We start from the raw sequence: 56,923 nt of genomic DNA on the forward strand, positions 1-56,923 counted from the left end.
TTCTTTCCACCACCCATCTGACAGGAAGGGGGGAGAAGCGGTTGGAGTGTCTGCGCTGAATGAGCACCCACCGGATCCTGCCTCCTGCGGTAAAAGCCGGTGGTCCGTCGTAGCCGCCGTCGGCGACAATAGTGCGCACCGAAGGGCGGTCCTCCACATCATCGCGCAGCACGCGCGCCCCGGTCTTGTCATGAACAAAAGCGGAAGTAACGCCGGCGGCAATGACGGTGCCCTGGGTGTCCACAGCCAGGTGGCGCTTTCTTCCCTTTACCTTTTTGCCCGCATCATAACCCACCTCGTCGCCTGTGCCGGCCACGGTTTTTACCGACTGGGCATCAATGAGCAGCATCGAAGGCTCGCCGCTTCTGCCTTGCCGGCGCCGCAGCTGAATGCCCACCAGGTATAGCGCCCGGTCCAGCAGTCCGTAGCGGGCCCACTTGTTCAGGTAGTACCATACCAGGCGGTAATCGCCGTACTGCGGCGGAAGCGAGCGCCACTTGCAGCCGTTGCTCAAAAGATAAATGATGCCGCTGAAGATCAGTTGAAGGGAATGCTTGCGCCGCCGCACCTTCGGCTCAAATATTGTAGCTACTTTATTCCAAAGGGCGTCAGGCACCTGATACAGAGTTTGCATTGTAACCAATGTTTGTTCACCTCTCTATCAGCAAGCAAGACGCCCTTTTTCCTTTTGGCTCAGCTCAAACCAGACATACTGAAAACCAACTAACTAATTTTAGACAGCCTCTAAGCACCGTGCTGGTCACTGCCACGCGCCCCGTGATGCGGCAGGAAGACGACAAAACGATCGTGGAGCCCGAAAACCTCGCCGCCGCTTCCACCAGCGCCTACGAGCTCATCGAAAAAACTCCCGGGATCTTTATGGACGGGGACGGCAACATTTACCTCAACAGCACAACACCCGCTTCCATTTACATCAATGGCCGTGAACAGAAAATGAGTACGGCCGATGTGGCCACGATGCTCAAGAACCTGCCGCCCAACTCCATTGCCCGGCTCGAGCTATTGCGCACGCCCTCGGCACGCTACGACGCTTCCGGCTCCGGCGGCATTGTGAATGTGGTGCTTCGCAAAGGCGTCAAGCCCGGGCTCACCGGCTCGGTGAACGGCATCCTGAGCCAGGGTCGTTACAACACCGCTTCCGTAGGCCTCAGCCTGAACAACAACAACGGACGAACGACGACGTTCCTGAATGTAAACGTGGGCCGCCGCGATGGTTTCGAGGAGCTGCGGTCGGTCCGCTACTTCCGTGTCGATTCATTGCTGGCGCAGCAAAGCGTAACCCGTTACCCGGTGAACAACCTGTATGTCGGCTACGGTGTTTCGTTCCCGGCCGGGCGGCGTTGGGAGCTGAGCTACGATGGCCGCCTCGGCTTCACCCGCTCGCGCAACAACAGCAGCAACCTGTCCGCCATCAGCAGCGCCCTTACTGGTGTAAAAACCGGCGAGAACGAAGCGCTTGTGCAAAACCGGGCCGACTACTGGAACCTGAACCAGGGCTTTGCGGCCAAATACAAGCTGGACAGCCTCGGCTCTGAATGGAACACCGACGTTTCCTACACACTTTCCCCGAGTAAGACCGACCAGCAACTGGCGACGCAGTTTCTCCTCCCGGCGGCAGGCCACAGCGACGTACAGGGACATATCGATAACCGCCTGGAGTTCCTGTCGGCACAAAGCCATGTACTTCGCAAATTGTCGCACCGCCTCACGCTGGAAGGAGGCCTGAAAACGACGCTCGTAAACTTTCGCAACACCACCACCTACACGCGCGCCAGTGCCTTCCGCTACCGCGAAAACATCAATGCTGCTTACCTGCAGGCATCGAAAACACTGGGCAAGGGCATCGTGCTCAAAGCCGGCACGCGCCTGGAAAATACCAACATGAGCGGTCGGCAGCTGGCGCCCGGAGACACTTCGTTCGAGCTGCACCGGACCGACCTCTTTCCCTATGTTTACCTGAGCCGCGATATCATGAAGATTATGGGCTACCAGCTGCGCGCCTACCTCGTGTACCGACGCACCATCAGCCGGCCGGCTTACGAATACCTCAATCCCTCACCGCGGCTGGTGGACCCGTATTTATACGAGACGGGCAACCCGTCGCTGCGGCCGCAGTTTACCCGGAATTACGAAGCCAACGTGTCGGTAGACGAGCGGCCCGTGGTGGCCGTGGGCTTCAACGAAACGCGCGACATCTTCAACCAGGTGGTGTACCAGCAGGCCGGCGCCGACAGCAGCCGCAAGGTGGCCTACCGCACCTACGACAACCTGGGCACCAACCGCGAGCTGTACCTGCGCGCGCTGGGCGCCATCCCGGGCAAGAAAATCTTTATCGTGGCCGGCTTCCAGTACAACCGTAATTTCTACCAGGGCTTGTATGAAGGAAAGCCGCTTTCCTTCCGCCGCGGCACCTGGATGATCTTCACGTACCAGACCTACAAGTTCACGCCCACCACGCAACTCACCGTGAACGGCTGGTGGCGGATGCGCGGACAGGCGCAGTTTTACGAGCTCAGCTCCTTCGGGCAGCTGTCGATGGGCATCACCCAGCAGCTGTTCAGGCGAAAACTCGCGGTGACCCTCACGGGCAATGACCTCCTGTATACGAATAACTATGAATTCGAGCTGGCGCAGGGTTCGGTGCGTGCCACGGGTATGCGGCAATCGGATACACGCCGCGTTACCCTCAACCTCCGCTACCAGTTCGGCTTCCGGAAAAAAGAGGAGCGGGAACTGAACCTCGAGGCGCCCACGAACTGAGCGCAGGCGGCGGATTGTGGATCCCGGATCAGGGATCCCGGGCAGGGTAAAACACGAACCCACCCTTCCCGTTTTCGCCTTGCTCAGCCTATCTTTTAATGGTATTCTAATTGAGTTGCGGGCCCCGTGTTTTTAGCTTTGTGACTGCTGATTCCCTTGTGAGGGGAGCAGTTTTTCTGGTCAGTTAGTTTTGGTTTATAGAGCCCCTTTCAAGGGGCTTTTCCATTAACGCCGGCCGCTTATCCATCGCGAAAAACGTAACTTGTGGAAGGAACCATGGAAGCAGGCAAGATTTTGCTGGTAGAAGACGAAAGAAAGATCGCCGACACGCTGCGTGTAGGCCTGGCGGAGCATGGCTTCGACACGACGGTGGCCTACGATGGCCCTTCGGGATTGCAGGCCTTTACCGACGGCGCCTTCGATCTCGCCGTACTCGATATCAATCTTCCCGGTCTCAGCGGCTACCAGCTTTGCCAGGAGATTCGCAATTCAGACACCCACATTCCCGTCATCATGCTCACGGCCCTCAGCTCCCTCAACGACAAGATCGAGGGCTACGACGCCGGCGCCGACGACTACGTGGTGAAGCCCTTTGAATTCCGGGAACTGCTGATGAAGATCCGCGTGCTGCTCAAGCGCACGCAGGGACAGGCGCCGCCGGTGAGCACCACCCTACGCGCCGACGACCTCGAGATGCAACTCGACCGGAAGGAGGTGCGCCGCAACGGGCAGGTCATTCACCTTACGGCTAAAGAGTTCCAGCTGCTCGAATACCTGCTGCGTCACAAGAACCGCGTGGTGTCGCGTGCCGACATCGCCCTCAATGTGTGGGAGATCGACTTCGACACCAACACCAATGTGATCGACGTATACATTAATTACCTCCGCAACAAGGTCGACAAGCCCTTTGCGTACAAGTTGATCCACACCCAGGTGGGGATGGGGTACATCCTGAAGGAAAATTCCTGATCATGCCCATTCGCCTGCGCATTACCCTGGTTTATTCCATGATCGTCTTCCTGATCCTGGGCCTGGTCTGCGGCGGCACCTACTACTTTTCGTATGAGGCCCGAACCCGGCTGATCCGTTCCCGACTCACGAGCCGCGCGCTCAACACGGCTCGGCTGTTGAGCCGGCAGGAACTCTTCAACCGCGCCCTCGTACTGCAGATCGATTCGCTGAGCCGCCTGACGTATTCCAACAAGATCATGCAGGCCTATTCGCCTACGTTTGAAAAAGTGTACAGCTACACCGACCGGCCCGGCGATTCGCTGCCCGTATCCCGCGCGATCCTGAAGCGGGCGCTCAGCGGCAGCCCCGTATTTTTCGAATCGGGACGGATCGAGGCCGTAGCGCTCTACTTCTCCGACCCCGACAGCCATTTCATCATGGTGTCGGCAGGCGAAGATGTGGAGGGCAACGCCAGCCTGCGCCGGCTTGGGCGCGTGTTGCTGCTGATGTTCCTGGGCGGCAACCTGCTCGTGTTGCTGAGCGGGTATTTCTTTTCCTACCGCCTGCTGCGGCCCGTGCGGCGCATTACGGCCGACGTGGCAGAGATCTCGGCGCAAAACCTCGCGCGGCGGCTTAAGACCCGCGAAACCCGCGATGAATGGAGCCGACTCGCCAACACGCTCAACGACCTGCTCAACCGCCTGCAGGACTCGTTCGACATGCAGAGCCGCTTTATCAGCAATGCGTCGCACGAGCTCTCTACACCACTTACTTCTATATCGAGCCAGCTCGAAGTGGCCCTCCAGCGGGAGCGCGGGGCCGAAGACTACCGGCAGGTGATGCGGTCCATCTACCAGGACGTGCAGCACATGAGCAAGCTGACCCAGACCCTTCTTGAATTTGCCAAGGCTTCGGGCAATCCCGGCGGCCTTGAGATCGACCTGTTGCGGATCGACGAAGTGCTGCTGCGCTTGCCGGCGGAGATCGTCAAGTCGGGGCCGCGGCACCAGGTGCAACTCCATTTCGACCAGCTGCCCGAGGAAGCGTCGCAATTGCTGGTATACGGCAACGAAGCCCTGCTGTTCACCGCCATCAAAAACATCACGATCAACGCCTGCAAGTATTCCGACGACCACTTGGCGCAAGTATACCTGCGGGCGGGTCACGGAAGGATCGAAGTGGAAGTGGCCGACCGCGGCCGCGGCATCAGTCCCGAGCATATGGAACAGATCTTTTATCCCTTTTACCGCGTGGAAGAAAACCTGCAGGGCGGTTTCGGCCTTGGCCTGTCGCTCGCCAGCCGCATTGTGGGGCTGCACAAGGGGCAGATCAAAGTGTATTCCGAGAAAGGAAAAGGCACGCGTTTCCTCATTTACCTGCCGCCGGCCCATGGCGATTAGCGGAAAGCTCTTCTTTGTTTGGCATAATCTTTTATTTTGTTGCACCGTTCAGGCCCGGAATACCTACAGCAGCACAACATGACGAATCAAAACAGCAAGCCGACCTTTCTTTACGCCGAAGACGACCTGGATGACTACGAGGCCTTGAAGGAAGCGTTGGCACAGATAACGGATAAATACGAGCTCGCCCACGCGAAGAACGGCAGCGAGGTCATCGAATACCTCGAGGGCGGCCACGGCCCCAGGCCCTGCCTCATCGTGCTCGACCTGAACATGCCCATCATGGACGGTAAGGAAACCCTGCTCTGGCTCAAGGGCCAGCCTTCGTTCGACGGGATCCCGACCATGGTGTTCACCACGTCTTCGCGCGAGGAGGATATCAAACTCTGCCAAAGCCATAATTGCACGTTTTTCCGAAAGCCCACCCTGTATCGCGACCTGCTGCATGTCGTACAAATAATGCTACAAATGTGCGGCGAGCCGAAAGGGTGAAAACGGGCCCGCTGTTTGTTTCCTATACAACGATTTTGTGTCGTAAGAAAACTGTGTATTATGGAAAACCGAGAACGGCGCCAACTGGAGAAGCTCTACGTGCACGCCACGCAGGAATACCTGCAGCAACTACGTGTAGGCGCTCCGCCGCAGCAACTCGCCGAGCAGAAGTCCCGGATCCTGCATTTGTCGCGTATGCTCGATCAGCGCGGGCCGGCCACCGATCCGTCGGCTAGCCCCCTGCGCCGGCATCGTTAAGGATCCGGAGAAAAAGGGAAGGCAATAAAAAAGAGGCGCGTGAGCGCCTCTTTTTCTGACCCGTATCCATGCGGTTACGGATTCTGGTGGTGACCGTCGGTACCTTCGAGTTTCACCAGTTTGTTGTACAGGCCCATGATGAGGAAGGCTGCCGGCCACTGGCCGATGAACAGGCTCGTCTTCTGCTTGCGGAACAATTGCAGCGCGAGCGAAACGCCCATGCAGGCTACTGCCGTCCACAGGTATACATCCGAGGGAATCTTGGCCGTCTGTTTTTCGATAGCGGCCGCTACTTTACCTTCTTGAAAGGCAGGGTTGTAATTTGTTGCCATCGTATTCTGCTTTTAGTGCGCGAATCATAAGTCAAACTCCTTGCCAACCAAAAGCGCTAAATTTGAGCATGCCCCCGTTTGTAGCGGATTCATCGATCGTGCGGCGCATCTGGAGCCGGAGCGAAACCGTATTGTTTATCTTTGCCGGTGCGGCCGCCGAGTTCGCCCTCAACAAAGCGGTGGACTGGCTCTATTTCACCGGCCGCCTGCCTGCCGACCCACTCGGTCGGCTTTTTTCCACCGTTCAATACGCACGCCGCATCGTATTCGCTTCCGAGGAAAAAGCGCACGCTGCCATCGACCAGATCACGAAGATCCACCAGGCCGTGGAGCAGGCACGCGGCAGCGTTATCCCCGACTGGGCCTACCGCGACGTGCTGTACCTGCTCATCCACTATTCGATCGCTTCGTACGAGCTCCTCGAGCGTCGCATGACCGATGCTGAAAAAGAGGAGCTGTATACCGTATTTCTACAGATCGGGCAACGCATGGGCCTTTCGGCACTGCCGCCCACCTTCGCCGCCTGGTTGCCCTCGCGCGAAGAGCACCTCCTCCGCGACCTCGCGCACAGCGCCTGGACCGACGACCTTTACCAGCAGTACCGCAAGCACCTCGGCGCTTTCCGCTACTTCCTGGTGCGCCAGCTGCAGTCGGTACTTGTGCCCGCTTCGGTGCGGGAAATGCTGTCGCTGAAACCCTCGCTGCTCATCCGGGGATCGGTGCCGCTCTATAAAGCCTGCTATGCCGTGGGGCTCGACAAGCCGATCAAGGCCATCCTGCTTCCGGATAAATACAAGGCGGAAGTCGCCGCGCTTGACGTGGCGCCCGGAAGCTGAGGTAGATCAACTATGTCGAGGGAATAGGTATGCAGACCGGGGGCCACCGGCTCAGCGGCCGCCGAACCAACGTTGGCCGATGTTGTTCCGGACGTAGATGGAAGGCTTGCCCAGTTCGTCTTTGCCGTAATACCCTACGAACCAATCCTCGCCCGACATTCCGTTGATGATATGGATCGGGCCTTTGTATTTATCCGGTGCCGGGTTGATGTCCCACTTGCCTTCCAGATGCTCTGTACTGATCGGGTCCCATTTCCAGGTATGGTCCGGATTGATAGTGATGGTGCCGTGGCTATAGGCATGGACCTCGGTAGTGGTATACGTTTCATCCTCCGTGGTCGTCGTGCTCACAGTGCCCGTGCGCCAGGTGCCGTACGCATCCTCTGGATTATTGCTTCCGGGTTCCGCGTAGGATTTCCCCCGGGGCTTCAGCCGGTCCTTTTCCTGGCAGGCATTGGGGTAGGTGGGATTCTCGTATTTTACTTCGTAGCAATTCTTTGAACGGTCGTAGCCGACGATCGTAGCGGGATAATAAGAAGCTGCCCACAACACATCTACCGCATCGCCTTCCTTGAACTCGATCACGGTCGGTTGCTTGCCAAGGGAGCCCGATGAAGGATTGGCGTCGCCGCCGTCTCCTGAAGGCGCTTGGGTGGTTTTATCGGCACTGCCGCAGGAGGTTGCCAAACAAAGCGTCGCGATCAGGTAGATGCTGCGCATAAGCAGGGTTTTATTCCTTTAAGGTAATAAAGATGCACGACGTTTCCTCCGGTGCCGCAAAAATCAAGGGGCCTTCCGGTCCGTTCATCGCGCGATCCCGATCAGCAGGAATACAACGCAGAGGATAAGCAGCCATACGACGAGCATGCGGATAAAGCCCCACCAGGCCTTGAAGCTCACGTTCACCAGTGCCAGCGACGGCAGCACCAGTCCGGTGGGCGTGAGAAAACCCATAATGCCCATCCCGAAGAGATACGCATTGACCATCTCGCGGCCCGGCACGCCGGCCATGATGGCAAGGGCTCCCATGATGGGCATCGTAAGCACCGCCATTCCGGAGGAAGAGGAAATGAAAAGCGTGAACAGGATGTACAGCCCAAGCATCAGCAGGATAAACAGCACCGGCGACAATCCGGCGAGTCCCTGCGAGCTGCCATGGAGTATGGTGTCGCTGATAGCGCCGTCGTTGAGCACGATGGTCACGCCGCGGGCGATGCCTACGATGAAGGCAACGCCCAGCAGCTCCTCGGCGCCTTTGAGAAAGGAGGCGATGAATCTTTTTTCCGGCAGCCCGATAATGAGCCCGAGCAATATCGCGGCGCCGAGAAAGAGGGCGGTCATTTCAGGCAGCCACCAGTTGAGCGCCACAACGCCATAGATCATGACGCCGAAGGTGCCCAGGAAAAGCAGCAGCAGGGAGCGGTCGCGCCAGGAGAGGCGCGCCGAAGTTGCCGTCGGCAACTCGGTGGGAAACGGGCTTGCCACGACACCGTCCACGCGGTACACCCAGGAGCGGGTTGGGTCCCGTTTCACCCGCTGGGCATAGCGCACCGTGTAGGCGATCGTCAGCAGCGCGGAGGCGCCGAACATGAAGATGCGTTCGTCGAGACCGTCCTTCCAACTGATACCGGCGGCGTTGGAGGCGATGATGGTGGAAAAGGGGTTGGAGAAAGATGCGAGCGTGCCCAGCTGCGTACCGCCGAAGATGACCATGACCGGCACCAGCAGGTCGTAGCCGGCGGCCAGGAAGAGCGGAACGAGGATGGGGTAGAACGCAAACCCTTCCTCGGCCATCCCATACGAGGCGCCGCCGAAAGCAAAGAGAAAGGTCAGGATGATGATCAGCCAGGACTCGCGGCCCTTCATGCGGTAGGAGAGCGAGGACAGTCCGCGCACCAATGCCCCCGACTCGTTGAACACATACATAAATGCGCCGATGAGCAGGATAAACAGGATAATGTCGATGCTCTCGTAAATGCCCTTGATAGGAGCCTGCAGCACGGCTACGGGTCCTTGTGGCCGCGCGGACAAACGGTGGTAAGTGCCCGGTACGGACACGGGCTTCCGGATGTCGCCGTGTTCGAAAGAAGCAAGCGGGATGCGGATCTGCAGGGAGTCGAGCGTGCGCTGCGTGCCCGGCAGCGGCACCTCCACCGACGTGTCGCGCAGCTCGCCCGTAGAACTACGGTACTGCTGCGCCGAGCTGAAGTTGAAATGCCCTTCCGCGTAGGCCAGCGTTCCGTACTTGCCGGCAGGCAGCAGCCAGGTGGCCATGGCAGCCAGCACGATAACGATCATTAGGATCGTGATGGGAGTGGGGAAAGAGCGCTTTCTTTTCGACATGCCACAAAATACAACAGCCTCCGCAAAGCGGAAGCTCTCGTATTCCTTCGCCCCCAGGCGAGGTCGCAATGACGGGCTTTGCCCGTCGTCCATACAACAAAAAGCCCCGACGCAATGGACGGGGCTTCTTAAACTGGAATCAGAGATCTGAAATCAGCGATTATGCATTCTGCGGTTGCTCCACATCGTTGCGGAACACGACCACGCCGTCGAATACATCCACCAGCACGGGATGGCTTTTGTCGATGGCACCAGCGAGGATCTTCTTGCTCAGCGCATTGACGATCTCCTTCTGGATGAGGCGCTTCAGCGGCCGGGCGCCGAACTGCGGGTCGAAGCCGTTTTCAGCGAGGTAGTCTACCAGGTAATCGGAGAAGTGGAGCTGGATGCCGCTTTCGGCCACCAGGCGACGCAACCCGTCGAGCTGGATGCGGATGATACCGCGAATCTCGCCTTTCATCAGCGGGGCAAAGAGAATGATCTCGTCCACCCGGTTGAGAAACTCCGGCCGCACGGTTTCGCGCAAGCGCACCATTACTTCCGATTTCGTCTTTTCCAGCACCGTTTCCTTGTTGCGATCCGTCACGTCGGCGAAATTTTCCTGGATGATATCGGACCCCATGTTGGAGGTCATGATGATGATGGTGTTCTTAAAGTTCACCACGCGACCCTTGTTGTCGGTGAGGCGTCCGTCGTCGAGCACCTGGAGCAACACGTTCCATACGTCCGGGTGGGCTTTTTCGATCTCGTCGAGCAGCACCACCTGGTAGGGCTTGCGGCGCACGGCCTCGGTCAGTTGGCCCCCTTCTTCGTAACCGACATAGCCCGGAGGCGCACCCACAAGACGCGACACGGTGTGTTTCTCCTGGTATTCGCTCATGTCGATGCGCGTCATCATATGCTCGTCGTCGAAGAGGTAGTCGGCCAGCGCCTTTGCCAGCTCGGTCTTACCCACACCGGTAGTTCCGAGGAAGATGAACGAACCGATGGGGCGTTTCGGATCCTGCAGGCCGGCGCGGCTGCGGCGCACGGCGTCGGCCACGGCGGTGATCGCTTCATCCTGCCCCACTACGCGCTGGTGCAGTTCTTCTTCGAGGTTGAGCAGCTTCTCGCGCTCGCTTTGCAGCATCTTCGTTACCGGGATGCCGGTGGCCTTGGCCACGCTCTCGGCAATGTCTTCGGCATCCACCTCTTCTTTCATCAGGCGGCGGCTGTTGTGGCTCAGCTCGTCGAGCTCCTGCTGCAGGGTGCCGATCTGGGCTTCCTGCTCCTTGATGCGGCCATAGCGGATCTCGGCCACCTTGCCGTATTCACCTTCGCGCTCGGCCTGCTCGGCCTGCTGCTTGAGACTTTCGATTTGCGCCTTCGCATTCTGGATCTTATCGACCAATTCTTTTTCCTCGTTCCACTTTGCCTTCAGCGTATCGCGCTCCACGGCCAGGTTGGCCAGCGTGGTGTTCAGCTCTTTCAGCTTCTCGGCATCGTCTTCGCGCTTGATGGCCTCCCGCTCGATCTCGAGCTGGCGGATCTGCCGTTCCAGCTTGTCGAGTTCTTCCGGCATCGAGTTCATCTCGAGACGAAGCTTAGCGGCGCTTTCGTCGATGAGGTCAATGGCCTTGTCGGGCAGGAAGCGATCGGAGATGTAGCGGGTAGACAGCTCCACGGCGGCGATGATGGCCTCGTCCTTGATCCGCACATGGTGGTGCGTTTCATAGCGGTCTTTGAGGCCGCGCAGGATGGAAATGGCGTCTTCGATGGAAGGCTCGTCGATGAATACTTTCTGGAAGCGGCGCTCGAGGGCCTTGTCTTTTTCAAAATATTTCTGGTACTCGTTGAGCGTGGTGGCACCGATGGCGCGCAGCTCACCACGGGCCAGTGCGGGCTTCAGGATGTTGGCGGCGTCCATGGCGCCTTCGCCGCCGCCGGCGCCCACGAGCGTGTGGATCTCGTCGATGAACAGGATGATCTCGCCATCGCTCGTGGCCACTTCTTTCACCACGCCTTTGAGGCGTTCTTCGAACTCGCCCTTGTATTTGGCACCGGCAATGAGCCCGCCCATGTCGAGCGCATAGATGATCTTCGACTTGAGGGTTTCGGGCACGTCGCCGTTGACGATGCGCATGGCCAGGCCTTCTGCGATGGCGGTCTTACCAACACCTGGCTCGCCCACCAGCATCGGGTTGTTCTTGGAGCGGCGCGACAGGATGTGCAGCGTGCGGCGGATTTCTTCGTCGCGGCCGATCACCGGGTCGAGCTTACCCTGGCGGGCGAGCTCGTTGAGGTTCTTGGCGTATTTCTGCAGCGTATTGAACTGCGTTTCCTGGGTTTGCGAATTGACGGTGCCGCCCTTGCGCAGGTCCTTGATGGCCGTGACGAGGCCTTTCTCGGTAAGCCCGAAATCCTTCAGCAGCTTGGCTGTATCATCACTGCCTTGTACCAGCGCCAGCAGCAGGTGCTCGGGCGTTACGAATTCGTCGCCGAATTGCTGGATCACGGAGCCCGCACGGAGCAGGGCGTTGTTTGCGTCGCGGCCGATGTTCTGGGCCGGCTCGCCGCCTTGTACGCGTGGCAGCTTTTCGAGCAGTGCGCCAAGACGGGATTCGAGCTGGTTCACGTGCACCGCGTTCTTCTTGAGCAGGAACTCCACAGGTGAGTCCTTCTGGTCGAGCAACGCCTGCAGGATGTGCTCGGTTTCGATGTTGGCATGCTGGCGGTTGAAGGCGGCCTGCTGGGCACCCTGTATCGCTTCCGCTGCCTTGATGGTATAGTTGGATAAGTTCATAGACGTGCTTTTAGCGTTTTGTTTTCCCTGTTTTATGTATGTTCACAAATCCAATTCCAAGCCCCCATAACCGGAAATTATGACGTTTTCTTCCCGTTCGATCTGCCTGAAAGTCAGTGCTGTAGCTGTTTTCCTGCTAATCTTTCAGTCTTCCCGCGCCCAGCTCTCTCAAATGGACACCGCTTCGCTCAGTGGATTGATGGAGCAAAAGGCGCGCCTGCTCAAAAACAACAACCTGGTGCTCGCCGTGGCCAGCAAGGATACCATCGTATATAAGAACGATACCAAGTTCTTTAACGTCGGCCGTGGGCAGGGCGAAGCCGGCTACATCAGCGAATGGTTCACCACGGCGCTGGCCCTCATGCTGGTCGACGAAGGCAAGTTCGCCCTCGACGACAAGGTGGTGGACTACCTGCCCGAGTTCGGCAAATACGGAAAGAACTACATTACCATCCGCCACTGCCTCACCCACCAAACGGGTATCCAGGTGCCTTCCAAGCCGGAGCTCTTCGATTCCTACAAAGGCGAATCCTTTGAAAAGGTAGCCAATTCCATGGCTTCGAAAGAGATCCAGACCAACCCCGGCACCGAGTTTCGCTACAGCGACCGCGGCTATTATATCGTGGCGGCCATTATCGAAAAGGTGACGAAGCGCAAGTTCGAGCAGCTGATGTCGCAACGCCTCTTCCGCCCGCTCGGAATGCGGGGCTCGGGCTTTCTGAGTCTTGACGGCTCGCTCGTGAGCCCCGCCTTCGGCGCGAAGACCACCGCCGCCGACCTGACGAGCTTCGGGCGACTGCTGCTCAATAGGGGCAACTGGCGGGGCCAGCAGCTGCTGCAGGCTGAATCGGTGGAGCAATTCCGCGCCCTCGTTACCCCGGCTGCTGATGTCAAGGGCGCGCCGCGCGAAGCCCTCGGCCACGATTACGCCCTCGGCGGCTGGGTGCTCGAAGCGGAAGGCAATAAGGCAACGGCCCTCGCCATGCCTTCGTTCGGCGGTACCGCTGCCGTGATCGACTTCTGCCGCGGCTATGTATTCGCCTACCTCCTCAAGGAAACTGATAAGGACAAGAAAGCCGAAGCCCTGCTGGATATCAAGGCCAGCATCGACGGCGGCGCCGAAGTAAAATGCCAGTAGGATTGGTGTATTGGTCAAGTAGTCTATTGGTTTATTGGTAAGCGAATTCGTCGGTTACAAGTTGTGTACAATAAAAGAAGAAGGTCGCCCTGAGAGGCGACCTTCTTTATCACGAATAGACGAATAGACCAATAGACCAATTTCCTCGCATGGTACAAACTGTTTTCGCCTTTTTAACGAGCCGGGAGCGCGGGCTGCGGTCAAAAAGCCGGACCTTTGCCCCCCGCATGCCCACTACCGCCGAAAATACCCGATGGATCAAAGAAGCCGCGCTGCGCCACGGTTTCGAGCACTGCGGCGTCGCGCGTGCCGTGCCACTCGACGACGATGCCCGCCGCCTCGAGCGCTGGCTCGGGCAGGGCTACCAGGGCGACATGCGCTATATGGAAAATCACTTCGACCTGCGCGTCGACCCGGGCAAGCTGGTGCCCGGCGCCCGCTCGGTAATCACCTTCCTTAAAAATTATTACCCCGAAGAAACACCCACGTCCGACCTGCGCGTGGCGCGTTATGCGTGGGGACAGGATTACCACGACGTGATCCGCGCGCGCCTCAACACCCTGCTCGCTGAGGCCCGCAGCGCCATCGGCGCTATCGACGGACGCGGCTTCGTGGATTCAGCGCCCGTGCTGGAACGCAGCTGGGCCCAGCGCAGCGGCCTTGGCTGGGTGGGCAAGAACGGCAACCTGATCAACAAAGGCGCGGGCTCCTTCTTCTTCATCGCCACGCTGATTACCGACCTCGAGCTCGAATACGACGATCCCTTCGCCCGCGACTTCTGCGGCTCCTGCACGCGCTGCATCGACGCCTGCCCCACGGATGCGATCCTGCCCGACAAGACCATCGACGGCAGCCGCTGCATTTCCTATTTCACGATCGAATTAAAAGAAGCGCTGATCCCTTCCGAGATGGAAGGGAAGTTCGGCAACTGGTTCTTTGGCTGCGATACCTGCCAGGAGGTGTGCCCCTGGAACCGCTTCAGCAAACCCCACCGGGAGGCGGCTTTCACACCGTTCCGTGAGGTGCTCCACCTTTCGAGCGGGGAGTGGGAGGCGTTGAGCGAGGAAGCCTTCCGGAAGATCTTCCGGGGCTCGCCGCTCAGCCGCGCCAAACACAAGGGGATCCAGCGCAACCTCCGCTTCCTGAAGGGGACTTCCGGCGATTAATCAATACACCTGTATGCGGCTCAGCGCGGTCAGCGGCTGCCAGGCGCCATAACGTTCGTAACGGTATTGATACAAGCCATCTGCCGCCACCAGCAGCAGCAGCCCGTTCTGCGCGATCACATCGTAGGTGCCCTTCACCGGCACGGTTTCCAGCAGTTGCAGGTTGGAGGGATTCTGCGCGTCGTACACTTTCAGCCCCGCATCGCCATCGCACACAAACAGCCGGTTGCCGTCCTTGGCCAGCCCGTGCGGGTTGGCGAGCGGGTAGGTGCGCAGCGGCACCGGGTTGCGCAGGTCGGTCACGCGGAGCACGTTGAGTTCGTTTTGGCTGCCGAGGCAGAATCCACCGCTGCGCAGCGTTACGTACGCATCGGTGCCGTCGGTGATCACCGGGTCGCAGAGGCGGGCATGGTCGAAGCGGCTCAGGTAGGATGGGTGCGCCGGGTTGCTGATGTCGTAAATGTGCATGCCCGTGGTGGTGCCGATAAAAAGGCTGTTTCCGAACGGGTACACGGTCTCGGCATTGGCGTTGAGCAGTTGCGGTGGGGGGCTTTGCGGGTCGGCGGGGTTGGCGAGGCTGAAGGCGCGCAGGTCGTTGCCGTTGACGGTATAAAGGTGGCCGGCCGTCAGTGCGAACCGGGCCATCGACCCGGCAACACCCGAAGCGGACCCGCCCGATGCGTTGGCCAGCATAGGTCCGCCGCCCATGCCCCACCCGGAGCTGCAGGCCACCACCGTGTCGCGCACGTGGTAGCCGGCGATCAGCATCGAGGTATCGAGCGCATTGAGCTGGCTGTTCCAGGGACTACCGATGTTGGGAAAAACGCCCGGGAGGAATGTAACCGCGACGATTTGGTTCAGGTCCGACAGGTCGAATACCACCAGGTCCGACCAGGAGTCTGCATAGAGGTAGTGGCCCTGTACGGCAATGTCGTTGTTGCCGGCAACCGTCAGGAACGCTTTCTGAACCGGTACGGCGGGATTGGAATTGTCGATGATGTGGATGCCGGTGTTGACGTCGCTGAGAAAGACATACGAACCGTAGATATACAATTTGCCCGGCTGGTCGATGTTGCGCGCAGGCCCGCTGTGCATGGCGCTGCGCACTTCGCTTCGCGGCTTGTAGTACGGCGTGCGGATCTTTTGCACCGTGCGGCAATCGCCCGCCTGGCGGGCGCAGGAGCCAAGCAGGAGTGCAGGAAGCAGCAGGGCGAGGAGCAGGCGTTTCATGTGTGTCGGTTTTGCATCCTGACAACGGCCTGCGCGGTCGCGTTGCACGAAATCAAAAAGAAAAGCGAAGCGCGGCGCCTGCCTGCACGAGGCGGTTATTGCCGGTAAAGTGGCGGATGCCGATGCCCAGCTGCGGTCCGAGCTCGATGCTATGACGGCCCGCCCGGGCGATGCGGTAACGCGCGCCTGCCTGCAGCGAAAATTGCGTGCTGCGCAGCCCTTCGGGCGCGGCCGAAAGGAGGCGGGTTACGGTAAAGCCGCCGCTGAGGGCAAGGGGCAGCCGCGGCGCCGGTTGCCACTCGAGGGCAAGGGGCAGCTGCACCGAAAGGAGGTTGTACGCTATGGTCTTTTTCACCGCACCCGACGATGCGGCGCCCGGACCGCCAAAGGGATTACCGCTGCTGCTCAGCGTCATCGCTTTTTCGGTATCGTAGGCCAGGTGCCAGAGCCCCAGGTCGAGGCCGGTGACGAAGCGCAGGCGCCCCTGCAGCGGCAGCGTCAGCCGGGCGCCGATGTTCCAGGTGCTGCCGCCGCGCCAGTAGGCGGTGCTGTCGGCGCCGGTGGCGTAGTTGACCCCGATCGATTGCATACCGCCCGTACGCGCGCCGAAGGCAGCTGCGCCGCCGGCTTCCAGCGCCCATTGCAGGCGCTTTTGATGGGCCTTCGGTGTTTCCGTCGTTGAGGCAACGGCTTGTGCGCTGTCTTTCGGGCCAGCTGCCGCCCCTGCCTTATTCTTTTGCGCGCTGTCGGCCCCTTGCTGCGACGGAAGGGTTGCCCGCATCGGCTCGTCGGGGATCGGTGCCATCGATACGCGGTTGTCCGTGAGGGCGGTAACCGGTTCGGTTCCCTGGCCGGCAACGGGAGCGCCGGGTTCCATCGTGGCGGCATGCTTATCCCCGCTGCGCCCCGTGCTTCGCTGGGCAGAAGGGCGCGGCATTTTTTCCCGGGAGATGCGTGCGCTGCTTTTCTTTTCAACTGTAGTCCCCTCCGCTGGCGTCACCGGTAGCGATCCATCTTTGGCATTTACGAAAAGCACGGACGAGCCGTTGTCGCTGTGTGCGGGCTCGCTGCGTTTGTCCGGAGCCAAAACCGTTTTGTGAGCGTCCGGTGAGAGTGCAGGAGGTATAGAAGCAGCGGTTGCACCGGACAGGCCCGGCTCGTTGTTCGTTGTATCTCTGTTGCTCTTTTGGTTTCCGGGCTGCACGTTGGCCGAGGGTAGGGCAACGCTGCCTTGTTGCGGGCGCAGCAGGCACCAGGCCGCGCCGCCGCCCAGCAGAAGGAGCGGGGCGAGGAGCCAGAAAAAGAAGACCCGGCGCTTCTTTCGCTCGCGGCGGATGCGGGCTTCCACTTCTGCCCACACCGGCGCCGAAGGCGTCATACGCATGCCATCGAGCTTGCCCTGTACGTCGCGTTCGAATTTATTTGCGTGCATAAGAAACCGTTTGGGTGTTATCCTCCTGCCGCCGGATCCAGGTGATGAGCAGCGCGCGGGCGCGGGCATATTGCGAGCGGGAGGTGCCCTCCGCGATGCCCAGCAATTGCCCGATCTCGGCGTGGCTGTAGCCTTCCACGGCGTAGAGGTTGAAAATGGCCTGGTAGCCCGTCGGCAGCTGCCGCACGAGGGCCGCCAGTTCTTTGGCGTCGAGGCGCACCTCGGGGTCTTCCTGCGCCACCGGGTGCAGGTGGTCCGAATCGAAGGAAAACCCGCTGTTGTAGGGCGCGCGCTTTTTCAGGAAGTTGAGGGCGCTGTGCACCATGATGCGGCGGATCCAGCCGCCCAGCTCACCCTCGAACCGGTACTGGTGCAGGTTGAGGAACGCCTTGACGAAGCCTTCCTGCAGCACGTCCTCGGCGTCTTCGACGGATTTGGTGTAGCGGTAGCAAACGGCCAGCATGTCGGGCGCAAACAGGTCGTACAGCGCCTTTTGAGCACTGGGCTTTCCTTTGAGGGCATTGCGTACCAGTTCGCGGTGATCCATCGACAGCTTTGGGTTCGGGCTACTGACAAGCCGTTTTCCATTTTCGTTGCACAGGGCTGGAAAAAAGGCTGCAGTCAAAAGGCAAAGGTCAAAAAGGGACGCAAATACCGCTGTCGGAACCTGTTTCAATCGCCCCGAAGGGCGTACCGGTTGTGCCACCGGTAGATCCCCCGCAGGCAACGCCTTTACCGTTTGAGTGTTGCTCCTAGTGCACTTCGCGCTTCAGCCGTTCCAGCCCGGCCTGCATCGTGCTGCCGTAAGAGCTTTCAAAAAACAGCGAGCTGAACTTCTCCCAGGGGTACCAGCGCAGGTGGAAGTCGATGTACCACTGCAGCGTCAGGGAATCGGAGTTGGGGTATTGGTAGAGACGGAACCCGTTGTGGAGGTCGCGCACGCCGGGGTGGGTGAGCGTCACGCGGGCAAGGGAGTCGCTCCGCTCTTCCCAGCGAAAGCGGACGGCCTTCGCCATCTCCGTGCTGCTGTCGCTGAACCAGGGGTGCCAGCGCCGCCACTGGCTGCTGTCGCGCACGAGCGTCCAGACGTCGGCCGGTGCCGCGGCAAGGTTCGTCGCCTTCGAGATCCGCACGTTCGACGGGATCAGCAGGGACAGCAGGGTCCAGAGGAGAAACAGCAAAAAGGCAGAGATCAGTCCGAGTTTGAGGATGCGCACAGGAAAGGTTCTTAAGGTTCTGAAAGTTTTGAGGGTTCTGGTGGTTGTGGGCGGACAAAGGTAGCGGAAACAGCGGGGAAGCGGGGGGCCGCCTGCGCGGTGGATCCTGCGCTACGCCAGGCGCTACGCCAGGGGCGGCCTGCTCCTTTCCGTCAAAAGGCATCCCTTGGGGGCTACTTGCGACACATTTTATGTGGAAAAGCGCCTTAAAAGCTGCAGGAAAGGGTTCTCGCTCGCGAAAACGGATTTCTGCAGGGTGCAGGAAGGGGTTTTCGCCCGAGAGTAGGGCTTCCTGCAGGGTATGGAAGGCCTTCTCTACCGCGATACCTGCTTACTAAAGGTTGTAAAAGTGCCTTTTCGCGGGCGAGAAGGGCTACCTGCTGCCTGATTAGCTCACGGTTCAGGCCCCTACTCCCAGCGGAACACCCGCACCGTCGCCGCATACACCACCACGCCCCAGGCGCAGAGGATGAGGATCTCGGGCCAGCAGGTAACCAGCGAGGCGCCTTCGAAGGCCACCTTGCGCATCGAGTCGTTCAGGGCCGTCAGCGGCAGGGCCTTCAGCACCGGCTGCAGGAAGGCCGGCAGCGCGTCGCGCGAGAAGAAGGTGCCCGACAGGAAGTATTGCGGGAACATGAACAGGTTGGCGTAGATCGGGATCACGTGCTGGTTGCGGGCCACCGAGGCGATGAAGAAGCCGAAGCCCATAAACACCAGCAGCGCCAGGAAGCTCAGAAACAGCATCGAAAGCAGGGTGAAGATGCCGTTGGCGAGCGTGAAGTGGTAAAAGAAATAGCCGAAGGCGATCAGCACCAGCACCACCAGCAGCTGGAAGATCACCCGCGAGAGGCTTTCGCCGAGGATGATGTAGCCGCGGCGGATGGGGGTGGAGTACAGCCGCTTCAGCACCAGCGTTTCGCGCATCGAAAAGAACACGAAGGCGATGCTGAAGATCGAGGCGCCGATAAGCGAGAAGCCGATCATGCCGGGCAGCAGGAAGTCGATCATCTTGTATTCACGGCCTGGCTGGAAGTGGGGTACGATCTGTACGTACTCCGTGCGATCGGTGAACACCTCGGTTTCGAGCTCGTGGATGGCGTCGCGCAGCACAGGCCGCAGCACCACGAGGTCTTTGGCCGAAGCCTGGGTAAAACGCATCTGCAGCTGGTACGGTGCCGGGGCGCCCGCAGGTTGCTTTTGTATGGCAAGGATGGCGGTCAGCCGTCCCTTTTTGAGCATTTCCTCGATGTCTTTGCCGGGCTGGTTGTTGGGCACGATCCGCAGGCCTTCCGCATGACGCAGCTTCTGGTACACCTGCGTCGTGCTGTCGGTGCCTTTTTCAAAGGCCACGTCCACCGAAGACCCGCCGCCCCCGCCGATCGACCCGAAGATGACGATCAGCACGATGGGAAAGAACAGGCCGACAAACACCGCCTGCGGGCTCTTGAGCGTAGACCGCAGGCTGGCAACGGTGATGGCCAGCATGGCGCGGACCTGACTGTACGGTTGGGACATAAGTATGCAAATGTATGGTTCGACAAGCTCACCGGGACAGGCTGACTGCCCGGTCCTCTAAGGAAACTAAGTTGAATCAAGGTTCTTAACCGCGAAGAAAAAAAGGAAAGAAGTTGGTACGCGAACTGAAGGGTTATACAAAGAAACACGCCCCGAGACTTCGGGGGACCTTATTGGTGACTGGCCGCCTGTCAGCCTGAGCGCAGCCGAAGGCAAGGGGGCCTACCGGATCTCCATCTGGAACGGCATTCTCGCTTGAGGTGCGCGGCAAAGTCTGTTCAGTTCGATAAGCTGCTCGTATACCGCGAATTGTTCGGCGCCGAGTTGCTGGCGCAATTGCGCCATCGGCTCTTCTTTCTTGCGGTTGAGAAGCTCGTCGAGCCAGTTGCTGCGTTCGGGGTATTCGCGCAGTCGGTAGCTGCTCGTCTTTGCCATGCGGGCGGCGCAGCGTACGGCGTCGTCGAGGGTGCCGATGCGGTCTACAAGGCCGATCCGCAGCCCTTTGCCGCCGCTCCACACGCGGCCCTGCGCGATGGAGCCGATGTAGGCCGTGTCTTTCCTGCGGCCATCGGCCACGCGTTGCTTGAAGAGTGTATAAATACGGTCCACCTCCCGCTGCTGGAAGCCTTGCTCGGCAGTCGTGAGGGCGCGGAAGGGATTGTTGCGGTCGGCATAGGTGGCCGTCTTTACGCCGTCGAAGGTGATGCCCAGCTTTTCGTTGAAAAACCCCTGCAGGTTGGGCAGCAGCGTAAACACGCCGATGGAGCCGGTGATGGTATTGGGCAGGGCGAAGATCGAGTCGGCGGCGGAGGCGATGTAGTAGCCGCCCGAGGCCGCCACGTCGCCGAAGCTGACCACCAGGGGCTTTTCCTGCTTCGCCAGCTGCAGCTCGCGCCAGATGTTTTCCGACGCCAGCGCGGAGCCGCCACCCGAGTTGATGCGGAACACGATGGCCTTGATCGACTTGTCGAGGCGCGCCTTGCGGATCCACTTGATATAGTCTTCGTCGCCGATGCTCTCGCGGTCGCCGGGGCCGTCCACGATCGTGCCTTCGGCATAGATGAGGGCGATGCGGTCGCTGCCGCTTTGCTTGTAAGAAACGGCTTCGGCATAGGTATCGAGCTCCACGAAGGAGAGGCGGTCGTCTTTCCGGAGACCGGCGCGCTGCTTCAGCTCGTCGCGCACCTGGTCGTCGTACCGGAGTCCGTCCACCAGCTTGTAGCGCAGTGCGTCGCCGGCGTTCTGGATACTGCCTTCGTTGGAAAGGCGGCGCAGTTCGGCGGTGTCGATGCCACGGGCAATAGCCACGCGCTGGAGCAGCTCGCGGTCGATGTCGCCGAGGAATTCGGCCGTTTGCAGTTTGTTCTCCGGCGTCATGCGGTCGGAGCGGAAAGGCTCGGTGGCGCTTTTGAACTTGCCGGCATAAAAGATCTGGGGCTGGATGCGCAGGCGGTCGAGGGCGTTCTTGAAAAACAGTAGTTCTACGGCCAGGCCCTTCCACTCCAGCAGGCCTTGCGGGCTCACATACACGCGGTCGGCCACGCTGGCCACGTAATAGGCTTTCTGCTCCATGCGGTTGCCGTGGGCCAGCACGAACTTGCCTTTTCCTTTGAAGGCAGCGAGTGCCGCGCGCAACTCCTCGGAGGCCGCGTAGCCGTTGCCGTTGCCGTCGGCCTGCAAATAAATGCCGGCGATGTCTTTGTCGGCAGCTGCTTTGGCGATGAGGCGCACCACGTCGTACAGCCCGGGCGCATCGGCCTCGCCGCCGCTGATGCGGCGCAGCGGGTTGTGGCGCGACTGCTCGGAGAAGTGCTGCCCCAGGTCGATGCGCAGCACCGACTTCCGGGCGATCTGCGGCTTGTCCGAGGAGCCGAGCGCAGCAATCGTAACGAAGACGAAGAACAAGCACACGAGCATAAAGGCGAGCAGGGCCAGGAAGGAGGCGAGAAACATCTTGAGGAAGGCACGCATAAGGGGCAATTGGTATTCCGTTCAAAAATAGAGGATATTTGACGCCCTTGGAAGCAACGACACATACGGCGTACCTGCTGCTGGGCGGCAACCTCGGCGACCGCGTAGCCCTGCTGGCGGCCGCGCGGGCGGCCCTCGAAGCGGCAGCCGGACCCATCGCGGCGGCGTCCCCGCTTTTTGAAACCGCTGCCTGGGGTCTCGAAGAGCAGCCGGCTTTTCTCAACCAGGCTCTTTGCCTGGAAACGGCTTTGGGGCCGCAGGAGCTGCTCCGAACGGCGCTGTCGGTGGAGGCGGCCCTCGGCCGCGCCCGCAAGGAGCGGTATGGCCCCCGCCTGATCGACATCGACATCCTGCTGTACGACGATGCTGTGATCGACGAGCCCGGGCTGCAGGTGCCCCACCCGCAGCTGCCCGCGCGCCGCTTTGCGCTCACCTGCCTGGCGGCCATAGCTCCCCGCCTGCGCCACCCGGTGCTGGGGGCAACGGTGGCCGAATTGCTGGAGCGCTGCCCCGACCCACTGCGCGTGCATAACTTCCCCGGAACGTGAGCCCCGAATTCCTTTATTTTGCCCGACTGCAAGCGACCCGTGAAGTACAATTTTATTACCATTGAAGGCAATATCGGCGCCGGGAAGACCACCCTCGCCAACCTGCTGGCGAAGCATTTCGACGCACGCCTCGTGCTGGAGCAATTTGCCGACAACCCCTTTCTGCCGAAGTTTTACGAAAACCCGAGCCAGTACGCGTTCCCGCTGGAACTCTTTTTTATGGCCGAGCGCTTCAAGCAGCTGAAGGACCTGGTAGGGCAGAAAGATATGTTCCAGAGCGTGACCGTCACCGACTACCTGTTCACCAAGTGCCTGCTCTTTGCGCGGGTGAACCTGCCCGAAGACGAGTACCGCCTCTACCAGCGCCTGTTCGACATCATCCTGCAGCAGCTGGTGCAGCCCGAGCTGCTCATCTACCTGCATGCGCCGGTGAGCAAGCTGCAGTCCAACATCGCCAAGCGCGGCCGCCCCTACGAGCAGAATATCCCCGACGACTACCTCTTCTCGATCCAGGAGACCTACACGCACTACATCAAGCAGCACAACATGAAAACGCTGATCATCGATGTGTCGAACGCCGACTTCCTGTACAATGAAAAGCACTTTCAGACCATCCTCGACGCGCTCGACCGCGAGTATACCGAAGGGCAGCATTACCTGACGCTGCCGTAGAGAAAGTTTGTAGTTTGGGGTTTGTAGTTTGGAGTTGGCTGGCGCACCTGGGTGGCGTTGTCGCGCATCGCGGTCATTGCGAGCGTAGCGAAGCAAACTCCACAACCTAAAAACTGCTCCCTACGTAAAATAGCTTCGAGGCAAGACTTCTTTGCGTTGTACGCACTCCGCGAAACGGCGGAGTTTGCTTCGCTACGCTCGCAATAACGGGCCTTGCCCGTCGTCGACGCCTGCCAACCTCCCTGAACCACTAAACCTCTTGAACCTTCAGGAACCTTCCCGTCTGTACTTTCGCGTTCATGCCCGCAACCCTCGAACAGCGTCCCCACAGTTTGGCGCCCCTGTTATACCATTCCGAGTTCCGCCTCTTCATCATTGCCCGGTTTTTTTACACGATGTCGTTGCGGATGGTGGGCACCGTGGTGGCCTACCAGCTGTTCCAGCTCACACGCAGTTCGTTTTCGATCGGCATCTCGGGACTGTCGGAGTTCGTGCCGGTATTTTGCCTGGCGCTCTACGCCGGCTACCTCATCGACCGCTCCGACAAACGGACGCTGCTGCTGAAGGGAATTCTCAGTTACAGTCTTTGCGTGGCGGGCCTCGTGGTGCTCACAATGCCCCAAATGACGCAGGTGCTGTCGCGGAGCGTTTTGCCCGTCTTCTTTTACGGCATCATCTTCTTTACGGGCGTTATCCGTGCCTTTGCGGGGCCCACCACCAGCGCCATCATCGCGCAGCTGGTGCCGCGCAACATCCTGCACCTGGCTTCCGCCATCAGTTCCTCTACGTTTCTCATCTCCTCGATCGTGGGGCATGCGTCGGCGGGGCTCCTCATCGCGGCCGTGGGTGTGCACGCCACCTTCGTGGTGGTGCTGATGTACGTGCTGCTGGCCGCGTTCCTGGTTTCGCGCATTTCCAGGAAGCCGGTGCTGCACAACAGCGTGGGCATCCGAGCCATGGATTCGGTGAAGGAAGGGCTTCGCTTCGTGTTTCGCAACAAGATCATGCTCGGCGCCATCTCGCTCGACCTCTTCGCGGTGCTGTTCGGCGGCGCCGTGGCGCTCATTCCCGAAATCGCCGACCGGATCCTGAAAGTGGGGCCACAGGGCTTCGGCCTGCTCAATGCGGCCATCGACATCGGTTCGGCCGTGACGCTGCTGTTCAATACCTTCTTCCCGCTGCGGCGCCGTCAGGGTACGATCCTCCTGTTCGCGGTGTTCGGCTTCGGCTTGTGCATCATCGTGTTCGGGTTGAGCAACTTTTTCTGGATGTCGTTCGTGGCGCTGCTGGTGGCCGGGATGCTCGACGGCATTTCCGTAGTCATCCGGGGCACGGTGCTGCAGCTCACTACCCCCGACCAGATGCGCGGGCGTGTCAGCGCGGTGAACTCGATGTTTATCAACTCCAGCAACGAGCTGGGGCAGTTCGAGAGCGGCTTTTCCGCCCGACTGCTGGGCACCGTGCCCGCTGTTCTCTTCGGTGGCTTTATGACCATCATCGTGGTGCTCATCACCTGGTGGCGCGCGCCGGGACTACGGAAGTTTGAATACTAAAGAAAGTGGGAAGTCGGGAGTGGGAAGTCGGAAGTGCAGGACGTACGTAGTGAACGTGAACAGGTATGGGGACGGTTGTTTTTGTTTGCTCCCTACCTTTAAAGATCCCACCCCCAACTACAAACCCTAAACGACAAACCACAAACTTACTTCCCATGAACCGTAAAGACTTCCTCCGCTACACTTCCCTCGTTGCCGGGGGCACGCTCTTGTTCCGTAATAATGTATGGGCGTCCCTTCTTCCCCGGGCGGGCAACCTGAAGCTGCTGCGCAACAGCGTGGGTATTTATACGGAACGTGGCGGTACCATCGGCTTTCATGCGGGGAAGAACGGTTTCACGGTGATCGATACGCAATTCATGGACACAGCGCCCAACCTGATCGGGGAGCTGAAAAAGATGGCCGAAGAACCCTTTCTGCAACTACTTTATACGCACCATCACGGCGACCATACCGGTGGCGGCGCGGCCTTCAAGGGACTCGTGCAGGACGTGGTCGCTCATAAGAACGCGGCGGCCCACCACCAGTCGGTGAGCGCGGCGGCAAAGAAGCCCGCCGAGCAGCTCTATGCCACGATCACATTCGACGAGGAGCTGAAGCTCAAGAGCGAGGAAGCAAAGCTGAAGGGATTTTATTTCGGTGCCGGCCATACCAACGGCGATGCGGTGTATCATTTCCAGGACGCCAACATTGCCCACGTCGGCGACCTGGTATTCAACCGCCGCCACCCGTTTGTAGACCGTGCCCACGGCGCCTCGATGGTGCACTGGGCCGAGGCGCTGACCCGCATCGTCAAAAAATTCGATACCGATACCCTGTACGTATTCGGACACAGCGCCGAGGGGTACGAAGTAACCGGCAACAGCCGCGATGTGCTGGCGTTTCGCGAATACCTCGTGCGGGTGCTGGAGTTCGCCCGGCAAGAGCAAAAGGCCGGCAAAAACCGCGAGGAATTTGTCAAAAACACCACGGTTCCCGGCGTCAGCGAATGGAAAGGCGACGGCCTCGAACGATCGCTAGGAGCAGCCTGGGATGAGCTGACGGAAGCGAAGGGGGCTTAAGGGTTCTTAAAGTTTTCGCGGGTTCTTAAGGTTTTGCGTTGTTGGTAGTCGCTACCAACCAATAGACGATTTGGCTAGTTGCCGACTGTTATAAGGTTGCGCTGAGCCGGTCGAGCACCTGGTGCGCGATGGGGCAGAAGGTAGCATTCTTCAGGGACAGCCTGGGGCGCTTCAGCAGCACATCTTCATTGGTGTAGGGAAAGCGCGCGCAGTCGGACGGGCGCACGTCGTAAATGCTGCAATAGTTGTCGGTGCCCAGGAAGGGGCAGGGGCTCGACTTCACCACAAAATCACCGTCTTCGTCCACATTCAGGTAGGTTTCGATGAACACGCTTTCGCGGAGGCGGAGGTGTTTGCTGATGCGTTTGACGTCGGGCGTTTTGAAGCGGGGTGAGTAGTTCTTGCAGCAGGCGGCGCAGGCGAGGCAATCGTTGTCGGCCGTCGCTTCCTCGTGCAGGGCGGGCAGTTGCCGCAGCACCTTCCGCGCGTCGGCGCGCTGCAGGAAGCGCTGAAACTTCTTCTGCTGCTCTTTGGAATGAAAGTCGATGGGGCGCGCCATGCTGCAAAGTAAGCACATCCGGCGCGGACCGCTGCCTTCGGTCCTGTTAAATAGCGGCATAAAAGTGGCTGTAGCAGGGGTATAATGCTTGACTATGAGTACGTATTTTTTCCGGACGAACCTCCACGGTATCGGCAACATCTTAGCCATTAAGCAACAGCTCGACCAGTGGGAGCAGCGCGGCGAAATCGACCACTGGCACATCGATGTCAACAATGCCGAAGCGCCGCTTGAGATCGTGACGCAGCAACTGACCCCCGAGCTGGTGAAACACCGCATCCGCGAGCTGGGAGTCGACGTAGAGTTTACCACGCCCCCGGACAGTGCCGACCGCGGCAGCGACCGCAGCCGCCCGCCGGGCCGACCCTGATGGAGATGTCAGATCCCGGATGTAGGATGTAGACGTATACGAACTCCAAACAGTAAACTTCAAAACAGTACACTTCACATGGCTGAACATATTCTCGAAGGTTATTCCAACCTGGAAAAGGGTGCCTACCTGGGCGCCATCGCTTCTATTGGCACGGCCGACCGCACGGCTACAGACGCTGAGCTCGAGCACCTCGACACGCTCTCCGAAGCCGCCGGTCTCGACGACGAGCAAAGCGCCATGATCCGCCGTGCGGCTACCGAGCTGCAGGGAGACGAGCTAAACCGCTGCCTCGATGTGTTGAAGAACAGCGACCTGCGGTTTTCGCTGGTCACCGACTGCATAGCGTTCGCGGAAGTGGACGGCGACTACGGCGCTGATGAGAAGGCGCATATTCAAAAGATGGCCGATTACCTCGGAGTGGACCAGAAGCAGTTTTCGCTGCTTGACGAATTTGCCCACGAGGCCAAGGCGAAGGCAGCCGACCCGGAGACAGCGGCCAGCCCGCAATTCCTGGAGTCGTCGGGGCTGGGGCGCAAAATGGAGAGCGCAGGCATCAACCCGTCGAAACTGCTCAAGGGCATGCTCGGTGTAGTTGGACCAATTGTGCTGGCCGGGATGCTGAGTGGCGGAAGGCGCCGCGGCGGGCTCTTCGGGGGCATGATGGGCGGCCTCGGTGGCAGCCTCATCGGCGGCGGCATGGGCGGCCTCGGTGGCGGCCTCGGATCACTCACCGGTATGTTTGGCGGTGCCTTCCGCGGGGGCGGGTTCGGACGCCGGGGAGGCTTGCTGGGCGGATTATTCGGATTTTAAATCATGCAGCAGTATACCCGTTGGGCCATACAACAAAGCCGTAAGTGGCAGGCCGAAATGCAAAAGCGGCCTTCGGCACTGAGCCGCGTGTCGCAGCGCGTGCAGGCGAAGGTCAACGCGTTCATTCCTGAGAAGGCGCATCGCGTTATTACCGCGGCGATCCGCCATATGGTGGAAGGCGTTCTGTTCGGCGCCCGGCACCTGTCGCGCACGAAGGCGCTGGCCGGGCCGCTGCACCGCGTGGAGGCCGCTGTGGAAGAACGCATCCGTTATTACAAGCACGCAGCCGCGGCCGAGGGTGGCCTCACCGGTGCCGGCGGCTTCTGGACCAGCATGGCCGACTTCCCGCTCCTGCTCGGCTTCAAGCTGAAGCTGCTGTTTGATGTGGCGACACTCTATGGCTACAATCTTTCCGATTACCGGGAGCGTGTGTACCTGCTGCACATTTTCCAACTGGCCTTCAGCAGCCAGGAGCGGCGTCGGACTGTGTTTGCGCAAATGCAAAACTGGTCGGAGCACGCCCACGAACTTCCCGAAGACGTGCAGGATTTCGACTGGCGCCGCTTTCAGCAGGAATACCGGGATTATATCGACATCGCAAAGATGGCGCAGCTCATTCCGGGCATCGGCGCCGTAGTGGGCTTCGTGGCCAATTACCAGTTGGTAGACCGCCTTGGCCAGACGGCGATGAATGCTTACCGTATGCGCTGGATGGAAGAGGGGAGGCTGCGGTAACAGCCTTTGAATAATATTCATGGAAGAAGGTGGGCAGCACCCGTTATTCAATAGTTATGGATTCAATAGTCAATCAAAATATGCCTTCTTCCTGCTGATCAACAAGCGCCGACACGGTGGCGCGGTCGAACACGAGCTCGCGGTTGTTGATGACTTCGCGGAGCAGGTCGTGGATAGTTACGACGCCGACAAACTGCTCGTCGTCGTATGCCAGCAGGTAGCGGGTTTTATGGGCGTTCATCAAGCGCATGCACTGCTCGATGGTTTCTTCGACGTTGACGATGGGCAGGTCTACCGACATCACTTCGCGCACCGGTGTGCTGTTGCTCGCGTGTCCTTTGAGGATGACGTTGCGGGCGTAGTCGCGCTCGCTGAACAGGCCGCGGTACTGGCCGTCTTCCGTCACCACGAGGTAGCTCAGGTTGAGTGAGTTGAGCAGATTGAGCGCTTCGAGTACAAGCGCATTGGGCCCGATCTGATTGAACAAGGGCGGTTTGGTGGTAAGCAGCTGGGCGACGGTGCGCATGTTGGTTTTGTTTGTACGAATATACGCAAACCCGCGCGGGACGGGCATGATATTGGTCAGCGTCGTCGGTGCGGCATAATTTTTTTACGCTTCCTTCAAACTAATACATCTTCGTCATGGAAAAAATGAATGATCTCCGCGACCTGCTCAAAATGGAATTGCAGGATCTCTATTCCGTAGAAGAGCAAATCATCGCGGCCCTTCCGAAAATGATCGAGAAGGCCGGCAACCGCGAGCTGAAATCCGCGCTGAAAGAGCACCTGCGCATCACCGAGCAGCAGAAGGCCCGCCTGGAGACCCTGCAGCAACAAATGGGTGCTGCCGAGCAGGAGAGCGCCGGCCTTCTGGGCCGCCTCTTCAAGTCGCGCATTGTGTGCGAAGGCATGCAGGGGATCATCAAGGAAACCAACAAGGTGCTGAGTGAAAACATGAATCCCGACGTCATGGACGCGGCCATTATCGCCTGTGCCCAGAAGGTGGAACACTACGAGATCTGCGGTTACGGCACCGCCCGTGCCTATGCCCAGGAGCTGGGCTTGAATGATGTGGCCCAGACACTCCAGCAGACCCTCGACGAAGAATACGAGGCCGACCAGCGCCTGACGGTGCTGGCCGAAAGCCGCCTCAACCGGCAGGCCCAGGAGGCTGGCTCCAACGGTGCTTCGCGCAGCGCTTCCTCCAACAGCGGTGGTCGCAGCGGCAGCGTTAGGAAAACAGCGAAGCCCGAGCCTGTGCTCGAGATGGCATCTGCCGGTCGCGCTAGCAAAGCCGCTTCGGGCGGGAACAGCCCACGCGGTACCGGCAGCAGCCGCACGGCAAGCGCCGGCAATATGTCGGGCAGCAACACGCGCAGCAGCAAGAGCGGCGGCACGGCATCGCCGGCTTCCACGCCCGCAAGCAAGAGCACTTCGAGCCGCAATGCAGCCAGTAGTGGCAGCACCGGGCGCAACGGCACCTCTACCGGCCGAAGCATCAGTGGTAGCAGCTCGGGCGGCTCGGGCACGCTGGGCAGCGCCCGAAGCACGGCCAGCTCGGCCGGCAGCGCGACGCGCGGCGCGGGCAGCAACAGCGGCTCTACCCGCGGCACCGGTGGCGGCACTACCCGCTCGGCGGGCACCGGCACCTCCGGCACTACGCGCAGTACCCCCGCCCCGCGCGGTAGCGGCGGCGCCAGTGGCTCGGGCAGCAGCAACCGCAACACGGGCAGCAACCGCGGCAACGGCAATTCGTCACGCACACGCTAAGATATTCCCGCATAAAGAAAAAGCCCCCTGCTTCCGGCAAGGGGGCTTTTTTTATGGCATTCGATCACTTCTTGCGGCGGAAGTGGATCTGCATCGTCTTGCATTTTTTGCCGTCTTCGCCCTTGCCGTACATCTGCATGAGGTGGTGGTCCCGGTCGATGAAGGTGAAGGTTTCCCGCACGTCCACTTCTTGCGCCAGCGCAGGGTCCATCATGCGGCCGGCGAAGTTGATGGTCTTGGTGGTAGAATCCCAGCTGCCTTCCATCGTCATCACACCCGTGCCCATGTTGTCGATCCAGGTGGAAATGAATTTTTTCTTGTGGTTGTCGAAGGCGGTCGTGGAGATGCCTTCGAAGGCGGTGCCCATCATTTCGCCCCTACTCACCGACTGCTGGTAACGGTCGCCGAGGAGCATTTTGTTTTCGGTGGTCATCGTGGATTTTTGCTCGGGCGCGCCGGGCGCCATCCACATCGTCACTTCGGCTTCCCAGGTGCCGTTGGCGTCTTTGAGCAGTTGCTGCTCGGCGCCGGGCGTCATATAGGTTTGCCAGTTGCGGGCCTGCGTGGCCGAGTCGGGTTTGGTGCTGGCCGGCGGGGGCGGCGGGGCGTCACTGCTGGCGGCGGCTACTACGGGAGCCGATCCGCCCGGTTTGTTTTCGCTGTTGCAGGCAACAAGTGAAAGCGCCAGTGCTGCAGAAATCCATTTTTTCATAAGGTGAATTTGCTTAAATATACTACAAACCGGCAAGGATGGGCTTGCTCGGAACTTAATGCTATTTTAATGTTCTTTTAGCAAGAAGCTGTACCGGAAAAACTATCTTTGAAGCTCGATACAAATACCAAGGCAATCAACTCCACTTCGGTGGGGTTTTTTGTTTGCCCCAACAGCTGTTTTATTAGTCTATCGGACGATTTGTTTATTGGTAAGCCTGATCGCTGCCAGCTTCGTACTACGCCAACGTTTTAATAAATAAAAAGCCCCTGACCATAAGGTCGGGGGCTTTTTGTGCTGTATCGTCGCTATAAGGAGGCCTATTCCGCGTACATTTCCGTCGGCGGGCACACGCACACGAGGTTGCGGTCCCCGTAGGTGTTGTTGACACGGGCAACCGAAGGCCAGAACTTGTTCACCTTAACGGCGGGCAGCGGGAAGGCGGCCTGCTCGCGCGAGTAAGGCTTCGTCCAGCTGTCGGCGCAAACCGACGCCTGGGTATGAGGCGCGCCCTTCAGCACGTTGTCTTTTTTATCAACCGCGCCGCTTTCGACGGCAGCGATTTCATTACGGATCTCGAGCATCGCGTCGCAGAAGCGGTCGAGCTCGGCCTTGTCCTCACTCTCCGTAGGTTCCACCATGATCGTGCCCGGCACCGGGAACGACATTGTGGGCGCGTGGAAGCCGTAGTCCATGAGGCGCTTGGCAATGTCTTCCGCTTCCACTTCGGCGTTCTTCTTGAACGGCCGCAGGTCTACGATAAACTCGTGGGCGCACTGGCCATTGTGGTTCGTATACAGAATGTCGTACTGTCCTTTCAGGCGTGCCAGCATGTAGTTGGCGTTGAGGATGGCATACTCGGTGGCCTTGCGCACGCCATCTTTGCCGAGCATCCGGATATAGCCGTAGGAGATGAGCAGGATGGAGGCCGAGCCGTATTGTCCGGCCGACACTGCCCCCTGGCCGGGCTGCTGGGCGCCACCGCTAGTGAATACGTGGCCGGGCAGGTGCACGGCGAGGTGTTGCTTTACGCAGATGGGGCCCATGCCGGGGCCGCCGCCGCCGTGCGGGATGGCGAAGGTTTTGTGGAGGTTGAGGTGGCATACATCGGCGCCGATGAGGCCCGGGGCGGTTAGGCCAACCTGGGCGTTCATGTTGGCTCCATCCATATACACCTGTCCACCGTGTTCGTGCACGATGCGGGTGATCTCGGTCACCGTTTCCTCGTACACACCGTAAGTGGACGGGTAGGTGATCATGATACCGGCGAGGTTGGCGGCGTGCTGGGCAGCCTTGGCCTTCAGGTCTTCCACATCGATATAGCCGTTCTCCAGCGCCTTGACCACTACCACGTCCATACCGCACATGACGGCCGAAGCGGGGTTGGTGCCGTGTGCCGAGATCGGGATCAGCATCACGTTGCGATGGCCCTCGCCGTTGGCTTCGTGGTAGCCTTTGATGGCCAGCAGGCCGGCGTATTCACCCTGGGCGCCGCTGTTGGGTTGCAGGCTGCAGGCGTCGAAGGCGGTGATGCGGCAGAGGTATTTCGAAAGTTCCTTTACGATGAAGGCGTAGCCCTGAGCTTGGTCGACCGGTGCGAAGGGATGGATCTTGCTCCAGTGGCTCCAGCTCAGCGGCATCATTTCAGAAGCGGCGTTGAGTTTCATTGTGCAGGAGCCCAGCGGGATCATTCCGTGCACCAACGAGTAGTCTTTGCTTTCGAGCTGACGCAGGTAGCGCATCATCTTCGTTTCGCTGTGGTGTGTGTTGAACACCGGGTGCATCAGGTAGTCGGAGGTGCGGGTGAGCAACGTAGGAATGGTATCAAGCTGGCCTTCGTGCTGCACTTCAAAAGACACGGGGTCGGTGTCGTTTTCAAAGGAGTTGATCAGGTCGAGCAGGTCGGAAGCAGTGGTCGTTTCGTCGAGCGAAATGCCTACGAGGTTCTGCCCTTCGAAGTAGCGGAAGTTGAGTCCCTGGCGTTCGGCCTTGGTGCGTACCGCGGCCACGTTGTCGGCCTTTACCACGATGGTGTCGAAGAAGTATTCATTCAGCAACTCGTAGCCGCGCTCTTCGAGCGCGTTGGCCACGGTCTGCGCGAGCAGCGCTGTGCGCTTGGCAATGTTGCGCAACCCGTCGGGACCGTGGTACACGGCGTACATCGCGGCCATGTTGGCCAGCAGCGCCTGCGCGGTGCAGATGTTGGACGTAGCTTTTTCGCGCTTGATGTGCTGCTCGCGGGTTTGCAGGGCCATGCGGAGCGCACGGTCGCCGTTGGCGTCGATGCTTACGCCGATAATGCGGCCGGGGATGCTGCGCTTGAATTCGTCTTTGGTGGCGAAGAAGGCCGCGTGCGGGCCACCGTAGCCGAGCGGCACGCCAAAGCGCTGCGCCGAGCCGAGGGCGCAGTCGGCACCGAGCTCACCGGGAGGTGTCAGCAGCGTCAGGGCCAGCAGGTCGGTGGCCATGGCTACATACGCGCCGGTTTCGTGCACTTTCTCAATGAAGGCGCGGTAGTCTTCCACCGAGCCCTTGTCGTTGGGGTATTGAACGAGGGCGCCGAAGTAGGTGCCGTCGATGGTAGTGGTTTTGTAGTCGCCGAACACCACTTCGATGCCGTAAGGCAGCGCGCGTGTCAGCACCACGTCCTTTGTTTGGGGGAAGGTCTCGGCATCTACGAAGAAGCGCGGGCGCGCAATGGCGTGCGTGTCTTTATTGAGCATATTGAAGAACATGCTCATCGCTTCGGCGGCGGCGGTGCCTTCGTCGAGCAGCGAGGCGTTGGCGATGGGCAGCGCCGTGAGATCGCTTACCATCGTCTGGAAGTTGAGCAGGCTTTCGAGGCGGCCCTGCGCGATTTCAGCCTGGTAGGGCGTGTACTGGGTATACCAGGCCGGGTTTTCAAACAGGTTGCGGCCAATGACGCTGGGGGTGATCGTGTCGTAGTAACCCTGGCCGATATAGCTTTTGAGCACCTTGTTTTGCAGCGACACTTCCTTGAGGTGTTGCAGGTACTCGTGCTCGCTCATCGCCGGGGGCAGGTCCAGCTCTTCTTGCATGCGGATGTTGGCGGGTACGGTCTTGTCGATCAGCTCGTCGAGGGAGGCTGCGCCAATGGCTTTCAGCATCTCGGCGGTCTCGCGGGGATCGGGGCCCATATGCCGTTGATGAAATTCGGAGGCTTGTGCTTCAAACAGGCTCATGGAATAGATTTAGAAGTCGCAAAGGTACAGGGAAAATGCCCCATTCCGACGGCCTTAAGGCCCCAAGGGGTTTGTGGTTTATGGTTTGTTGTTTGTAGTTTGCAGCCGCCGGCAGAGGCCCGGGCTTCCTGCAGAATTTCCTGGTCCTAGCAACCACAAACGACAAACTACAAACTGTCCTATGGCGCTAAAACGTTCCCCGCAGCTCCAGCCCTTTTCCCGCGAGCACCACGAAGGCCTCCTGCTGGCCTGGAAGATCCGGCGCGGACTGGCCAGCGGCATCGCCCTGCCGCGCATTGCGGACTATGTGCTGTGGTACTGGAACCGTGCGTTGGAGGACCATTTCCGCCGCGAGGAAGCGGCCTTTCACCCCGCGCTGCCGGGTGCGCCCGGGCTGCAGCGGATGCAGGAAGAGCACGAGGAGATCGAAGGACTGCTCCAGGTACTGGCGCAGATCCCTGACGAAGCGCTGCTGGAAGAGATCGCCGCCAAAGTGCACGATCACATCCGCTTCGAGGAGCGCGAGCTCTTTCCCTGGATCGAGGAAGCGCTGGGAACCGAACGGCTCGACGCGCTGCAGGTATTGATCGAGGGGAAAAAAGAAAACGCCGGCCCGGGCTGGGCCGACGAATTCTGGCGATAATTCTTCTTCTAGAAGTCGATGACCAACACATCGCGAAAGGTCTTTTCCACCTCGTCGTCGTCATCCCGGTTTCCGGCGCGCCCTGCTTTTTTCTTGCGCAGCTCCAACACTTTTTCAAAACGCTCTTCATTGGGCCGCCCCCAGTTCTTATAGGCATGCACCAGGACCTTGCTGGTGGCCGCCGTTTGCACCCGCGAGTCGCCGAAATAATCCACGTCGATCCGGTAGCTGCCCGCCGGGGCTTTTTCCAGGTAATACATCTCGGGTCCGAAGCCATCGGTGGCGTCATTGCTCAGGAAGCCGCCCGACGCGGTCTTACGGTGGCTGTAGTAACACTCTTCACCCGATGGCTCGCGCAGGTGCAGGTCTACGTCGGTGTTGTCCGTATTCCAGGTGATCACCACCATCAGGTCGGCTTCAGCAGCCTGCACACCGCGGCTCGCCAGGAAGCTTTTCAGCTCGCTGCGACGGGCCTCCAGGAAATTACCCGGCAGTCCCGAGGAAGCTGCGGTCTGCGGATCGATCAGCAGCCGGTAGTAGTCCAGCGCCAGGATGAGGTCGAAGCCGTCGAAGCGGTGGTCCCAGTTCGTGTGAAAGGCAATGTCGTAGTAGGCAACGGCCAGCGCGGGGCGGTTCAGTTGGCGCAGGTTCGCCGCCAGCAAGCCCCAGGTGGCGGGCTCGGCCGGCCGGGCGCGGAGCAGTTGGGCCAGTAGTTGGTAGGCCTGCCCGCTGAGGCGCCAGCGCTCCAGCTCAAAGGCGAGGTCGCGCAGTAGGGCGAGGTCGTCGCGGTTGCTTTCCGCCATCGTGCTCAGCAGTGTAAAGGCGTCGGCGGCGCCGGCTGCCTGCTGTTCGGCGCGCACCTGTTTCAGCAGGCGGGCGTATTCGGGTTGCCCTTCGATCGCCTGCAGGGAGCGGGTCATCCACTGACGCCGCAGCAGGTTCCGGCCATGAAGGGCGCCGATGGGCACTTCGAAGGCTGAGTCGGGGAGCGCTGCGAGAGCCTTTGCCAGCAACCCGTCGTCTGCGATGGGCCGCAGGTTGTCAGCGCGCAACTGCCGGAGCCAGTCATTGAATACAGCGCGCGCACTGCCCAGGCTGCCACTGCGGGCGGCTTCCGCCAGCACGCGGGCCACGATGCGTCCTACCTCGCTGCTGTCCATAAAGGCGCGGAAGGAAACCGAATCGATCCCAAAGCGCCGGTAGAGGGCTTCGCTTTCCAGCATCACGAAGGAATGGTCCTCGTCGGGCACATCGTACCAGGCGGCAAAGCGGTCGGCGGCGGTACGTGTGGCGAAGCCGAATGCCGACAACTGCTGCACGGCTACCTGTCCGAACACACGGCGGGCCAGCGGCGAGGTGATGCGCGCTTCCGGCACAACCTGCAGCGTGCGCACCTCGCTGCCGCGGCGTAACCGTATTTCTACGGTGCCGCCAACGGGCAGCCCGCGGCCGGTGACCAGGAGCTTTTGGCCGGGGAAGAGCGCGTTGGGGCGCCCGGCGAGGAGCAAGTCACGGCCGCCCTCGGCGCTTACCGATTCGATATACCAGGGTGCATAGCGGATGGCGCGTGCCGCTTCAGCCAGTTCCTCTTCATTCAATACGGAGAAAACGGCGCCGCCCGACTCGCGGCTCAGGTGATGCAGCACCCGGGTGTCGGTGCCCGAAAGTCCGGTGACGAAGGCGTACAGCCGGTCCTGCGGGCGCAGGCTTTGCGACAGAAGGTACAGGTTCTGGTCGCCCCAGCTGGCGTCGCCATCGCTGAGGAGGAAGAGGCTGCGCGCGGCAGGGGCGGGGCCAGTTTCCCAGGCGGGGTGGGCGCTTTCGCGCAGGGCCCTGCCGAGGTCGGTGGCGCCCACGAGACTCAGCTTGCCGGCATAGCGCAAAAAGGACTGCAAGTTGTGCTCCGTGTTGGCCACAAAGCCGCGTTGCCACCAAAAGGCATCCACGTGAAAGCACAGTACCGCGAACTTTTTGATCTGGCGGCGGTTGCCGCGCAGCACCGCTTCCAGTGTTTTGAGCCAGATGTTGAACTTGTCCGGCTGGCTGCTCCAGCTCACATCGAGCAGGAACAGCGCCGATTCCGTGGACGCTACCGCCTGCGCATCGAGCGTAGCCGTTGCGGTAAGCGCGAAGCCCGGTTCGTCGCCGGCGGATTCCAGGAGCACCGAGGCCGGCGTCCGGATGTTCATCGTCAGCGCCGTTTCGGTGAAGGCATCCGAATGGTAGCGGCGATAGCCCTCCAGCGTGCGTTCCGGAAGCGCGGGGCTCAATTCGACCTTGCCGGCCCCTGCTTCGGCCACACTGACATCGACGCTGCGTCGTACGTTGGGGAAGGGCAGGTTCAATTCAAGCAATGCTTCGGTGCCCGACTGCAACAGGTTGATGTCGTAGCCGATCACGAGGTGATGCATCTTGCCGGCCTCGAGCGGAAACACGGAGCAGGAGAATACGTCGGCACCGGCCCATTCGGCCAGGGCGGGATCTACGTTGCCGCGCACCGTTTCATTGAAGGCATAGGCGGCCTTTGCCTTGGGCACCACGCGGGCCTCGCGCAATCCACGCCGCGGCGGTCGCAGACTGTCTTTCAGCAGGTTAAGCGGGGCATCGAGTGCATAGGGGATGACCGGTGCCACCGGGCCGCGCTTGTCGCGGTTGAGCAACTCCACGCCGCCGAAGGCAAAGTAGCAGGGGCTTGCTCCAGCCGGCAGTTTAAGCCGGAAGTTGCCGCGCAGCCGGGAGCCGCGATCGTTCAGAAAATAAAAGTCGAACAGCACCCGGGCCCGGAAGCCGTCTACCTGCACCGCTACCTGTGCGGCGCGCAGGCGCAGCGTGTCTTTGTCGCCCACAGTAAGCTTCACGCTGTTCTCACCGAGCCCGGAGCGCTTCCAGGTTTTTAGTTTTTTGTCTTCGTCGCCACTGCCACTGCCCTCCGTTGTTCCATTGAGTCCTGCCACGCGGCCCTGCAATGCGGTGGCGGCATAACCCATTTCCCGTGACCTTCGCTCGACGCCGAGGCCACTCGTAATGACGACAGTTTCCAGTTGGTTGTTCCCGGCCCTGTCGAGAACGGCCGATGCGGTGGTTCCGCTGAATGAAATGGTCAATGGCTTAAAGCCGGTGGCAGAAATAGCCAGGCGATTCGTGTTGGGACCGACGCGGATGCTGAAGTTGCCATTGGCGTCGGCGGAAACGGTATTGCGGGTGCCCGGTTCGTTTACGGTTGCAAAAGGTACCGGGTTGCCTTGTGTGTCGCGAACCGTTCCGGTGATCGTGCGTACCTGTGCGCAAGCGCCTGCCGCATAGAGCAACAGGGCTAGAAAGAATAGCCATCTCATGTGCATGAATTATTAGTGTGCGAATAACGGTCCTGCGGGACCGCACGGGTGTTTGCGAAAGTCAGCGGAGACGGATGCGCATCGGTCTTGCTAACTAGGCAATCGACCGGTTTATTTCGCTGCACGATACCGCAGAAATACGGTAAAGACCGCTCATCCGCTTTCTACCAGCGTGCGATGATCTTGAAATTGAGCAGGCGAGGGGTAAGCCGGTTGGGCATCGTGTAGGTCGTGTTGGAAAAATCCTTGATCAGGAGGTAGGAGATCGTATTGGCCCGGTCGATGAGGTTGAACACCTCCAGCGAGGCCCAGATGTTTTCGAAGTTTCGGAAGGGGCTGTGGCTGCGGCGCTTCGCCTTATCGCCGTCGAGCAGCAGCGCGCTGAAGCCGATGTCGGCACGGATGTACGCAGGAATATTGAGCGCATTGCGGTACTTTACGGAGCCTGGGATATTATAAGGCAGGTTGGAGCCGTACAGGAGGTTGAGGTATACCTTGAAGTTCTTATTCGTGGCCAGGTAATCCTGGAAGAACAGGCCTACCGTCAGCAGTCGGTCGGTGGGGCGCCGCAGCCAGCCGCCTTCCACCTGCATGCTGTCTGCCGGGCGCCTGAGCGAGTCGAGCGTGTACTGGGTGTAGGTGTCGCCCTGCAGGTCTTCGCGGGTGCGCATCAGCCCGATGCTGAGCCAGCTTTCGGCGTCCTTCACCAGCTCGCCGAAGAGGCGGGCTTCGAGTCCCATCGCGTAGGCCCGGGCACTGTTTTCTCCAAAGTAGCGTACCCGCACGTTGTCGATGTCGTAGGGTACAACGTTCGTCAGGTATTTGTAATAGCCTTCCACCGTGAGGCGCAGCGGGCGCCCAACCCCGATGAAGTTGTAGTCGAGCCCGGCCACGCCCTGCCAGCTGCGCTGGGCTTTCAGGCCTGTATTGAGCGTACCGTCGTAGCGGCGGAGCTCCCGGTAAAAGGGCGGTTGCTGGTAGGCGCCGGCGGCCGCGCGGAACACGACGTCGCGCTTCCAGGAAGGCTTCCAGGAGGCGCCTGCACGCGGACTCAGGAGCAGCTCGTTGTTCAGGTCGTTGTAGTGGGCGCGGAGGCCGGCGTTGAGCGTCCAGGTAGTATTGCCATGCCGGAACACGCGGTTGCTTTGCAGGTAGCCGCTGAATTTGTTGATGGCCAGTGCCGCCGTTCCGCGCAGCGATTGACTCAGGGTGAGTGCCGTGGGCGAGTAAGGTAACGAGTAGCCGGCGGAGTCCTGGTATTGCCACTCGCGAAGGCGGTCGTCGATGGAAGCGCGGTCGTAGCCAAGGCCCCACTGCCACTGGTTGCGGCCACGGTCGAAGGTGCCTTTGTGCGAAAAGTTGTAGTTGGTGATGTTGAGGCGGTTGCGCGCGAAATCCTGGCTGATGCCCGCACCGAGCGGGTTTACGATAAGCCCGAAGGTGGCGCTGTTGGCGTCGAAGTCGCGGTCGCCGAAAAGGTAAGAACCCGATATGTCGCGCTCCTCCCATTCTTCGTTTTCAAACCGCGACACGAGAAACTTCAGCCGGAGGTCTTTGCGCGGCGCATAGCTCGTCGAAAGACCCAGCATCCGCGTATAATACTGGTCGCGCTCGCGGCCTTCGAAGAAGATATCCACGCCCAGGTTGGCGGTGAACAGCGGTGAGAACACCGAGGAGGTCAGTTGGCTGAAAGCGGGGAGGAGCGTGAATTTCGTTTGCGAGTAATTGGCCAGCAGCTCGGTGCTCCACTTGTCGGAGAGCTGCCAGCTGAGCAGCGCCTGCAGGTCGGTGGACGAAGGGGTGTAGGAGCCTTGCGTTTCCTGGCTTTGCAGCAGGTTGCGGTTGCTCCGGTTGCGGAGGCCGATAAGGTAGGTGAAGCTATTCTTCTCGTTGGCACCTTCCACGTGCACCCCCTGCTCCAGCAGGCCTACGTAGGCCGAGCCGCCGAAACGCTTCGGCTTGTTGTACTGGATGTCGAGCACGGAGCTCATTTTATCGCCGTAACGGGCCGCGAAGCCGCCATTATAAAAAGAGATGTTGCGCACCAGCGCCGGGTTGATAAAGGAAAGGCCTTCCTGTTGCCCGCTCCGCACCAGATAGGGGCGGAAGATCTCGAAATCGTTTACATAAATGAGGTTCTCATCGTAGGAGCCGCCGCGCACGTTGTATTGCGAGGTGAGCTCGTTGTTTGAACCCACGATCACCTTGATCATGCTTTCCACGCCGGTTACGGGTGAGGGCAGGTTGAGCACGTTCTTCGGGTTGGGCCGGATGAGGCCGGCCTCGCTGCGTTCGCGCTGGTCTTGTATAATTACGGTGTTCAGCTCGGTGCCGCCGCGCTCGAGGTGCACGGTTACCGTTTCCCGCTCATCCGGGTTGAGCAGGAAATTCTGCTGGTAGGTTTTAAAGCCCGTGTAGGAGAATACGAGGGCGAACGCGCGATTGGCGGGTACCCGAAGCGTAAAGGCACCGGAATCGTTGGTGCTGATGCCGCGTTGCTGTCCGAGCACGATCACCGTTACCTGCGGCAGGGGCTGCTCGCCCTCGTCAAGCACGGTGCCGCTTACAGTGGCCCATTTGCCCTGGGCGGCGGCGATGATCGTTGCGAAGGTCAGGATGAACAAAAAGGCGGCGGCGCGAAACTTCACGAAGTCGGAATTTGGGCTAAGATACGGAGGTGGCCTCAGCGGCGCACGCGGCCGGCCTTCAGGAAGAGCGGGAAGCGCACGTCGAGCACGCGGCCTTCGGCAAGCACGCGCGCCAGCGGCTCTTCCACCAGCCTAACCGGCGAGCTCCCGTGGAGGCGCAGGTATTTTTGAGTTGCCGACCACGTAGCGAAGTAGCCGAGCAGGTCGGCGCGGGTCCAGCGCATCAAAGAGGTAAAGCGGGCCGTTTCCACGTCGTCGAAGTCGAAGGCGAGCGTAGCGTAGTCGTTGTCGACATGCGCGCGCTCGGGCTCCCAATAGGGGCCGGTCACCTTCACATAGAAATCCAGGATCACTTTGTTGACGGCATCGTCCGAGGTCGTGGGAAACTTGTACGACCAGGCGGCCACAACGGCTCCCGGGCGGCCGACGCGGTTCATCTCGGCGCAAAAGCGCGGAGCATCCATCCAGTGAAAGGCTTGCGCCATCGTAATCAGGTCGAAGTGGGTATCGGGGAACGGCGTATGCTCCGCTGTCGAACGCTGGTAGTGGATGTTGGGTCGTTGCTGCGCCTGCGCCAACTGGCCTTCGCTGAGGTCGATGGCTTCCACTTCGCGGAAATGCTCCGCCAATGCCGTGGCTGCCTGCCCGTTGCCTGTGGCGCAATCGAGCGCGCGTTCACGACCCGCGGTTCGCTGCAGCAGCCAGTCAAACAATTCGGCGGGATACGTCGGGCGATACCGGGCGTAGGTTGCGGCCTGGTTGGAAAAAAGGTCTTTGGGCATTACCGGATATTTTTCAATGCATCGATCATGCGCACCGGGTTGTCGGATTTGAAAACAGTGTTGCCCGCCACCAGCACGTCGGCGCCGGCGTCGATGATCTCTTTCGCATTGGCGAGGGTCACGCCGCCGTCGATCTCGATCTGTACGTTCAGGCCATTGTCATCGATCATCTGGCGCAGCGCCCGGATCTTTTCGAGCGTCCGGGGAATGAACGACTGTCCGCCGAAGCCGGGGTTGACGCTCATGAGGCACACCAGGTCGATATCGCCGATAATATCTTCAAGCAGCGCCACGGGCGTATGCGGGTTTACCGCCACGCCGGCCTTCATGCCGAGAGCGCGGATCTGCTGGATGTTGCGGTGCAGGTGCGTGCAGGCTTCGATGTGGACCGTCAGGTGGTCGGCGCCGGCCCTGGCAAACGCCTCCGCGTAGCGCTCGGGTTCAAGGATCATCAGGTGCACGTCGCACACCTTGCTGGTGGCTTTGCGGATGTGCTCGATGACGGGGATGCCGAAGGAGATATTCGGCACAAAGCGGCCGTCCATGACGTCCAGGTGAAACCAGTCGGCCTGGCTGTCATTGAGCATCTTGCATTCGGTTTCGAGCTGCAGGAAATTTGCTGAAAGGAGCGAGGGAGCGATGAGTGCCATGCCGCAAATGTAGACAACAGGAGCACATGAGAAAGTTAGAACATGTGCGCCGGAAGGTGCCGACCGGCTGACACCTCATGCACTAATTCTTCCCGAGCCGCTCTGCGGCTGCTTTTGCCTCGCCATTCGACTTGTCCAGTCCGAAGGCGCGCTGGTAGTTGGTTTTCGCATCTTCCCTGTTTCCGAGCGCTTCTAGGCATTTGCCCACCCAATAGTAGCCATCGGCATACGTAGGGGTGATGGTCAGGGCGAGCTGGAACACCTGCAGTGCTTCGCTGTAGCGCTTGCCTTCGTAAAGGATCGTTCCTTTTTCCATATGGGCGTCAAGGAAGTTGTAGTCGTGGCGGATGGCCTCGTTGAGCCAGCGAATCGCTTCGGTGCTGTTGCCTTTCGCTTCGTAATACAGGCCTTTAAAATAATAAGGTTCTGCGCGGATACCTTCACGGTCGCGGGCAATGAGCGAGTCGGTGAGCGGAAGGGTACGTGCATCGCCGGCCTGCGCCAGCCCGAAGCCGAGGCGGTGGGCCAGGTCGGGGTCCGTGGGGGCGTAGCGGTAAGCGGTTTCCAGCGTTTGGAGGGCTTCGGCGGAACGGCCCGCGCCTTCGAGCAGCTCGGATTTAAGCACCAGTGCGTCGAGTTGATTGGGATAGGCTTTAATAATATTATCGCACAACTCGAGGGCATCCGCGGGCCGGTTCTTTTTCTGGTAGCCGCGGGCCAGCCCGATGGCGAGGGCGAGGCTTTGGGGCAGCGCCCGGCGGGCCGACTGTAGAAATACGAACGCGGAATCTTCCGACTCGCGGCGCAGGGCCGTGGCGAGGCTGAGACCGATGTCTTCGCGCGGCTGCAGCGTCCAGGCAGTGCGCAGGTCGCGCTTTGCTGCGGCGTACTCCTCGTTGCCGAACAGCAGCTGCCCGCGCCGGTAATACAGGTCGGCCTGGCGCGGCGCGAGGCGGATGCTGTCGCTCAGCGCCGCATAGGGCGTGCTGTCGAGCAGCGGGTCGCGCTCCTTGTCGTTGCAGGCGAAGAGCAGTGCGGAGAGCAGGGAGAAGAGGAGGATGCGCATGGCGTCAAAACTAAAAATAGCGCCGGCATTACGGTCAACTTTCTGTTTCTTTAAGCAATTTTTTACGCATGCTCCGACTCCCGATCCTTGCCTGCGCGCTGCTTGCCGCGCTGGCTGTGTGGGCGCAGCGACCCGCCGACACGCTGCATTATTCCGAAGAGCGGCACTTCCGCAACGTGCGGCAGCTCACCTTTGGCGCCGATAACGCCGAAGCGTACTGGAGCCCCGATGGCAAGTGGATCGTGTTTCAGCGTACGGCCCCGAAAGACGGGGTTCCCTGCGACCAGATCTACATCGGCAAAGTACCGCGCGCCGGGAAACCCTTCACCTACCGCCGCATCAGTAGTGGGGCGGGCCGCACCACCTGCGGCTTTTTTACCGGCGACGGCAAGTACGTGATCTACGCGTCCACGCATCTCGCCGATACCGCCTGCCCACCACTTCCCGACCGCAGCAAATACGGTAACCGCTACATCTGGCCGGTGTATGCCTCCTACGATCTTTTCATGGCCGACCGCCAGGGCCGCATTGTGAAGCGCCTCACCGACACACCCGGCTACGACGCCGAGGCCACTCTGTCGCCCGATGGCCGGCGCCTTGTATTTACGTCCATGCGCGACGGCGACCTCGACCTCTATGTGCTCGATCTCAAAACAGGCACCGTGACTCGAATCACCCGCGAGCTTGGTTACGACGGCGGCGCCTGGTTCAGTGCGGATGGCAAGCAGATTGTCTGGCGCGCCAGCCGCCCGAAGACCGAAGCGGAAATCGCCGAATACAAAAGCCTGCTGGCCGAAGGGTTGGTAGCACCGACGCAGATGGAAGTGTTCCTCGCCAATGCCGACGGCTCCAACGCGCGGCAGGTGACGAACCTGGGCAATGCCAATTGGGCACCCAACTTCGCCCCCGACGGACGCATCGTTTTTTGCAGCAACCACGAATACCCACGCGGCTTTCCCTTCAACATGTACCTGCTCGACCCGAAGAGCGGCGCGTTGGAAAAGATCTCGCGCGACAAGGGTTTCGACGCCTTCCCGATGTTCAACCGGCAGGGAAGCCGGCTGCTGTTTTGCTCTAACCGCAACAACGGCGGCACGCGTGATACCAATATCTTCGTCGCCGACTGGGTGCAATAGTGGCCCCAGTTTTGCACACGCGGGCTAAACCGTTTTCATGCGCTACTCCGTCCTTCTACTCGTCATCTTGTTGCTGTCCTGCAAAAAAGACCGCAACGCAGCGGGCAGTCCCATCGACGGCCGCAACACCGGCTACGCGGCCCACGAGCTGCTGTCGGCCGACAGTTACAGCAGCCTCCAGGTGGAAGTGAGCTATATGCCCGGCTTTGCCCCGGATGCTGCGGCCCTTACTTCCCTGCAATCCTTTTTACAAAGCCGGTTGCACAAACCCGGTGGGATCAGCATCCGCACGCAGCCTATTGCCGCGAGCACCAACAGCATATTGGGTGCCGGCGAGCTGCCGGCGATCGAAAGCAGTGTGCGCACCCTGCACTCCGGTAACGGCGTGGCGACGGTACATGTGCTGTATACGAACGGGAGCTACAGCAACGCCTCAGTGCTTGGGGTGGCCTATGGCGGTACCTCGCTGGCCATTTTCGGAAAAACGATCCACGATAACTCCGGAGGTCTTGGGCAGACGAGCCGCACGAAGCTGGAAGCCACCGTGCTGGAACACGAGTTTGGGCACCTGCTGGGCCTTGTTGATATCGGTACCGAAATGCGCACGCCGCACAAAGACCCCAACGGCACGGCCCATTGCACTAACAGCAATTGCCTGATGTACTATGCCGTCGAGACCACCGATGTATTGGGCTTCCTCATCTCGGGCCCGGTGCCGGTATTGGACGCAGCCTGCCTGCAGGACCTGCAGGGCAACGGAGGAAAGTAATCGTTTGAAGTTTGTAGTTTGTGGTTTGGAGTTGGGCATTCTCCTGTAGTTTTGGGGCGAACTGAAACCGACATTATGTACAATGGTCTTTTACACGCCCACAGCGGTCTGCGCTGGGTGGTCTTTATCTTATTATTGCTCGCCATCTTCCGCCACGCCACCGCAGGCAATAAGCCCTACGGCCGCAAGAACGGCCTCCTGCTGACGATCTTTGCCGACGTGATGCTGCTGATCGGTCTGTACCTGTGGTTCGCCGGTGCCTGGGGGCTCACGCAGATTCAAAACCGCGGATTCGGCGAGGTGATGAAGGATCCCGTAGCCCGCTTCTTCGCCGTGGAGCATATGGTGGGTATGATCGTGGCCATTGCACTCCTGCACGTTGGTAAAGCCCAGGGCAAGAAAAATATTCCCGACCGCAACAAGCACACCCGCGCGCTCGTGTTCTATGTGCTGTCGCTGCTGATCATGCTTTTTTCGATTCCCTGGCCTTTCCGGGCTATCGGCGCCGGCCGCGGCTGGTTCTAAGGCGTTGAATCCGAAGAAACATTTTAAACCGCGAAAAAAAAAGATAAAGGTTTTCGCGAAGAGTATTGGAAAGGTCCCGCAAAGCGGGACCTTTTGTATTGATCATCTTCCTGTACCCACTTCTTTTCTTACTTCCTTTGCGGTTCTGAACCTTATTTACTCGTCTCACCTTGGCCCCAGTTCGATGACCTCACAATGGCGGATGTCGTCCCCATCGATTTCAAAGCGGATGATCGTGCGCACCTGGTGCCAGCCCTGGCGTCCGCAGGCGCCGGGATTCATGTGCAGGCAGGAAATTTTCGGATCGTAAATCACTTTCAGGATATGCGAATGCCCGCTGATGAACAGGCGTGCACCTTCCCGAACGAGTTCGTCGCGCACGCCGGGTGCATAGCGGCCCGGGTAGCCACCGATGTGGATCATGTGCACGCGCACGCCCTCGCAGTTCCAGGTAAGGGTGCGCGGAAACTGCGCGCGGATGTCGCCCCCGTCGATATTGCCATATACGCCCCGCAGCGGCTTGCCCGTGGCCACCAGTGCTTCCGCTACGCCAGGGCCGAAGTCGCCGCCATGCCAGAGCTCGTCGCAGTTGTCGAAATGCCGGAGCACGGCTTCGTCAAGCCAGCCGTGGGTGTCGGAAAGAAGGCCGATGCGGGTCATGCGGCGAAAGGTAGTTAAATTTGTAGCCGGCCCAATAGCCGCCACGATTGTATGCCCTATTACCACAAGCTCGGTAACATCCCGCACAAGCGGCACACGCAATTCCGCAAGCCCGACGGAGGCCTTTACTCCGAACAACTGTTCTCCACCGAAGGTTTTTCCAACGACTACTCGCTGCTTTACCACGTGCATCCGCCTACGCGGATCATCAAGACCGAAAAGCCGGTGGATGTGTCGCCGCAGATCGCCGAGGAAAAGATGCTCCAGCACCGCTCCTTCGAAGGCTTTCACGTAAAGCCCGTAGCAGACTACCTCGAGAGCCGCGTGCCCGTGCTGGTGAACAACGACGTACACATCGTGCTGGCCGCCCCGAAGACCGGTAACAAATCGTATTTCTACAAGAACACCGATGCCGACGAGATGATCTTCGTGCACGAGGGCTCCGGCGTGCTGCACACGATGTACGGCAGGCTCGATTTTGCTTATGGCGACTACCTCGTGATCCCGCGCGGCACCATCTACCAGATCGAATTCAAGACCGAAGATAACCGCCTCTTCATCGTGGAGTCGTTCAGCCCCATCCGCTTTCCGAAGCGCTACCAGAGCAAATACGGTCAGTTGCTGGAGCATGCGCCCTTCTGCGAGCGCGACATCCGCGCCCCTTACGGCCTCGAGACCTTCGACGAGCAGGGCGACTTCATCATCCGCGCCAAGAAACGCGGCATCCTCTACAACCTGCACTACGGCACCCATCCCTTCGACGTGGTGGGCTGGGATGGCTGCTGCTATCCCTTCGCTTTTTCGATCCACGACTTCGAGCCCATCACGGGCCGCGTGCACCAGCCGCCGCCGGTGCACCAGACCTTCGAAGCCCACAACTTCGTGGTCTGCTCGTTCGTGCCCCGCCTCTACGACTACCATCCGCAGGCCATCCCGGCACCCTATAATCACAGTAACATCGACTCCGACGAGGTGCTGTATTACGTCGATGGCGACTTTATGAGCCGCAAAAACGTGACGCGCGGCATGATCACCCTCCACCCGGCGGGCATCCCGCACGGCCCACACCCCGGCGCCGTGGAAAAAAGCATCGGCAAAACCGAAACGAAAGAACTGGCCGTAATGGTGGATACCTTCCACCCGCTGATGCTGACGAAGCAGGCACTGGAGATCGAAAACGATGGGTATACGATGAGCTGGGCGGAGTAACGATTGGAGATCCCGGATTCCGGATCCTCGTTTTGAGTGGGATGCAGCATTTTGCCCGGCAGCGTGGTCATAGGCGCAGGACCGCCCTTTGCGTCCGCAACCTTATGAAGAGAAACCGCAACCTGACTGCCTGTGCCGCCTTGCTTACCGGACTGCTGCTGGCCTCCTGTGGCCAGCAGTTTTATTCGCCGCGTCCCAACGATCCGCCGCTGCTGGCCGCAAAAGGCGACCTGAAGGTGGACGGGCGCCTCGAGCTGAGCGCCCTTTCCACGCCCCGCCTGTCGGCGGCCTGGTCGCCGGTGGCGCACCTCGGGCTACAGGCCGGCTATGGTTCCAACAATTCGCGCGGCTACACCAGTCTCGACAGCACCGGCTACGACTACTACGAGCAGCGCTCGCTGGGCTACGTGGGTGCCGGCTATTACGCCAACCTGCGGCCGAATGTGCTCTTCGAGGTATACGGCGGGGTAGGAGCCGCCCGCTATCATTCCAGCCACACCGGCTACATCGACCGGCTCAACATGACCAACTGGTACGTGCAGCCGGCCATCGCCTACCGCCAGGCTTCCATCGAGATCGCCGCTTCGCTGCGCTACGACTACCTGCACCGGGGCCGCACCCTGCTGGACCCTTCCTGGGAATACAGCCGCGACCGGCACCGCTTTCTCGACTTCCGGGGCTACCAGTTCCTGCAACCGGGGCTAACGCTCCGTGCCGGCCGTACCGTCAAATTCTGCTTTGAATTCTTTGAAAGCTTCGTGCTCAACCGCGCCTACGAGTCGGTGTACGGCGCGCGCAGCCAGCATGCCGTGGCACGCTACGCGGTGGGTCTGCAGCTCGACGTGTCGCGGATTATCCGGTCCGGCGGAAAGTGAGGCTGCAACCGTGCGGCTTCCCGGGAAGGCCTCCGAGCGCTTCTTGCTGGAGGGGCACGCGTTTCAGGATGCCGCAATTCCCGGACGTGAAAAAGCGCATACAGTTGGTCGCCTGGACGGTCAGGATAAGCTCTGCCGTTTTCTGGGGCGCGCGAGGCCGGAACTTTTTTTGCATATATTCGGAAAAACAAAGGCTATATGATTAAAATCTCGGATCTCAAGCCCGGCGACGTGGTTCGCGTGCTCGACGAAGGCACGGAGCGGGAAGGCATCGTTACCAACACCAGCCGTGATGAAAACATGGCCTGCATCGACAACGGCGTGCAGGAGTTCTGGTATCCCCCCGAGCAGATCGTACCCATTCCCATTTCGGAGCACGCCCTGATCGAAATCCTGGGCTTCCAGAAGGAAGTGTCGGACGACGGCTCGGCGAAGTACAAAAAAGGCCCCTTCCGGGTGTTGCTCCGCGAGCCCGGCAATTACACCCATATGGAGGTCTGGTACCGCGAAGATCACCGTCATTTCAACAACCCGCTCTACCTCCATGAGCTGCAGAATCACCACCTGCAGATGACCAAAATGGTCCTCGAAAGAGGGGCGACCGCTTGATTTTCTTTTCAATTTGTGAAAAATACGCACCTTTGAGCCGCAAAAAGCGGCTCTTTTTTCTTTTTACGGGAAAAGAATGCTATCTTTGCGCTCCCAAAATCTGTATGTCAAAGCAGCCATTAATTAAACAGGACGGAATTATTCTCGAGGCTTTGTCGAATGCCATGTTCCGGGTAAAACTGGAAAACGGGCACGAGATCATCGCTACCATTTCGGGAAAGATGCGGATGCACTATATACGGATCCTTCCGGGTGATAAAGTGGGCGTGGAGATGAGTCCCTACGATCTTTCGAGGGGACGGATCATCTTCCGCTATAAATAAAAAAATAGCGGAGGCGAAGAGCCCACGCACAAACTGAGAACCATGAAAGTAAGAGCTTCCATCAAAAAACGCAGCGCCGACTGCAAGATCGTGCGCCGCAAGGGCAAACTGTACGTGATCAACAAGAAAAACCCCCGCTACAAGCAGCGCCAGGGTTAATCCTTGATCCGCCCCTCACATTCGTAATTAGTAAAACTGAATAGATCTTATGGCACGTATTGCCGGTGTTGACTTACCCAAAAACAAAAGAGGCGAAATCGGTCTGACCTATATCTACGGTATTGGTCCCGCCACTGCCCGTTACATCCTGGACAAGGGTGGTATCGACCGCTCCAAGCGCGTGAACGAGTGGAACGACGAAGAGCTGAACCACATCCGTACTTCCATCACCGAACAGTTCAAGGTGGAAGGCCAGCTGCGCTCCGAGACCCAAATGGCCATCAAGCGCCTGCTGGATATCGCCTGCTACCGCGGTCTTCGTCACCGTAAAGGCCTGCCGGTTCGCGGCCAGCGTACCAAGACCAACTCCCGCACCCGTAAGGGCAAGCGTAAGACGGTTGCCGGTAAGAAGAAGGCTCCGAAGAAATAAGATAATGAGCCTTGGGTGCTCCGGCCAGACTGCAAGCGCAACCCGCTTGCAGTTTGCTGCTTGAAATCCGGGGCCCTTTATAGCACTGAGACATTCCTTTTCTACGCTGGATCCCGTTGGTGCCGGGGGAGGGTAGAGGCGGGCCCGCTGTCAGCCTGAGCGCAATCAAAGGCGACGGAGGTTTTTATTCATTCATAGATTACCTGTTTCAAACATGGCAAAAGCACAAAAGGCCCAGCAGTCCGCTAAGGCCGCCGCCAAGAAGCGTATCGTAAAGGTGGATTCCTACGGCGACGCGCACATCAACGCAACCTTCAATAACATCATCATCGCCCTCACCAACAAGAGCGGCCAGGTGATCAGCTGGTCTTCGGCCGGTAAAATGGGCTTCCGCGGTTCCAAGAAGAACACGCCCTATGCCGCCCAGATGGCCTCCAGCGACGCCGCTAAAGTAGCGATCGACGCAGGTGTGAAGCGTGTAGACGTATTCGTGAAAGGCCCCGGTGCCGGCCGCGAAAGCGCCATCCGCGCCCTCGCCCAGAGCGGTATCGAAGTAGCGATGATCAAAGACGTGACCCCGCTGCCCCACAATGGCTGCCGTCCGCCCAAGAAGCGCCGCGTATAAAAGCAAAGTTTACAAGTCGGAAGTGGGAAGTTGGAAGTACTTCGCACTTCGAACTTCCGACTTGCTTACTTATATCTCTCCCGCCAGGGCTTTCATTTAACTAAAGGGTGCACCATTTATTTTTACCGTTTTTACCGATGGTTGTGCCGAATTCAAAAAAGCGGAAATGAATACACTATGGCACGTTACACTGGTCCCAAGACCAAAATTTCCCGCATTTTCGGAGAGCCCATCCTGGGCAATGGCAAGTGGCTGAGCAAGAACTCGAACCCTCCCGGACAGCACGGTGCGCTGCGCAAGCGCAAACAGCTCGGTGAGTACGCCCTCCAGCTCCGCGAAAAGCAAAAGGCCAAGTACACCTACGGCCTGCTCGAAAAACAATTCCGCAAGACGTTTGACGAAGCAGCACGCCGCAAAGGTGTTACAGGTGAAAACCTGATCAAGTTACTGGAAGCCCGTCTGGACAACACCATTTTCCGTATGGGTATCGCTCCCTCCCGCCCGGCTGCCCGCCAGCTGGTGTCGCACAAGCACATCACCGTTAACGGCGCGATCGTGAACGTTCCTTCCTACCAGCTGAAGCCCGGCGATGTGGTAGCCCTGAAGGACAAGTCGAAAGACAACGCCACGGTTACCTCGTTCGTACGTGAAAAGAACCCGAAATTCGGCTGGATTGATTTCAACGCCGGCAGCTTCACGGGTACCTTCATCACCTACCCCGAGCGCGATTCCGTTCCGGAGAGCATCAAGGAGCAACTGATCGTCGAACTGTACTCGAAGTAATCAATAGCCGGAGACGATGCTTGCATCGTCTTCCGCTTTTTTGCACTTCGACTGCGCTCAGCGCGACAAATGCGTTTCGTGCAGGACTGCTGCCCACTGTTCTAGTGAGCGCAGTTGAACGATGACGAAGGACCATTAACTTGTTCAAACTCTAAAACCTGAAATACATGGCCATTTTAAATTTTCAGAAACCCGACAAGATCGTTCTCCAGAAAGTAACGGACTTCGAAGCCCAATTCGAGTTTCGTCCGCTGGAGCCGGGCTACGGCGTCACCATCGGTAACGCCCTGCGCCGCGTGCTGCTGAACTCGCTTGAAGGCTACGCCATCACCGGTGTACGCATCGAAGGCGTGGATCACGAATTTGCGACCATCAAAGGCGTTTCTGAAGACGTGGTGGAGATCATCCTCAACCTGAAGCAGGTTCGTTTCAAGAAGATCGTCGACCACGAGGTACAGAATGAGAAGATCACCCTGTCGGTGAAAAACCGCACGGAGCTGACCGCCGGCATGCTGGGCGAGGGCACTTCCTCCTTCCAGATCATGAACCCCGAGCTGCTCATCTGCACCCTCGATTCGTCGGCCAAGCTCGAGATCGAGCTCAGCATCGGCCGCGGCCGCGGCTATGTGCCCGCTGAAGAGAACCGCCCCAAGGATGCCGCCCTCGGCCTCATCCCCATGGACGCCATCTACACGCCCATCAAGAACGTGAAATACGCCATCGAGAACACCCGTGTGGAGCAGCGTACCGACTACGAGAAGCTCGTGATGGAAGTGACCACCGACGGCACCATTCACCCCGAGGAAGCCGTGAAGCAAGCTTCGCGCATCCTCATCCAGCACCTCATGATCATCACCGATGAGAACATCACCTTCGATTCGAAAGAAGAGAAGAAGGAAGACATCGTGGACGAGCAGACCCTCCAGCTCCGCAAGGTGCTGAAGACCCCGCTGGAAGACCTGGATCTCTCCGTTCGCGCTTTCAACTGTCTTAAGGCAGCCAAGATCAACTCGCTCAGCGAGCTGGTACAGTACGAGCAGGAAGACCTGATGAAGTTCCGCAACTTCGGCCAGAAGTCCCTTTCCGAGATCGAGCAGGTGCTCAACGAGCGCGGCCTCCATTTCGGTATGGACCTCAGCAAACTCGGTCTTGACCGCGAAGAGTACTAAAACAATCGCCTCGTCTGCTCATGTGCTAACCTGCTCATGGATCCCTGATGTCGGATGTCTGATATCTGATCTGGTTGGTAGCGAACAAGCGTTAGCAGACTAGCACATCAGCACATTAATCCCTCATGTAGGCTGCAATTCCTGACACGGTGCAGCCGATAAAACTCAAATGTCATGCGTCACGGAGACAAAATCAAAAACCTGGGCCGAACCAAATCGCATCGCGATGCCCTGATGATGAACCTTACGATCTCGCTGATCGAGCACAAGCGTATCGTTACGACCCTGGCCAAAGCCAAGGCCCTGCGCGTTTACGCCGAGCCCCTGATCACGAAGGCGAAAGAAAACACCACGCACCAGCGTCGTATCGTTTTCGCCTACCTGCAGAACAAGGAAGCCATCAAGGAACTGTTCGGAACCATTGCCGAGAAAGTGGCCGGCCGCCCCGGTGGCTACACCCGTATCATCAAGCTGGGCATCCGCCCCGGTGATGCCGCTGAAATGGCAATGATCGAGCTGGTTGATTTCAACGAGATCTACGGCAAGGCAACCGCCAAGAAGGACGAACCCGCCAAGCGTACCCGCCGCGCAGGTGCTGCCAAGAAGAAAGCCGAAGCCCCCGCGGCCGACGCGCAGACCGAAGCACCGGAAGCCCCCGCAGCCGACGCCACGGAAGCTACCGAGCAACAGCCTTCCTAAGCGAACCTTCGCTACAAGTCATAGAGGCAGCGCATGTGCGCTGCCTCTTTTTGTTTGTTAGGGCTGAGTTTCCTACTTTTACACATAACTAAAACTTATTATAGCCAACTGCTTATGAAATCGTTATTGCTACCCGTACTCCTCCTCCTGGGCCTCTGTGCAACCGCCGGCGAACCGGGCGATACTACCCAAATCAACAAACTGGCCGAAGAGCTGGTAAAGCTTCAGAAGATTGAGCAAGGCCTCAAGTACCAGACCGGTAAAATCAGCCTGACCAATGGCGTTGCCACCGTGAACGTACCCAAAGGCTTCCGCTTCCTGGGCCCCGAAGACAGTAAAAAAGTGCTGGAAGACGCCTGGGGCAACCTCCCCGGCGACGCGCCGCTCGGCATGATCGTGCCTGGCGATGAAGGCAGCGCCATCAACGCCGACTATGCCTTTATCGTTCAGTACGAAGGCATGGGCTATGTGAAGGACAACGACGCCGACAAGATCAACTACGACGACCTGCTGAAGCAAATGAAAGAAGACGGTGTTGCCGCCAACGCCGAACGCCGCAAGCAGGGGCTGCAAACCCTCGACCTGCTTGGCTGGGCCAGCAAGCCGCATTACGACAAAGCCAATAAGATCCTCTACTGGGCCAAGGAAATCCGGGCGGAAGGCTCCGAAGAGCACACGCTCAACTACGACATCCGCGTGCTCGGCCGCAAAGGCGTGCTCGTGTTGCAGGCGGTAGCCGGTATGAGCCAGCTCGATAGTGTCAACGTGCATATCAAAGACGTGCTGGGCATGGTGGCCTTCAACGAGGGGCACCGCTACGCCGACTTCGATTCCAACACGGACGAAATCGCCGCCTGGACTATCGGCGGCCTCGTAGCCGGCAAGGTGCTCGCCAAGGTGGGCTTCTTCGCCATCATCCTGAAATACATCAAGCTGATCGTGCTCGGCCTCGTAGCCATCGTGGGCGGCATCTGGCGCCGCATCACGGGCCGCAAAAAGGAGGACGACGGACCGATTGCCTACGATCCCGCCCCCGACCCTGCCCCGGCTCCCGAGCCGGCGCCGGTGGAAGAAAACGCCTGATCGGACAGTTTAGTTGAAGGGCCCATGTGCAATGCGCATGGGCCCTTTTATTTTGGGCTTTTGGATTACCCAAAATTTTACAGAAAATTTCCCGCTAATTGCCCCCTTCGGAAAGCAGGGGGCTATTTTTGCGCCCATGACCCCTCAACGTGAAGCCCTCCTTGTACTCGAAGACGGCACCGTGTGCCGCGGAAAAGCCTTTGGCGCTATCGGAACCACCGGCGGCGAGATCTGCTTCAATACCGGGATGACCGGTTACCAGGAAGTGTTTACCGACCCCAGCTACTACGGCCAGGTGCTCATCATGAACAATGTGCATATTGGCAACTACGGTGTGAAGGAAGCCGACGTGGAAAGCGATGCGATCAAGATCAAGGGACTGATCGGCCGCAACCTCGAGGAGCTCTTCTCCCGCCGCCAGGCCGAGGGCTCGCTCGACCAGTACCTCATAGACCAGAACATCGTAGCCATCGAAGGCGTGGACACCCGCGCGCTGGTGGCGGCAATCCGGGACAAAGGCGCCCAGAACTGCATCATCTCCTCCGAGATCCTCGACCCCGAAGAGCTGAAGAAGAAGCTCGCTGAAGTGCCCGATATGGACGGCCTGGAGCTCGCTTCGCTGGTAAGCACACGCGTGTCTTACGAACTCGGCGACCCTGCTTCGCCGGTGCGCATCGCCGTGCTCGACTTCGGGGTGAAGCGCAACATCCTCAACTGTATGACCGACCGCGGTGCCTATGTGAAAGTTTTTCCCGCGAAGGCCGACCCGGCTGAGATCCGGGCCTTCGGCGCCAACGGCTACTTTATCTCCAACGGCCCCGGCGACCCCGCGGCTATGGACTATGCCATCGGCACCGTGCGCGAGCTGCTCAACGACAACAAACCCACCTTCGGCATTTGCATGGGCCACCAGCTGCTGGCGCTCGCCAACGGCATCCCCACATTCAAGATGCACCACGGCCACCGCGGGCTCAACCACCCGGTAAAGAACCTGCTTACGGGCCGCTGTGAGATCACAACGCAGAACCACGGCTTCGGTGTAGACCCTGAAGCGGTACGGAAAGCCGATCACATCGAAATCACCCACGTGAACCTCAACGACCAATCCATTGAAGGGATCCGCGTCAAGGGAAAGCCGGCCTTCTCGGTGCAATACCACCCGGAAGCCACGCCAGGCCCGCACGACAGCCGCTACCTCTTCGACGACTTCGTGGAGATGGTCCGTAGTTATACGGGAACGAACTAAAAAGAAAACCGGCCCCAGGGGCCGGTTTTCTTTTTAGCGGGAAGCGATCAGCAACTGCAACCGCGAAGCACCTTTTTTTCGCTGACTCAGCTCGAGCCAATAAACGCCGGGCGGGAGGCCGGCGACCGGGATGGTGGCCTGCGTGCCCGACGGGAAGGGCCGCTCCAGTACTTTCTGCCCGGCGGCATTGAACAACCGAAGCGTAGTGCCGCTCCAGTTGCCGGCCGGCAGCCTTATTGTTACCGATGTGCGCGCGGGGTTGGGGTACACCGCCCATTGCCCGGGCGGCAATAACTCCGGCACCGAGGTGAGCACGCGCTGTACGGTCTTCGTCTTGCTCAGGATCCAGAGTTGCGGATCGATGATCATCGTGTCGGGCGTAAAGCCCAGGTTGAACGTGAACAGCTGTCCCGTCTGCGTATGATTGGCGACAACGGTGGTGTCGTGCGTGGCGTCTTTAAACTGCAGCGGTACGGGCATTTCATAGAAGGAAACAGAAGGATGCGACTGCGTCTGGCTGAGCGTTACCTGTACGGAGCCGCCACTGAGCGGCGTCCATTGCGCGCTGTAGTTGGGAAATCCCTGGCCGTAAAACCAGTCGTTGAAAAATTCAGCGAGCGATTGCACGCTTTCCGCTTCCAGGTTGCGCTGCAGGTCGGCGGTGAGCACCGTGCCGTAGGCGATCGTCGGATCGTTGAGATAACGGCGGAGGCCCCGGTAAAACACGGAGTCGCCCAATTTCCAGCGAAGCATCACACCCAGGTAGCCGCCTTTTTTGTAGGTAAGACGGTTGTCGAAGATCCGCGCCTCGTTGACGGTGTCGGCCGGCGGTATGTAAACCGATCCATTCGTGAGCGCCGTAACGGTGTTCGTCCAGCTTTGCAGGAAAGGCACGCGCGTGGCCGGCGCGGTGAGCAGCATGAACTGGAATTCCATGTAGCTCGCAAAGCCTTCGTTGAGCCAGATGTCGCTCCAGCTGCGGCAGGTGACCTTGTCGCCGAACCATTGGTGGGCGAGCTCGTGCGCCACCAGTGGCTGCGAGGTGGAGCCCAGGAATGTATTGGTCTGGTGCTCCATCCCGCCACCCAAATTCCATTGGGTCTGGCCGTACCGTTCGTTGAGAAAGGGGTAGTCGGAAATGAGCGGTGTGAATTCCTGCAGGCAGAATTTCGCTGTGCCCAGGATCGGCTGGAAGGCCGTGGAGTTTTCCGGGTAGGCGTACAATACCAGCGGCAGGTCGCGGCCCGGGAGCGTAGCGTTGTCCGTGCTGATAACGTAGTTGGTGGCGGCCACGGCCACGAGGTACGGCGCAATGGGATAGCGGTGCTTCCAGCGCGTGGTGCGCATCCCTGCCGTCACGCTTTCCTCCACGGGCAGCCCGTTCGACGAAGAAATATATTGGGAGGGACAGGTGATGTACAGGTCCACGGAGTCGGCCTTGTCGGCGTTTACATCTTTGCAGGGCCACCAATGGCTGGCGCCGTACGATTCGGACTGTGTGAAGAGCAGGGGCGTGCCGGCATGGTTCGTGGTTACGTAATACCCGCTGTTGGGCGGCGTGCCCCGGTAGTGTACACGCACCGAGTCAAGCGCCCCCGCCGCGATCGGGGCGGCGAAGTTGATCTTGAGGCTGTTGTCGGTGCCGCGCACGAAGGTGGC

The 56,923-nt window shown here is 59.6% G+C and carries 54 protein-coding genes (1 of these 54 cut by a window edge); 32 read left to right on the plus strand and 22 right to left on the minus strand.

Annotation, left to right across the window (positions count from 1 at the left end; all coding sequences use genetic code 11):
* A partial coding sequence (locus E0486_RS11260) for an IS5 family transposase (RefSeq protein ID WP_131851900.1) occupies positions 1–634 on the minus strand: 634 nt, incomplete at its 3' end.
* Between the two features lie 119 nt (positions 635–753).
* On the opposite strand from E0486_RS11260, the gene E0486_RS11265 reads away from it, so the two are divergent.
* From E0486_RS11265 to E0486_RS11285, 5 genes are all read left to right on the plus strand, one after another.
* A complete protein-coding gene (locus E0486_RS11265) occupies positions 754–2,781 on the plus strand; it encodes an outer membrane beta-barrel protein (protein ID WP_165917294.1) in 2,028 nt (675 codons plus the stop codon).
* A 276-nt stretch (positions 2,782–3,057) separates the two neighbouring features.
* The gene (locus tag E0486_RS11270; RefSeq protein WP_131852341.1) at positions 3,058–3,750 is read left to right on the plus strand and encodes a response regulator transcription factor; all 693 of its coding nucleotides are present in this window, start codon (positions 3,058–3,060) and stop codon (positions 3,748–3,750) included.
* A gap of 2 nt (positions 3,751–3,752) precedes the next feature.
* Positions 3,753–5,132 carry a sensor histidine kinase gene (locus E0486_RS11275; RefSeq protein ID WP_131852282.1) on the plus strand — a complete coding sequence of 460 codons (1,380 nt, stop codon included), beginning with the start codon at positions 3,753–3,755 and terminating at the stop codon, positions 5,130–5,132.
* Positions 5,133–5,210: 78 nt separating this feature from the next.
* Complete coding sequence (locus E0486_RS11280; protein ID WP_131852283.1) at positions 5,211–5,624, plus strand: response regulator; 414 nt, start codon at positions 5,211–5,213, stop codon at positions 5,622–5,624.
* A gap of 60 nt (positions 5,625–5,684) precedes the next feature.
* The gene (locus tag E0486_RS11285; protein ID WP_131852284.1) at positions 5,685–5,882 is read left to right on the plus strand and encodes a hypothetical protein; all 198 of its coding nucleotides are present in this window, start codon (positions 5,685–5,687) and stop codon (positions 5,880–5,882) included.
* Between the two features lie 74 nt (positions 5,883–5,956).
* On the opposite strand, the gene E0486_RS11290 is transcribed toward E0486_RS11285, so the two are convergent.
* Positions 5,957–6,214: a hypothetical protein gene (locus E0486_RS11290; protein ID WP_131852285.1), complete on the minus strand. Its 258-nt coding sequence runs from the start codon at positions 6,212–6,214 to the stop codon at positions 5,957–5,959.
* Positions 6,215–6,282: 68 nt separating this feature from the next.
* Between E0486_RS11290 and E0486_RS11295 the strand changes: the two genes are divergently transcribed.
* Positions 6,283–7,050 carry an oxygenase MpaB family protein gene (locus E0486_RS11295; RefSeq protein ID WP_131852286.1) on the plus strand — a complete coding sequence of 256 codons (768 nt, stop codon included), beginning with the start codon at positions 6,283–6,285 and terminating at the stop codon, positions 7,048–7,050.
* A 51-nt stretch (positions 7,051–7,101) separates the two neighbouring features.
* On the opposite strand, the gene E0486_RS11300 is transcribed toward E0486_RS11295, so the two are convergent.
* From E0486_RS11300 to clpB, 3 genes are all read right to left on the minus strand, one after another.
* A complete protein-coding gene (locus E0486_RS11300; protein WP_131852287.1) occupies positions 7,102–7,770 on the minus strand; it encodes a hypothetical protein in 669 nt (222 codons plus the stop codon).
* An 84-nt stretch (positions 7,771–7,854) separates the two neighbouring features.
* Positions 7,855–9,393, minus strand: coding sequence for a YfcC family protein (locus E0486_RS11305; protein WP_131852288.1), 1,539 nt, complete (start codon positions 9,391–9,393; stop codon positions 7,855–7,857).
* Between the two features lie 160 nt (positions 9,394–9,553).
* Positions 9,554–12,175, minus strand: a complete 2,622-nt coding sequence (gene clpB / locus E0486_RS11310) for an ATP-dependent chaperone ClpB (RefSeq protein WP_131852289.1) — start codon at positions 12,173–12,175, stop codon at positions 9,554–9,556.
* A 172-nt stretch (positions 12,176–12,347) separates the two neighbouring features.
* Here clpB and E0486_RS11315 point away from each other — a divergent pair, with 172 nt between their 5' ends.
* Positions 12,348–13,313 carry a serine hydrolase domain-containing protein gene (locus tag E0486_RS11315; protein WP_165917295.1) on the plus strand — a complete coding sequence of 322 codons (966 nt, stop codon included), beginning with the start codon at positions 12,348–12,350 and terminating at the stop codon, positions 13,311–13,313.
* A 149-nt stretch (positions 13,314–13,462) separates the two neighbouring features.
* Positions 13,463–14,479: a tRNA epoxyqueuosine(34) reductase QueG gene (gene queG / locus E0486_RS11320; protein WP_243697428.1), complete on the plus strand. Its 1,017-nt coding sequence runs from the start codon at positions 13,463–13,465 to the stop codon at positions 14,477–14,479.
* On the opposite strand, the gene E0486_RS11325 is transcribed toward queG, so the two are convergent.
* The 6 genes from E0486_RS11325 to sppA all read right to left on the minus strand — a co-directional run bounded on the left by E0486_RS11325 (position 14,480) and on the right by sppA (position 21,844).
* On the minus strand, positions 14,480–15,709 hold the full coding sequence (locus E0486_RS11325; protein ID WP_131852291.1) for an LVIVD repeat-containing protein: 1,230 nt from the start codon (positions 15,707–15,709) through the stop codon (positions 14,480–14,482).
* Positions 15,710–15,761: 52 nt separating this feature from the next.
* Positions 15,762–17,141 carry a hypothetical protein gene (locus tag E0486_RS11330; protein ID WP_131852292.1) on the minus strand — a complete coding sequence of 460 codons (1,380 nt, stop codon included), beginning with the start codon at positions 17,139–17,141 and terminating at the stop codon, positions 15,762–15,764.
* Positions 17,128–17,688: an RNA polymerase sigma factor gene (locus E0486_RS11335; protein ID WP_131852293.1), complete on the minus strand. Its 561-nt coding sequence runs from the start codon at positions 17,686–17,688 to the stop codon at positions 17,128–17,130. The genes E0486_RS11330 and E0486_RS11335 overlap by 14 nt, the downstream gene beginning before the upstream one ends.
* A 205-nt stretch (positions 17,689–17,893) precedes the next feature.
* Positions 17,894–18,358 carry an SRPBCC family protein gene (locus tag E0486_RS11340; RefSeq protein ID WP_131852294.1) on the minus strand — a complete coding sequence of 155 codons (465 nt, stop codon included), beginning with the start codon at positions 18,356–18,358 and terminating at the stop codon, positions 17,894–17,896.
* 408 nt (positions 18,359–18,766) lie between these two features.
* Entirely contained in the window at positions 18,767–19,873 is a 1,107-nt protein-coding gene (locus tag E0486_RS11345; RefSeq protein WP_131852295.1) for an ABC transporter permease, read from the minus strand.
* Between the two features lie 222 nt (positions 19,874–20,095).
* Complete coding sequence (sppA, locus tag E0486_RS11350) at positions 20,096–21,844, minus strand: signal peptide peptidase SppA (protein ID WP_131852296.1); 1,749 nt, start codon at positions 21,842–21,844, stop codon at positions 20,096–20,098.
* A 47-nt stretch (positions 21,845–21,891) separates the two neighbouring features.
* Between sppA and folK the strand changes: the two genes are divergently transcribed.
* The 4 genes from folK (at position 21,892) to E0486_RS11370 (ending at position 25,678) form a co-directional block, all read left to right on the plus strand.
* On the plus strand, positions 21,892–22,392 hold the full coding sequence (gene folK / locus E0486_RS11355) for a 2-amino-4-hydroxy-6-hydroxymethyldihydropteridine diphosphokinase (RefSeq protein WP_131852297.1): 501 nt from the start codon (positions 21,892–21,894) through the stop codon (positions 22,390–22,392).
* A gap of 18 nt (positions 22,393–22,410) precedes the next feature.
* Positions 22,411–23,064 (plus strand): deoxynucleoside kinase, encoded by a 654-nt coding sequence (locus E0486_RS11360; RefSeq protein WP_243697429.1) that lies wholly within the window; start codon positions 22,411–22,413, stop codon positions 23,062–23,064.
* Between the two features lie 299 nt (positions 23,065–23,363).
* A complete protein-coding gene (locus E0486_RS11365; RefSeq protein ID WP_131852298.1) occupies positions 23,364–24,617 on the plus strand; it encodes an MFS transporter in 1,254 nt (417 codons plus the stop codon).
* Positions 24,618–24,772: 155 nt separating this feature from the next.
* On the plus strand, positions 24,773–25,678 hold the full coding sequence (locus E0486_RS11370) for an MBL fold metallo-hydrolase (RefSeq protein WP_165917296.1): 906 nt from the start codon (positions 24,773–24,775) through the stop codon (positions 25,676–25,678).
* A gap of 88 nt (positions 25,679–25,766) precedes the next feature.
* Here the strand turns inward: E0486_RS11370 and E0486_RS11375 are convergent, their stop codons facing one another.
* Positions 25,767–26,237, minus strand: coding sequence for a YkgJ family cysteine cluster protein (locus E0486_RS11375; RefSeq protein WP_131852300.1), 471 nt, complete (start codon positions 26,235–26,237; stop codon positions 25,767–25,769).
* A 94-nt stretch (positions 26,238–26,331) separates the two neighbouring features.
* Here E0486_RS11375 and E0486_RS11380 point away from each other — a divergent pair, with 94 nt between their 5' ends.
* The 3 genes from E0486_RS11380 (at position 26,332) to E0486_RS11390 (ending at position 28,155) form a co-directional block, all read left to right on the plus strand.
* Entirely contained in the window at positions 26,332–26,607 is a 276-nt protein-coding gene (locus tag E0486_RS11380) for a hypothetical protein (protein WP_131852301.1), read from the plus strand.
* Between the two features lie 78 nt (positions 26,608–26,685).
* Positions 26,686–27,420, plus strand: coding sequence for a TerB family tellurite resistance protein (locus E0486_RS11385; RefSeq protein ID WP_131852302.1), 735 nt, complete (start codon positions 26,686–26,688; stop codon positions 27,418–27,420).
* A 3-nt stretch (positions 27,421–27,423) separates the two neighbouring features.
* Positions 27,424–28,155 (plus strand): EcsC family protein, encoded by a 732-nt coding sequence (locus E0486_RS11390; RefSeq protein WP_131852303.1) that lies wholly within the window; start codon positions 27,424–27,426, stop codon positions 28,153–28,155.
* Between the two features lie 73 nt (positions 28,156–28,228).
* On the opposite strand, the gene E0486_RS11395 is transcribed toward E0486_RS11390, so the two are convergent.
* A complete protein-coding gene (locus E0486_RS11395; protein WP_131852304.1) occupies positions 28,229–28,681 on the minus strand; it encodes a CBS domain-containing protein in 453 nt (150 codons plus the stop codon).
* A 116-nt stretch (positions 28,682–28,797) separates the two neighbouring features.
* Between E0486_RS11395 and E0486_RS19085 the strand changes: the two genes are divergently transcribed.
* Positions 28,798–29,925, plus strand: coding sequence for a YciE/YciF ferroxidase family protein (locus tag E0486_RS19085; protein ID WP_207906247.1), 1,128 nt, complete (start codon positions 28,798–28,800; stop codon positions 29,923–29,925).
* A 64-nt stretch (positions 29,926–29,989) separates the two neighbouring features.
* On the opposite strand, the gene E0486_RS11405 is transcribed toward E0486_RS19085, so the two are convergent.
* Positions 29,990–30,637, minus strand: coding sequence for a DUF1579 domain-containing protein (locus tag E0486_RS11405; RefSeq protein WP_131852305.1), 648 nt, complete (start codon positions 30,635–30,637; stop codon positions 29,990–29,992).
* Between the two features lie 320 nt (positions 30,638–30,957).
* Positions 30,958–33,840: an aminomethyl-transferring glycine dehydrogenase gene (gene gcvP / locus E0486_RS11410; protein WP_131852306.1), complete on the minus strand. Its 2,883-nt coding sequence runs from the start codon at positions 33,838–33,840 to the stop codon at positions 30,958–30,960.
* A 181-nt stretch (positions 33,841–34,021) separates the two neighbouring features.
* Between gcvP and E0486_RS11415 the strand changes: the two genes are divergently transcribed.
* Positions 34,022–34,483: a hemerythrin domain-containing protein gene (locus E0486_RS11415; protein ID WP_131852307.1), complete on the plus strand. Its 462-nt coding sequence runs from the start codon at positions 34,022–34,024 to the stop codon at positions 34,481–34,483.
* Positions 34,484–34,491: 8 nt separating this feature from the next.
* Here the strand turns inward: E0486_RS11415 and E0486_RS11420 are convergent, their stop codons facing one another.
* The 5 genes from E0486_RS11420 to E0486_RS11440 all read right to left on the minus strand — a co-directional run bounded on the left by E0486_RS11420 (position 34,492) and on the right by E0486_RS11440 (position 42,964).
* The gene (locus E0486_RS11420; protein ID WP_165917297.1) at positions 34,492–37,818 is read right to left on the minus strand and encodes a carboxypeptidase-like regulatory domain-containing protein; all 3,327 of its coding nucleotides are present in this window, start codon (positions 37,816–37,818) and stop codon (positions 34,492–34,494) included.
* Between the two features lie 164 nt (positions 37,819–37,982).
* Positions 37,983–40,466: a TonB-dependent receptor gene (locus tag E0486_RS11425; protein WP_243697430.1), complete on the minus strand. Its 2,484-nt coding sequence runs from the start codon at positions 40,464–40,466 to the stop codon at positions 37,983–37,985.
* Between the two features lie 35 nt (positions 40,467–40,501).
* Complete coding sequence (locus E0486_RS11430) at positions 40,502–41,248, minus strand: class I SAM-dependent methyltransferase (RefSeq protein ID WP_131852310.1); 747 nt, start codon at positions 41,246–41,248, stop codon at positions 40,502–40,504.
* Positions 41,248–41,898 carry a ribulose-phosphate 3-epimerase gene (gene rpe / locus E0486_RS11435; RefSeq protein WP_131852311.1) on the minus strand — a complete coding sequence of 217 codons (651 nt, stop codon included), beginning with the start codon at positions 41,896–41,898 and terminating at the stop codon, positions 41,248–41,250. Before rpe ends, E0486_RS11430 begins: the two co-directional genes overlap by 1 nt.
* An 82-nt stretch (positions 41,899–41,980) precedes the next feature.
* Positions 41,981–42,964 (minus strand): tetratricopeptide repeat protein, encoded by a 984-nt coding sequence (locus tag E0486_RS11440; RefSeq protein WP_131852312.1) that lies wholly within the window; start codon positions 42,962–42,964, stop codon positions 41,981–41,983.
* A 68-nt stretch (positions 42,965–43,032) separates the two neighbouring features.
* Between E0486_RS11440 and E0486_RS11445 the strand changes: the two genes are divergently transcribed.
* From E0486_RS11445 to E0486_RS11455, 3 genes are all read left to right on the plus strand, one after another.
* Positions 43,033–44,100: a TolB family protein gene (locus tag E0486_RS11445; protein WP_131852313.1), complete on the plus strand. Its 1,068-nt coding sequence runs from the start codon at positions 43,033–43,035 to the stop codon at positions 44,098–44,100.
* A gap of 37 nt (positions 44,101–44,137) precedes the next feature.
* Complete coding sequence (locus tag E0486_RS11450; RefSeq protein WP_131852314.1) at positions 44,138–44,869, plus strand: hypothetical protein; 732 nt, start codon at positions 44,138–44,140, stop codon at positions 44,867–44,869.
* A 75-nt stretch (positions 44,870–44,944) separates the two neighbouring features.
* Entirely contained in the window at positions 44,945–45,394 is a 450-nt protein-coding gene (locus tag E0486_RS11455) for a hypothetical protein (protein ID WP_131852315.1), read from the plus strand.
* 165 nt (positions 45,395–45,559) lie between these two features.
* Here the strand turns inward: E0486_RS11455 and E0486_RS11460 are convergent, their stop codons facing one another.
* Positions 45,560–46,054 carry a metallophosphoesterase family protein gene (locus tag E0486_RS11460; RefSeq protein ID WP_131852316.1) on the minus strand — a complete coding sequence of 165 codons (495 nt, stop codon included), beginning with the start codon at positions 46,052–46,054 and terminating at the stop codon, positions 45,560–45,562.
* A gap of 51 nt (positions 46,055–46,105) precedes the next feature.
* Between E0486_RS11460 and E0486_RS11465 the strand changes: the two genes are divergently transcribed.
* From E0486_RS11465 to carA, 12 genes are all read left to right on the plus strand, one after another.
* Positions 46,106–47,263, plus strand: a complete 1,158-nt coding sequence (locus E0486_RS11465; protein ID WP_131852317.1) for a homogentisate 1,2-dioxygenase — start codon at positions 46,106–46,108, stop codon at positions 47,261–47,263.
* Between the two features lie 104 nt (positions 47,264–47,367).
* A complete protein-coding gene (locus tag E0486_RS11470; protein WP_131852318.1) occupies positions 47,368–48,138 on the plus strand; it encodes a hypothetical protein in 771 nt (256 codons plus the stop codon).
* Positions 48,139–48,336: 198 nt separating this feature from the next.
* Positions 48,337–48,747 carry a hypothetical protein gene (locus tag E0486_RS11475; protein WP_243697431.1) on the plus strand — a complete coding sequence of 137 codons (411 nt, stop codon included), beginning with the start codon at positions 48,337–48,339 and terminating at the stop codon, positions 48,745–48,747.
* Positions 48,748–48,851: 104 nt separating this feature from the next.
* Positions 48,852–49,070, plus strand: coding sequence for a translation initiation factor IF-1 (infA, locus tag E0486_RS11480; RefSeq protein ID WP_131852319.1), 219 nt, complete (start codon positions 48,852–48,854; stop codon positions 49,068–49,070).
* Positions 49,071–49,112: 42 nt separating this feature from the next.
* On the plus strand, positions 49,113–49,229 hold the full coding sequence (gene ykgO, locus E0486_RS11485) for a type B 50S ribosomal protein L36 (RefSeq protein ID WP_046369371.1): 117 nt from the start codon (positions 49,113–49,115) through the stop codon (positions 49,227–49,229).
* 49 nt (positions 49,230–49,278) lie between these two features.
* Positions 49,279–49,659 (plus strand): 30S ribosomal protein S13, encoded by a 381-nt coding sequence (gene rpsM, locus E0486_RS11490; RefSeq protein WP_131852320.1) that lies wholly within the window; start codon positions 49,279–49,281, stop codon positions 49,657–49,659.
* Positions 49,660–49,873: 214 nt separating this feature from the next.
* Entirely contained in the window at positions 49,874–50,284 is a 411-nt protein-coding gene (rpsK, locus tag E0486_RS11495) for a 30S ribosomal protein S11 (RefSeq protein ID WP_131852321.1), read from the plus strand.
* A gap of 177 nt (positions 50,285–50,461) precedes the next feature.
* On the plus strand, positions 50,462–51,067 hold the full coding sequence (rpsD, locus tag E0486_RS11500) for a 30S ribosomal protein S4 (protein ID WP_131852322.1): 606 nt from the start codon (positions 50,462–50,464) through the stop codon (positions 51,065–51,067).
* A 167-nt stretch (positions 51,068–51,234) separates the two neighbouring features.
* Entirely contained in the window at positions 51,235–52,236 is a 1,002-nt protein-coding gene (locus tag E0486_RS11505; protein ID WP_131852323.1) for a DNA-directed RNA polymerase subunit alpha, read from the plus strand.
* A gap of 174 nt (positions 52,237–52,410) precedes the next feature.
* Positions 52,411–52,935, plus strand: a complete 525-nt coding sequence (gene rplQ, locus E0486_RS11510; RefSeq protein ID WP_131852324.1) for a 50S ribosomal protein L17 — start codon at positions 52,411–52,413, stop codon at positions 52,933–52,935.
* Between the two features lie 114 nt (positions 52,936–53,049).
* Positions 53,050–54,018 carry a DUF2167 domain-containing protein gene (locus E0486_RS11515; RefSeq protein ID WP_165917298.1) on the plus strand — a complete coding sequence of 323 codons (969 nt, stop codon included), beginning with the start codon at positions 53,050–53,052 and terminating at the stop codon, positions 54,016–54,018.
* A 136-nt stretch (positions 54,019–54,154) separates the two neighbouring features.
* Entirely contained in the window at positions 54,155–55,264 is a 1,110-nt protein-coding gene (gene carA, locus E0486_RS11520; RefSeq protein WP_131852326.1) for a glutamine-hydrolyzing carbamoyl-phosphate synthase small subunit, read from the plus strand.
* Between the two features lie 33 nt (positions 55,265–55,297).
* On the opposite strand, the gene E0486_RS11525 is transcribed toward carA, so the two are convergent.
* Positions 55,298–56,923 carry the 3' portion of a M1 family metallopeptidase gene (locus E0486_RS11525; protein ID WP_131852327.1) on the minus strand. The gene runs 318 nt beyond the window's last position, so the window shows 1,626 of its 1,944 coding nt (coding positions 319–1,944); its start codon lies off the right edge, out of view — the gene reads right to left on this strand; it ends in the stop codon at positions 55,298–55,300.

The sequence above is a fragment of the Flaviaesturariibacter aridisoli genome (genome assembly GCF_004343705.1).
Taxonomy (GTDB): Bacteria; Bacteroidota; Bacteroidia; order Chitinophagales; family Chitinophagaceae; genus Flavisolibacter; species Flavisolibacter aridisoli.

Coding starts and splice junctions, on each gene's coding strand:
- E0486_RS11270 (WP_131852341.1), top strand. CDS start 3,058: ATGGAAGCAGGCAAGATTTTGCTGGTAGAAGACGAAAGAAAGATCGCC.
- E0486_RS11275 (WP_131852282.1), top strand. CDS start 3,753: ATGCCCATTCGCCTGCGCATTACCCTGGTTTATTCCATGATCGTCTTC.
- E0486_RS11280 (WP_131852283.1), top strand. CDS start 5,211: ATGACGAATCAAAACAGCAAGCCGACCTTTCTTTACGCCGAAGACGAC.
- E0486_RS11285 (WP_131852284.1), top strand. CDS start 5,685: ATGGAAAACCGAGAACGGCGCCAACTGGAGAAGCTCTACGTGCACGCC.
- E0486_RS11290 (WP_131852285.1), bottom strand. CDS start 6,214: ATGGCAACAAATTACAACCCTGCCTTTCAAGAAGGTAAAGTAGCGGCC.
- E0486_RS11295 (WP_131852286.1), top strand. CDS start 6,283: ATGCCCCCGTTTGTAGCGGATTCATCGATCGTGCGGCGCATCTGGAGC.
- E0486_RS11300 (WP_131852287.1), bottom strand. CDS start 7,770: ATGCGCAGCATCTACCTGATCGCGACGCTTTGTTTGGCAACCTCCTGC.
- E0486_RS11305 (WP_131852288.1), bottom strand. CDS start 9,393: ATGTCGAAAAGAAAGCGCTCTTTCCCCACTCCCATCACGATCCTAATG.
- clpB (WP_131852289.1), bottom strand. CDS start 12,175: ATGAACTTATCCAACTATACCATCAAGGCAGCGGAAGCGATACAGGGT.
- E0486_RS11315 (WP_165917295.1), top strand. CDS start 12,348: ATGGACACCGCTTCGCTCAGTGGATTGATGGAGCAAAAGGCGCGCCTG.
- queG (WP_243697428.1), top strand. CDS start 13,463: ATGGTACAAACTGTTTTCGCCTTTTTAACGAGCCGGGAGCGCGGGCTG.
- E0486_RS11325 (WP_131852291.1), bottom strand. CDS start 15,709: ATGAAACGCCTGCTCCTCGCCCTGCTGCTTCCTGCACTCCTGCTTGGC.
- E0486_RS11330 (WP_131852292.1), bottom strand. CDS start 17,141: ATGCACGCAAATAAATTCGAACGCGACGTACAGGGCAAGCTCGATGGC.
- E0486_RS11335 (WP_131852293.1), bottom strand. CDS start 17,688: ATGGATCACCGCGAACTGGTACGCAATGCCCTCAAAGGAAAGCCCAGT.
- E0486_RS11345 (WP_131852295.1), bottom strand. CDS start 19,873: ATGTCCCAACCGTACAGTCAGGTCCGCGCCATGCTGGCCATCACCGTT.
- sppA (WP_131852296.1), bottom strand. CDS start 21,844: ATGCGTGCCTTCCTCAAGATGTTTCTCGCCTCCTTCCTGGCCCTGCTC.
- E0486_RS11365 (WP_131852298.1), top strand. CDS start 23,364: ATGCCCGCAACCCTCGAACAGCGTCCCCACAGTTTGGCGCCCCTGTTA.
- E0486_RS11370 (WP_165917296.1), top strand. CDS start 24,773: ATGAACCGTAAAGACTTCCTCCGCTACACTTCCCTCGTTGCCGGGGGC.
- E0486_RS11375 (WP_131852300.1), bottom strand. CDS start 26,237: ATGGCGCGCCCCATCGACTTTCATTCCAAAGAGCAGCAGAAGAAGTTT.
- E0486_RS11380 (WP_131852301.1), top strand. CDS start 26,332: ATGAGTACGTATTTTTTCCGGACGAACCTCCACGGTATCGGCAACATC.
- E0486_RS11385 (WP_131852302.1), top strand. CDS start 26,686: ATGGCTGAACATATTCTCGAAGGTTATTCCAACCTGGAAAAGGGTGCC.
- E0486_RS11390 (WP_131852303.1), top strand. CDS start 27,424: ATGCAGCAGTATACCCGTTGGGCCATACAACAAAGCCGTAAGTGGCAG.
- E0486_RS11395 (WP_131852304.1), bottom strand. CDS start 28,681: ATGCGCACCGTCGCCCAGCTGCTTACCACCAAACCGCCCTTGTTCAAT.
- E0486_RS19085 (WP_207906247.1), top strand. CDS start 28,798: ATGGAAAAAATGAATGATCTCCGCGACCTGCTCAAAATGGAATTGCAG.
- E0486_RS11405 (WP_131852305.1), bottom strand. CDS start 30,637: ATGAAAAAATGGATTTCTGCAGCACTGGCGCTTTCACTTGTTGCCTGC.
- gcvP (WP_131852306.1), bottom strand. CDS start 33,840: ATGAGCCTGTTTGAAGCACAAGCCTCCGAATTTCATCAACGGCATATG.
- E0486_RS11415 (WP_131852307.1), top strand. CDS start 34,022: ATGGCGCTAAAACGTTCCCCGCAGCTCCAGCCCTTTTCCCGCGAGCAC.
- E0486_RS11420 (WP_165917297.1), bottom strand. CDS start 37,818: ATGAGATGGCTATTCTTTCTAGCCCTGTTGCTCTATGCGGCAGGCGCT.
- E0486_RS11430 (WP_131852310.1), bottom strand. CDS start 41,248: ATGCCCAAAGACCTTTTTTCCAACCAGGCCGCAACCTACGCCCGGTAT.
- rpe (WP_131852311.1), bottom strand. CDS start 41,898: ATGGCACTCATCGCTCCCTCGCTCCTTTCAGCAAATTTCCTGCAGCTC.
- E0486_RS11440 (WP_131852312.1), bottom strand. CDS start 42,964: ATGCGCATCCTCCTCTTCTCCCTGCTCTCCGCACTGCTCTTCGCCTGC.
- E0486_RS11445 (WP_131852313.1), top strand. CDS start 43,033: ATGCTCCGACTCCCGATCCTTGCCTGCGCGCTGCTTGCCGCGCTGGCT.
- E0486_RS11450 (WP_131852314.1), top strand. CDS start 44,138: ATGCGCTACTCCGTCCTTCTACTCGTCATCTTGTTGCTGTCCTGCAAA.
- E0486_RS11455 (WP_131852315.1), top strand. CDS start 44,945: ATGTACAATGGTCTTTTACACGCCCACAGCGGTCTGCGCTGGGTGGTC.
- E0486_RS11460 (WP_131852316.1), bottom strand. CDS start 46,054: ATGACCCGCATCGGCCTTCTTTCCGACACCCACGGCTGGCTTGACGAA.
- E0486_RS11465 (WP_131852317.1), top strand. CDS start 46,106: ATGCCCTATTACCACAAGCTCGGTAACATCCCGCACAAGCGGCACACG.
- E0486_RS11470 (WP_131852318.1), top strand. CDS start 47,368: ATGAAGAGAAACCGCAACCTGACTGCCTGTGCCGCCTTGCTTACCGGA.
- E0486_RS11475 (WP_243697431.1), top strand. CDS start 48,337: ATGATTAAAATCTCGGATCTCAAGCCCGGCGACGTGGTTCGCGTGCTC.
- infA (WP_131852319.1), top strand. CDS start 48,852: ATGTCAAAGCAGCCATTAATTAAACAGGACGGAATTATTCTCGAGGCT.
- ykgO (WP_046369371.1), top strand. CDS start 49,113: ATGAAAGTAAGAGCTTCCATCAAAAAACGCAGCGCCGACTGCAAGATC.
- rpsM (WP_131852320.1), top strand. CDS start 49,279: ATGGCACGTATTGCCGGTGTTGACTTACCCAAAAACAAAAGAGGCGAA.
- rpsK (WP_131852321.1), top strand. CDS start 49,874: ATGGCAAAAGCACAAAAGGCCCAGCAGTCCGCTAAGGCCGCCGCCAAG.
- rpsD (WP_131852322.1), top strand. CDS start 50,462: ATGGCACGTTACACTGGTCCCAAGACCAAAATTTCCCGCATTTTCGGA.
- E0486_RS11505 (WP_131852323.1), top strand. CDS start 51,235: ATGGCCATTTTAAATTTTCAGAAACCCGACAAGATCGTTCTCCAGAAA.
- rplQ (WP_131852324.1), top strand. CDS start 52,411: ATGCGTCACGGAGACAAAATCAAAAACCTGGGCCGAACCAAATCGCAT.
- E0486_RS11515 (WP_165917298.1), top strand. CDS start 53,050: ATGAAATCGTTATTGCTACCCGTACTCCTCCTCCTGGGCCTCTGTGCA.
- carA (WP_131852326.1), top strand. CDS start 54,155: ATGACCCCTCAACGTGAAGCCCTCCTTGTACTCGAAGACGGCACCGTG.